The organism is Citrobacter sp. Cpo045, assembly GCF_030332875.1.
Taxonomy (GTDB): Bacteria; Pseudomonadota; Gammaproteobacteria; order Enterobacterales; family Enterobacteriaceae; genus Citrobacter; species Citrobacter portucalensis.
This window is the reverse complement of sequence record NZ_JAOWGZ010000107.1, coordinates 588,156-645,826: the sequence shown is the minus strand read 5'-3', so window position 1 is coordinate 645,826 and position 57,671 is coordinate 588,156. Positions and strand designations below refer to the sequence as shown.

Sequence of the window (57,671 nt, the reverse complement as noted above, 5' to 3'; positions counted from 1 at the left end):
ACAGCTTGGATGACTGGACCATGCAAAACCAGGTCGATGGCAGCGGTAATGTCATCAAGCAGGGTCAGGGCACTATCACTCTGACTGCAGATTCCACCTATACCGGCACCACTGATATTCAACAAGGGGGTCTGATGCTGGGTCAGGAGGATGCACCTGTTACCTTAGCGAGCCAGCAGATCAATATAACTTCTGCCGGTATGCTTTCAGGCGCGGGAACGGTACTAGGCAGTATCCATAATGCCGGACTGTTTGTTGCCGGAAATGGAGCATCAGGCCACTTTACTGTTGGCGGAGATCTCACCAACCAGGGTGCGATATCTTTAGGGAATATTGGACAGTCCGCAGGCAATCAGCTGATTGTTGAAGGAAATTACCACGGCGACAATGGTGTTATTAATTTTGATACGGTTCTGGGGGACGACCATTCGGTCACCGATAAGCTTATTGTAAAAGGTGATACCACTGGCAATACTCAAGTAAGTGTCACCAATGCAGGAGGCCAGGGTTCACAAACTCTGGAGGGGATTGAGCTTATTCATGTTGATGGCCGTTCTGATGGTGATTTTACTCAGAGCGGGCGTATCACTGCGGGCGCGTATGATTATTCATTGGTTCGAGGTCAGGGGGCTAACAATAATCACTGGTATCTGACCAGTCAGTTGAATAAGCCTGAAAAACCCGAAAAACCGGTTTCGCCCACAGAGCATATGCTTCGCCCGGAAGGAGGGACCTATACCGCGAACCATGCTGCCGTAAACACCATGTTTAACATGCAGTTACACGATCGCTCGGGCAAAGCTCAGTACACAGATGTGTCAACCGGAGAGATGAAAACCACCGGTATGTGGATGCGTCAGGCAGGTGGCCACCAAAGTTGGTATGACGGTAGCAGCCAATTACGTACTCAAAGTAATCGCTATGTGATGCAGCTCGGCAGCGATATCGCGCAGGGCTCAACCAACGGGCATGATAGCTGGCGTCTCGGGATCATGGCCGGGTATGGTCATGACAATAATCAGACCCGCTCATCAGCAACGGGTTACACCTCGCGAGGTAGCGTCAATGGCTATAGCACTGGCCTTTATGCTACATGGTTTGCCGATAACACCGACCATAAAGGCCTGTACCTCGACGGTTGGGCACAATATGGATGGTTTGACAACCATGTCAAAGGTGAAGGACTGGCTTCTGAGTCCTATAAATCCAAAGGTCTGACAGCTTCTGTTGAAACGGGATATACCTTTAAAGTTGGCGAATTCTCTGGCAGCAAAGGAACCGTTAATGAGTGGTATGTTCAACCGCAGGCGCAGGTTACCTGGATGGGGGTCAAATCTGATGACCATCGGGAAGCTAACGGAACGCGTATCGAGATGAATGGTAACGGTAATATTCAAACCCGTCTTGGAGCCAGAGCCTACCTGAAAAGCTTTAATAAAATGGATGAGGGCAAAGGCCGCGAATTCCAGCCATTTATTGAAGCTAACTGGCTCCATAATACACGCAGTTTTAGCACTAAAATGGACGACGTTAGCGTCAGCCAGGAAGGTGCACGCAATCTGGGAGAGATTAAACTGGGTGTCGAAGGCCAGATTACACCAGATTTAAATCTGTGGGGTAATGTGGGCGTCCAGATGGGAGACAACGGTTATAACAACAGCTCGGCAACGTTAGGACTGAAATATCATTTCTAATTAGCCCTCAACAAAAGATAGCCGGGGTGTTTTCGAGAGCACCCCGGCTACTGCCATAACCTCAAATATATCGACGCTTGGATTATTCTCATGGCCAGGCGAGCTATGAGAATAATGAGCACTTAAATAGCGCCAACCGTCATCCCATTCCTCCCCCTTTTACTCATCAAAAGGAGGGAAAAAAACGACTCGCAGTTAAAAAAGCCATTCATGACCTTACTTATCAACCGGATAATCCCTGTTAATCCACACATGTTCATCTTCCCAGGTAAACATCCATTTGCGAACCGGGCCGGCCATCACGTTAAGGTAGTAACTGTCATATCCCGCCAGGGTTGCCACCGGGTGATACCCTTTCGGCACCATCACCACGTCGCGGTTATAGACTGCCATACACTCGTCAAGCGACCGGTCATCGGTGTAGACCCGTTGCATACAGAATCCCTGCGGCGGGTTGAGGCGATGGTAGTAAGTCTCCTCCAGATAGGTTTCCTGCGGGGGATTATCGGTGTCATGCTTATGGCTTGGGTAAGAACTGGTACAACCTTCGTTGGTCCACACCTCCACCACCAGCAGACTATCTGCGGGTTTATCTTCCGGTAAGATGTTGTGCACGTAGCGCTGGTTGTGACCTTTGCCGCGCGCTTCCCCGTCGATATCCTTAGGTGCGATCAGCCGCGTTGGGTGCGTGCCTTTCCCCGGCGCAGCGCAGACCGCCAGCTCCAGTCTGGTCACCGCCTGAACCTGTATTGTTTCACCAGCAGTGACATAAACCGCCCACGGTTTGATGCGTTCAAACGGGCTCATCCGCTCACCGATATCCGTAAAAGTTGCGCCCGGCGTGGTGACGGTCGCGCGTCCGGCAACCAATACCAGACAACGTTCTTCGCTGACGGCGGGCAGCGTAAGCTGCTGCCCTTCCTCCAGTTCATACGCTCTAAAGCCAACATATCCCCAACCGGCGCTTTCCGGCGTCACTGACTGCGTACACCCTTGCGCGTCCGGCTGCTGCCAGCGTGATAATAAACGTGACATATCACCTCCTCAGATAAGCCCGGCATCCCGTGCCAGACGGCTAAGGTTGTTATAGCCCAGACGCGCATACGTCAGCGGATGCGCTATGGCTGGATCCTGCTCCGCCTCCACCACCAGCCACCCCTGATACTGGTTCGCCTTCAGCAATGCCATGATTGGCGGATAGTCAACGCAGCCATCTCCCGGCACGGTAAAGACGCCGCTCAGCACCGCATCGAGGAAGCTGGTTTTGCGGTTTTTGACATCCGCCAGCACGTCGGCACGTACGTCTTTGCAGTGAACATGGTTGATACGTGATGCCCAGCGCTGCGCCACAGCCAACGGATCGGCACCCGCAAAGGTCAAATGCCCGGTGTCGAGCAACAAGCCAACTTCATCACCGGTATTCGTCATCAGATTATCCACATCTTCAGCAGATTCAATCACCGTTCCCATGTGGTGGTGATAGGCAATCTGTACTCCCTGCTGCTGGGTGTAGCGCGCAAACTCAGTGAGCTTTTCACCGTACTCTTGCCAGCGCTCTTGCGGGAAGCGCGGACGCAGATGTACCGGCGTCTGCTGCTCGCCGTGAATGCAGCCACTGACTTCGGCAAAGACCAGCACCTTCGCTCCCAGTTCGCGCAGTAACGTCAGGTGCGATTGCACAGCGGCAATCTCCTCCTCCACGCTGCGTTCCAGCAGACGTCCGGAGTACCAGCCGGAAACCAGTTGCAGGTCGTGGCGCTGCAAAATTGGGCCGAGCAGTCGCGCCTCACGCGGGAATTTGTTGCCCAGTTCGAAACCAGCAAATCCAGCCTCTTTGCCCTCGCTCAGACACGTATCAAGCGACGTCTCAGCGCCCAGTGAAGGAAGATCGTCATTCGTCCATGTCAGTGGATTAATACCTAATTGTACCGTCATCATCTTCTCCTGAATTATGCTTGTCCGCGCTCGCGCCACCAGGCGATAAGCTGCAGGTAGTTATCTTTAATGCGCGCCACCAGCTGCGCATCGTCAATATCGTGTTTCAACCACGCGCGGGAAGCGTCGCCGAACAGCGTGCGTCCCACGGCAAAACCTTTCACCACCCCATGACCCGCAGCCGCTTTAAAATCAGCACGCAGTTGCTCTGCCGGAGCGTCCAGACCCAGGATCACCACGCCACGGCAGTGCGGATCGCGCCGTTCGATAATGTCACTCAACGCCGTCCAGCCAGCAGACGTCAGCGGTGGGAGTTTCCACCAGTCGGGGTAGATCCCTAAGTTGTAGAAACGGGAAATGGCGCGCAAATACAGTTCATCACTGCGCGGCATACTGGCCGGTAAAATCACCTCCAGCAGCAGCTCATGACCGGACTGGCAACAGGCGCGGTACACCTCAGCGATTTTCTGTTCTTGTTCCAGACGCAACGCGTGGGCATCTTCCGGATGGAAAAAGACCAGACACTTCACCACATGTTCCTGCGGCCAACTAATGAGCTGCGAGCCTATATTGCCGTGTTCCATCTCCAGCGGGCGTGACCCCGGCAGTTCGATAGGGCGACCTATCCACCAGCCCTCTCCGGTTATCGCATTCAGCGCATCCTGACCAAACGTACCATCGCACAGCAGCCCGGCCTTGCCCTCCAGCCCGGCGCTGTTGGCCGCTTCACGGCTGGCCTGCAAAATAAGCTGTTTCAATGCAGGAATACGCTTCAAAGACGCGCCGCACTGCAACGCCATCTCTTCCAGTTGGCTACGGTGATCGAAGGCCATCACGCACAGTTCCGGCCATGTGCGACGACGGGTCGTCACGCGATGTAAATGGTTGAGATGCGGATCGAGATCCGGACGTGGAACCTCTGCAGCGCGGGAAAGATAATCATCAAGCTCAACTTTGCTCGGCATCGCCGGCGCACAGCCGTGACGTGATACCACCAGTGCGCCGCAGGCATTTGCATAGCGGCACGCCTGCTCCCACCCCTCATCGTTAAGATAGCCGCGCAGCAGGCCAGACATAAACGCATCCCCCGCCCCCAGCACGTTCAGTACCTCTACGCGCACGCCGGTGACCGTCAGGCCATCGTCCAGCCGGGCCGGGATCGCGTCGGTATACACCGAACTGCCAAGCGCACCGCGCTTGCAGACCAGCGTCGCGTGACTCACGCCGCGAACCTGAGACAGCGCCTGCAGCGTATCGGTACTGCCGCCCGCGATATGAAATTCCTCTTCGGTGCCGACAATTACATCAAAAAGATGCAGCACCTCCTGCAACTGGCGGGTGACCTGATCGGCGGCGATAAAGCGCGTTTCGCCGTCGCCTAAGGAAGTAAGCCCCCACAGCACCGGGCGATAGTCGATATCCAGCGCCGTACGCACGCCGTGACGCCGGGCGTAAGCGAGCGCCGTCAACACCGCCTCGCGGGTTTGCGGATGAGAAAGATGCGTCCCGGTGATGGCAAGACAACGAGCAGAAGCGATGTACTGTTCATCAACATCGCTGGCGGTAATCGCCATATCCGCGCAGTTATCACGGTAAAAAATCAGTGGGAAGGTGTCCCGGTCTTTAATGCCGAGTAGCACCAGCGCCGTCAGGCGGTCTTTATCAGTGATCAGATGGCTGGTATCGCAGCCTACCTGGTTTAATTCTTCACGCAGGAAACGGCCCATATGTTCGTCGCCAACCCGCGCCAGCATTGAAGAACGCAGCCCCTGGCGTGCCGTACCGTAAGCCACATTACCGGAGGAGCCGCCAAGGTATTTGGCAAAGCTCGACACATCTTCCAGGCGCGCGCCAATTTGCTGACTGTAGAGGTCAACCGCCACGCGGCCCATGCATATCACATCAAACTGCTTTTCCACGTTGATACCTCTTCAGACAATGTCGTTCACGTTCAGCCAGCGGCCTTCCTGGTGCGAGAGTGCGATAGCGTCAAGCACGCGCGAAACCTTCCAGCCCTCTTCAAAGTCCGGCCACATCGGTGCATCGGCGGCAATGCCGTCCACCAGGTCACGTACTTCTACTGTTTTCTGGTCGTTAAAGCCGATACCATGCCCGGCTCCCATGCAAAACGCGCCGTAGTCCGGGTGCGCCGGGCCAACCAGTAAAGTGCGAAACCCCTGGCGGTTGACCGGATCGTCATGCAGATAGAGCTTCAGCTCAGCCATACGCTCCTGAGTAAAACTGATGGTTCCTTTGGTCCCGGTAATCACATACGACAACCCCATCTTGCGGCCACAGGCAACGCGCGAGGTTTCAATCACCCCTTGCGCACCGCCTGCAAAGCGCACCATCGCGTGGGCCTGATCTTCGTTCTCTACCGTCACCATTTGCGAGGAACCGACTTTCGCCGGACGCTGTGGCACCACGATCTTCAGGTCGCCGCAGACCTGATGAATATCCCCAACCAGGTACTGCGCCATATTGACGATATGCGCCGCCAGATCGCCAAGCGCACCAAGTCCGGCGGTCTCTTTAAAACAATGCCAGTGGATCGGCGCAAGCGGATCGGCCATGTAGTCTTCGTTGTGGGTGCCGTAGAAATGGATCACCTCACCAATTTCTCCGCGCTCAATGATCTCTTTCGCCAGCTGCGCCGTTGGGTTCTTCATATAGTTGAACCCCACCAGCGTTTTCACTCCTGCCCGCTGTGCAGCCTCAACCATTTCACGCGCGTCGTGGGCGTTCAGCGCCAACGGCTTTTCTGAGTACACATGCTTGCCATGGCGAATCGCTTCCAGCGCCATCTCTTTGTGTAGATGATTAGGAGAACAGATATCCACGACATCAATGGCCGGGTCGGCCACCAGCGCACGCCAGTCTCCGGTTGAGCGATTGAAGCCAAACGCCTGCGCCCGCTCGGCGGCCAGCTCTGGAGAGACTTCCGCCACCATTTCGCGCACCAGCTTGCCGCGCAGGTTAAACACCGTCGGGGCCTGGGCATAGGCGATGGCATGCGCCTTGCCGATATACCCGGTGCCAATCAATCCAATACGAACTTCTTTCATCATGATCCTCACAATGCGCCGCGACGGCTCTTGGCGTAGGTATCGAACGCCACCGCCAGAACGATAATTAAGCCGGTAATAATTTGTTGGTAGTAAGCCGAGACGTTCATCAGCACCAGACCGTTAATCAGGATGCCCATGATGATCGAGCCAATAATGGTGCCGCCAATACGCCCGTAGCCGCCCATCAGTGAGGTACCGCCAATGACCACCGAGGCGATAACGCGCAGCTCAAACGAGATCCCGGCGACCGCTTCTGCACTGCCCAACCGCGCGCTGAGAATGAAGCCCGCCAGCCCTGCCAGACAGCCAATTAACACGTAGACGCTCACCAGCACGCGCTTCACGTTAACCCCTGCCAGACGCGCCGCCTCCGGGTTGCCGCCGATGGCGTACACGAAGCGCCCCCAGCGGGTTTTATGTAGCGCCAGATAACCGCCTACCGCCACCAGCGCGAATATCCAGATTGGAATGGAGATACCAAGCAGTTCGCCGCGTCCCCACCAGCGGTATCCCGCGTCGAAACCGGCAATTGGTGCGCCGTCGTTAATCACCAGCGTCAGGCCGCGCCAGATCGTCATCCCGCCGAGGGTGACGATAAACGGCGGCAGACGCAGGCGGGTCACGCCGAGGCCATGCAGAAAACCAATCGCGGTGCCCATCGCCATACAGATACCAAGGCCAATCAGCCAGCTCATGCCACCCCAGGCGTTCGGGTCGACGGTGGTGAAGTTGTCGCCCTTAATCACATACGCGGCGGTCATGGCGCAGACCGCCAGGATGGAGCCCACCGACAGATCGATCCCGGCGGTCAGAATGACAAACGTCATCCCCACCGCCATGATCCCGTAGATGGAGACTTCGGTCAGAATGTTGAAAATATTGCGTTCAGAAAGAAAATTGCTGTTCTGCAACTGAAAGAAAATCAGCAGCAGGATCATGAAAATCAGTACCCCAAAGCGCTCAAAAAAGGCAATGGGATCAAGACGTCCGCCGCGTTTGGCAGGAACCTGCGTTTTAGAAATAATCTGCGTCATGAATCACTCCGTTATGCCGCATTCAGGGCGTTGTGGTTGATGGCCATCATCGTCATTAGCCGCTCTTCATTAGCGTCGTCACCGTGGATCTCGCCAGTCACCCGGCCTTCACTTAACGTGATGATCCGATCGGAAACCGCCATGACTTCCGGCAGATCGGAGGAGATCACGATCACCGCCACGCCCTTTTTCGCCATATCAAACAGCACCTGATGGACTTCTGATTTGGTGCCAACATCGATGCCGCGCGTTGGTTCATCCACGATCAACACCCGAGGATTAAGCGCCATGCAGCGCGCGAGGATCACTTTTTGCTGGTTCCCGCCGGAGAGCTTGCGTACCTCCTGCGCGCTGTTGACCATTTTGATCTGCAGCGCCTGGCGGTATGACTCGATCAGGGCATCCTCTTTGCGGGTATTCACGAACCAGCGCCAGTGCAGCAGTGACGAGAGGCTGGAGAGCGACAGGTTGTCGCGGATCGACAGCCCAAGCACCGCGCCCTCTTTTTTACGATCTTCCGGTACCAGCGCCAGCCCCTGATCCAGCGCAAACAGCGGATCGCGCGGCTGATATGGCACGCCATCAAGTTCAAAGCTGCCGGAAGTAAAACCGTCGGCGCCGAACAGGCAGCGGGCCACTTCGGTGCGTCCGGCACCCACCAGTCCGGCAATGCCTAACACTTCGCCAGCATGCACGTGGAAGCTAATGTCGTGCAGCGCGATGCCGTGCGGATCCAGCGGCGGTTTTTCGCGGCTAAGCCCCTTCACCGCCAGACGCACAGGTTTATCTTCATGGTGAGTTTCGCTGGCCGGACGGCGATTAAAGGCCACATCGCGCCCCACCATCAGGCGGATCAGCTGTTCTACGGTGGTCTGTGCAACCGCGCCATTTCCGGTGAATCGTCCATCCTGGAAAACGGTGAACTGGTCGCAGAGTTGAAAAACTTCATGCAGGCGATGGGTGACGTAGATAATGCTCACGCCACGCCCTTTAAGTTCCCGCACCACACGATGCAGGCTTTCCACTTCGCTGTCGCTCAGCGCGGCGGAAGGTTCATCCATAATGATGAGTTTTGCGTTCAGCGTTAGCGCCCGCGCAATTTCCACCATTTGCTGCTGCGCCACGCTCAGCCGGGCCACGGCCGTGGTTGGCGCAACGTTCAGTTGCAGGTAATCCAGAATCACCTGCGCTTCCTGATTTACCGCCTTTTCGTCAACAATCAGATTGCGTTTACGCGGTTCGCGTCCGAGAAACATATTCTCGGCGACGGTCATATTGGGCAGCAGATTAAATTCCTGATAAATCGTGATAATGCCCTTGTTCTGCCGCTCAACCGGAGAGTCTTCTACCGGCAATGTTTCGCCGTTGAACCAAATATCCCCGCGTGTTTGCGGCTGCGCGCCCGCCAGCGCTTTCAGCAGGGTCGATTTTCCGGCACCGTTCTCACCTAACAGCGCATGAATTTCGCCTGCTCCGACGGTCAGCTGTGCGCTGCTCAGCGCCCAAACGCCGGAAAAGCTTTTCGCCAGGTCGGTCACTTTCAGTAAGGGTTGCGACATCGGTCTGCTCCTCCTCATAGAGAGCCGCCACTTGCGCGGCGGCTGCGGACATATCAGTTACCGGCCTCACTAATACGCTCGGCCTGCTGCAGGTTCTCTTTGGTGATAAGCGTTGGCGGGTAGTCAGCCCCGGTGATCGCAGTCTTCTCACGGACGTTATTCACCAACTGGCTCATAGCCGTTTTCACCGCAAAGCCAGGACGCTGATCCGCCGTCACTGCCAGCCAGCCATCGCGCACACGCGCCAGTGCTTCCGGCACGGCATCGAAGCCCGTGACCAGAACTTCACCCGGTTTCAGTCCTTGTCCCTGTAACGCTTCAATCGCGCCCAGCGCCATATCGTCGTTAGCGGAGAGGATCACCTGCGGACGCTTCGGCAACGAAGGCAGAACGCTTTCGACAATGCGCATCCCTTCAGAACGCATCCAGTTACCGGTCTGATCGGCAACGATCTTGTACTTTTCACCACCCGCCTTCAGGCTGTCGCGAATGCCTTTAGTACGTTCAATGTTGGAGGAGGAGCCTGGCTGGCCGGTCAGCAGAATAATATCTGCCCCGTCAGGGAATTTGGTTTTGACAAAGTCGCCAATCGCCTGGCCGCCTTTGTAGTTGTTCGCGCCGAAGTGCGGCACTTTTTTCTGGCTGTCAACGGAGCGGTCAAGGGTAACAACGGGCAGTTTCGCATCCTGAATTTCATCTACCGCGCTGGACACCGCGTTGACATCGTTTGGTGAAACAATAAAGCCCTGTGCGCCACGAGTTATGGCGTTTTCCAGGTCAGCGACCTGTTTTGGCGAGCTACCCTGCCCGTCCAGGACCTGTAAATTCACGCCCATCTCTTTTGCGGCTTTCACCGCCGTGCGCTGCATGTGAACTTCAAATGGCATCGCCAGGTTTGGCGTACTGAAAACAATTTGCTCGTTTTCAGCAATGGCTGCCCCGGATGTCATGGCGATGAGGACAGCTAAGATCAGTTTTTTCATTATTATGTCTCTCTGTGTAGGGTAGGTTGTGGTGACAATCAGAGGAGAACTTCACGTTGGCTATGCAGTGACTCCAGCGCTTTATCCGCCAGATACAGCGCACGCTCGCCATCGTCCCCGCTGCAATCAGGGACCGCTTCGCCGCGCAGTACCGCAACAAAGTGTTCCCATTCCGCGGCATAGGCCGATTTATAACGCTGCAGGAAGAAATGTTCAGGTAACGCGCTGGTGCAGCCGGTCTTCGCGTAGTGCTGCACCTGATTTTCGAGAATGTTGCCCGCGCACAGCAGCCCTTCAGAACCGTGCAGCTCAAGGCGCTGATCGTATCCGTAAGAAGAACGGCGGCTGTTGACGATGGTCGCCATCGCGCCGGAGGCATATTTCAGTACGATGAACGCGGTATCGATATCGCCCGCTTCGCCAATCGCCGGATCCACCAGATTGCTGCCCTGGGCATACACCGAAACCGGCTCTTCGCCCATGATAAAGCGCGCCATATCAAAATCGTGGATGGTCATATCACGGAACATACCGCCGGACACACACACGTATTCCGCAGGCGGCGGCGACGGGTCGCGGGAGATGATCAGCAGCGATTCCGGCTTTCCGATACGCCCGGCCAGTGCGTCAGTTTTCACACGGCGAAACTGTGGATCGAAGCGGCGGTTGAAACCGATAAACAACGGTACGTCGTACTCTTTGACCACTTTCAGGCAGTCGCGTACACGGGCCAGATCCAGGTGGACCGGCTTTTCACAGAAGATGGCTTTGCCGTGGCGGGCGGCCATTTCAATCAGATCCGCATGGGTATCGGTCGCGGAGGCAATCAGCACGGCGTGAACGTTAGGGTCCGTCATCGCCTCATCCAGGCTTTGCAAACGAGCCTGGTACTGTGTGGCAAGACGGGTGGCAAATTCCTTATTCGGGTCGACGACGGACCAGAGGGTAGTGGCACTGTGACTGGCAATGTTAGCTGCATGTACCTGGCCAATTCGGCCAGCGCCCAGTAAAGCAATGTTAAACATAACGGCTCCCGGTGTTGGTGAATGCGATGAACTAACGACCCTTTAAATAAAACATTTATTTCATTTTTATAAATAGTGAAAATTATGTTTTTGGGTGCAAGTTAACACTTTTGAGATGATCGAGATAAAATCTGTTATCAATATCACAACATAACAACAGGGAAGATGCAGGAATTAGCCCCCTTCCGTTCAGGAAGGAGGCGATGGATGAAGAGAAAGGAAAAATGAAATGAAAATTTCGTTGTCGCAGGTTACCGGATGACAGCGCTAACGACTTATCCGGCCTGGGGGTAGAATCCGCTGTAGGCCGGATAAGCGCGGCGCCATCCGGCATTAATCGCTTTTAGTACTGACGTGCGTTTTTCACCTGCTCAAACGTCTGCTCAGCCGCTTTTCGCACCGACGGAGATTCTGCCACCTGCGCATCGCCAGTGCGCCACCAGGAGGCATAGTCGTGGGTCATGGTTTTCGGCAGGACTTTGATATCCAGCAGCACAGGCCCCGAATGCGCACGCGAGGCTTCCAGCGCCGCCAGCAGGCTTTGCTCGTCATGTACACGCCATGCCCGACAGCCGTAGCTTTCCGCGTTTTTAGCAAAATCGACCTTCACCAATGGCCCATCCAACCGTCCGGTTTGCGGATTACGGTGACGGTTTTCCGTACCGAAGCTTCCCATCCCGTGCCCCATCTGCAGGTTGTTAATACACCCGAAGCTGGCGTTATCAAACAGCAGGATAGTGACTTTTATCCCCTCCTGGACGGCGGTTTGTAGCTCGGAATGCAGCATCATGTACGAGCCATCCCCCACCATGGCATATACCGGCTGCTGCGGCTTCGCCAGCCTGGCTCCAATAGCAGCCGCAATCTCATAGCCCATACAGGAGTAACCGTATTCCAGGTGATAGCTGTCCGGGGTTTTGACCTGCCAGATACGCTGTAAATCGCCAGGCAGCGATCCGGCGGCCCCTACGACGATAGCGTTATCTTCAATGTGCTGATTGATAAGCCCCAGCACCTTCGTCTGGGTCAACCGGGTGTTTAGCGTGTCGCCATATTCCGCCAGCTGAGCGTCAAGATGCCCAGCCACTTCGGGTTCGTCATCGGGACGCCAGTCGCGCTCCCATAAACGTTGGCACTCATCGCGCCAGGCCTCTTGCGCCTTAGCGACCTCCTTCCCCCAATCGCTGCGGTAGTCTTTCAGTGTTTCGGTTAATGCCTTAAGCCCGGTACGGGCGTCGGCGATAAGCGCAGTGGCATCAAGCTTCAGTGCGTCAAACTCCGCCACGTTCAGCAGCAGGAACTCAACCTCCGGATGAGAAAACAGCGCTTTCGAACCGGTGGTAAAGTCGGTGAGGCGCGTACCAATGCCGATCACCAGATCGGCTTGCGGTGCGAGCTGATTCGCTGCCATCCCTCCAGTTACCCCAATGCCTCCGAGGTTAAGTGGGTGGTCACTAACCAGCGCTCCCTTTCCTGCCTGAGTTTCGGCAAACGGCAGTTGCAGCGTTTCAACAAACGTACGAAACGCCTCATGCGCGCCGGAATATCGTACCCCGCCGCCGCATACCACCAGCGGACGGCGTTTGCGGGCAATCAGCGCCCGCGCCATCGCCAGACGCTGCGGGTCGGGTGGTCGACGTTCGATCAAATGAACGCGGCGCGCAAAGAAGCTCTGCGGATAGTCCCAGGCTTCCCCCTGCACATCCTGTGGCAGGCAAATAGTTACGGCACCAGTATCTGCGGGGTCAGTAAGCGTTCGCATCGCGTTTAGCATCGCGCTCATTAACTGCTCCGGGCGGTTAATCCGGTCCCAGTAACGCGAGACCGGGCGGAAGCAGTCGTTGGTACTGATGCCAAGGTCATGGTATTGCTCAATTTGCTGCAATACCGGGTCCGGCTGACGACTGGCGTAGACATCGCCAGGCAACAGCAGCAGCGGAATACGGTTCGCCGTCGCGGTTGCCGCGGCGGTCACCATGTTTGCCGCTCCCGGCCCAACCGATGACGTCACGGCAAAAATACGCTGGCGCCGATGCTGTTTGGCGAATCCGGTCGCCATGTGCGCAATTCCCTGCTCATTACATCCCTGCATCACCTGCAAATGACCGGGTGCCTGCTCCAGCGCCTGGCCAATGCCAAGCACGTTACCGTGACCAAAGATGGTGGCGACGCCCTCGACAAAGGGTGTTTCCATGCCATCGACACAGATATATTGTTGATTAAGGAATTTGACCAGCGCCTGAGCCATGGTCATACGTTCGGTTTGCATAAACCCTCCTGTCAGCCCAGCGTTGGCATGGAGAACGCGGCCCCTGTGTCCTGCAGCATCTCCGGCCAGCGTGCGGTGACGGTTTTCATCCGGGTGTAGAAGCGCACACCATCGTTACCATGAACGTTCAGCGCACCAAAAATGGACCGCTTCCAGCCGCCAAAACTGTGGAACGCCATCGGCACCGGAATTGGAACGTTTACGCCCACCATGCCCGCCTGCACTTCTTCGCAGAAGCGACGCGCACAGCCGCCGTCACGTGTGAAAATTGCCGTGCCATTACCATATTCATGACGGTTAATCAGTTCCACCGCGCTGCTGTAATCTGCTACGCGCACCACAGAAAGCACCGGTCCAAAAATCTCTTCTTTATAGATGGTCATCTCCGGCGTGACGTTATCAAACAGGGTCGGCCCGACAAAATAACCCTGCTCATGGCCTTTAACGCTAAAACGTCGACCATCCACGCGCAGGCTGGCCCCCTGCGATTCCCCACTGTCGATATAACCGAGCACTTTATTACGGTGTACCGAGGAGATAAGCGGCCCCATTTCATTTTCCGGTGTCTGATCAAGACCCGATCCGACACGCAACGCCGCAATCTGTTTTTCCAGTCGCGAGCACAGCTCATCTGCCGTTTTGTCCCCTACCGCCAGCACGACCGAAAGCGCCATGCAGCGTTCACCCGCCGCGCCGTAAGCGGCCCCCATAATGGCGTTGGTCGCCATATCCATGTCGGCATCCGGCATTAAAATGCAGTGATTTTTAGCGCCACCTAACGCCTGGCAACGCTTACCGTGGGCCGATGCCGTCTGATAAATGTATTCCGCAATCGGCGTAGAGCCGACAAAGCTCACGGCCTGCACACGCGGGTCAGTTAACAGCACGTCAACGGACTCTTTGTCCCCCTGCACGACGTTGAACACGCCGTCCGGCAATCCGGCTTCTTGCAGCAGTTTGGCCAGAGCCAGGGCGAGAGAAGGGTCTTTTTCTGAGGGTTTCAGCACGAAGGTATTCCCGGTTGCCAGCGCGATGGGGAACATCCACATCGGTACCATTGCCGGAAAGTTAAACGGCGTGATCCCGACGCAAACCCCGAGCGGTTGCATCAGCGAATGGCTATCGACGCCGGTCCCTACGTTGGCTGAGTGTTCGCCCTTTTGCAGATGTGGGATGCCACAGGCAAACTCCACCACTTCCAGGCCGCGGGTCAGTTCACCAACTGCGTCAGAGAATACCTTGCCATGCTCTTCGCTGATGATGCGAGCCAGCCTCTCCATGTTTTCTTCCAACAGCGCCTTAAAGCGGAACATCACTCGCGCACGTTTTAACGGAGAATGGCGCGCCCAACCGGGGAATGCGTCGTGCGCTGCCGCAATGGCCTGCTCGGTTTCCTGTGTCGTACTCATCACCACCTGGCGGATCTGCTCGCCGGTGGCCGGGTTGAAGATTGCCTGAACGCGCTGGCCTGAACCGGTGACACATTCGCCGTGGATAAAATTCGCTACTGTCTCCATCCTTAACCTCTCGCTGTTGATACGTGACTGTTACCTGAACACTGTTATCTGTGTACTATATATGAAACAAATATTCCATTTTAAGTTGAAATAAAATAAATAATGATTAATGTGATCAAGGATGGGTTTTTATGTTAACAAGCGGAATCGCATGATTAGCGTGCACTGGCATAACGTTTCAGCGGACGACAAGCCTGAAGCTTTTGTTTCGTTTTTACAGCCAGATGAATGAGTGACATTTCAAAGACGCGGTTTTGCGTTTAGAATCATAAAACTATGTACCAGGAGGTAAAATGACAACAGCAACCAGCCTGAACGAGCTGCAGCAGCAAATTCGCGATCGCTACGATAGCCTGAGTAAGAGGCTGCAGCAGGTGTCCCGCTATGTGCTGGATAATACCAATAGCGTGGCCTTTGATACGGTTGCCGTCATTGCTGAACGTGCCGGAGTGCCACCCTCTACGCTTATCCGCTTCGCCAACGCCTTTGACTTCACCGGCTTCAACGAAATGAAACAGCTGTTTCGTATGAACCTGGTAGAGGAAACCGCCAGCTACAGCGACCGCGCGCGCATGTTCCGTGAGATGGAAAGCGAAGCCGTACCGGAAACCCCGCTCGATATCCTGCAGGAGTTCGCCCGTTCGAATACCCAGGCGCTCCAGCAGCTGGCAGCCCGTGCCGAACCTGAAATGCTGGAACGCGCCGTACAATTGCTGGCAGAAGCCGACACCATTTACATTGCAGGTCTACGTCGTTCGTTTAGCGTAGCGGCCTATCTCACCTACGCCCTGAGCCATCTTGAGTGTCGTCCTATTTTGCTCGACGGAATGGGCGGAATGCTGCGCGAGCAGATTAACCGCATCAAAGCGCACGATATTGTGGTGTCGATTAGCTTCTCGCCTTATGCGGAAGAAACGGTGATGGTCAGCGAAACTGCGGCCAATGCCGGCGCGCGCCAGATCGTGATTACCGACAGCCAGATAAGCCCGCTGGCCACGTTCAGCGATCTCTGCTTTGTGGTGAAAGAGGCGCAGGTTGACGCGTTTCGATCCCAGTCTGCGACGCTGTGCCTGGTGCAGTCGCTAGTGGTGGCGCTGGCTTACCGTCTGGGTGACGGGAGTAATGAAAACGGTCATTCTGTCGGGTGATGAGCACCGCAAAAATTGACGATCCGCTTTATTACATTCCCGCCAGCGTGACGTGAAACCGTGATGCCAGCCGTTACTTTTATGGTCGTTGAAAATATCGCCCTCATTCAGCGACCAGATAAAATACAATCCGTTATTACCATAAGCTACAATTATATTAATATTAGATAATCAACAATGCGCATGCTGACAATAATACGCAAAGGTTTACTATAGACCTGTCTTTTTTAAGCAGGAAAGTAAAATGAAAAATACAAAAGGGTTGATGATTATTGCCCTTGCTTTCACCCTGGCATCATGTGCTTCCATTCCTGAGAATATCAAAGGTAATAATCAACCCGATATCCAAAAAAACTTTATCTCCGTGCATAACCAGCCCGGTTTATATACCGGTCAACAGGCTCGCTTTGGTGGTAAAGTCATCAATGTGATTAACACCAAAAATGATACGTTGCTGGAAATCGCCGTTTTGCCACTGAACGACTCTGCTAAGCCACAAATAGACGCGAGCTATCAGGGACGTATTCTTGCCCAGCAGAAAGGTTTCCTCGATCCGGTAAACTACAGAAACCATTTCGTGACCATTTTGGGAACAATTCAAGGAGATGAGTCAGGATTCATCAACAAAGTCCCGTACAACTTTGTTAAAGTTGATTTACAAGGAATTCAGGTTTGGCATTTAACTGAGTCTGTCAACACCACCTATAACATGTGGGATTATGGTTACGGCGCATTCTGGCCTGAGTCGATGTGGGGAGCGCCTTACTACGCCAATACAGTCACTCAGGTAACTCCGGAGCTAGTGAAATAATCCCAGAGGTAAGATGGCGCGACTATATTCCGGAGTCAGGTGTTGGCAAACAACCCTTCTCATCACCCCGCGTTTATCTTATTGCGCCATCCTGCTTCATGAGTTCCTTCGCTTAACATGCATTCTTCCTGTTACATATAATTTTTAACCGCTAATTTGTTAGCGAAGAAATGGGCTTTACCCTTCTCATGCCTGACCATCTTTTGTTATTTACCGACAACTCCCCCACCCTGCATGCAATAAAAGAACATTTGTGTTTACACATTATTCAGGGATTACTATGAACAGAAAATGCTTACTGTTGATACCATTATTCTTTAGTAGCGTCATCATCACCGCCTGCGATAATAAACCTGCAGTAAAAACCGCCATGGAGCCCGAGGTCGGCGTTGTTACCTTAGCGCCCTCCTCAGTAAATATTAAAAGTGAACTTCCGGGTCGCGCGCTTGCGTTCGAGATCGCCGAAATCCGTCCTCAGGTTGGTGGGATCATCATAAAACGCAACTTTGTTGAAGGCGATAAAGTCAGCAAAGGAGAATCACTGTATCAAATTGATCCTGCCCCGCTGCAGGCACGACTGGACTCAGCCAAAGGCGCGTTGGCAAAGGCACAGGCTACCGCCAATAATGTTCGTCTGACACTCAATCGGCAGTCAGCGTTAATAAAATCTAATTACGTCAGCCGCCAGGACTATGACACGACGCGTTCACAGCTTAATGAAGCGCAAGCCAATGTTGCCGTCGCTAAAGCGGATCTTGAACAAGCCACCATCAATCTTCGATACGCCAATGTTACCTCGCCCATTGATGGCATTAGCGGCAAATCTTCCGTGACCGTGGGTGCCCTGGTTACTGCCAATCAGGAAAACGCGCTGGTTACCGTTCAGAGATTAGATCCGATTTATGTTGATTTAACCCAGTCAGTACAGGACTTCTTACGCCTGAAAGAAGAGAAAGCCAACGGCCAAATCGCCCAGCAACAAGGCAAAATTCCGGTTGAACTGATGCTGGAAAACGGCAAGCCCTATCGCCATACCGGTACGCTTGAATTTTCCGATCCCGCTGTTGATGAGACCACCGGTTCGGTAACCCTGCGCGCCGTATTTCCCAATCCTGAAGGTGAAATTTTACCCGGTATGTATGTCACGGCGTTGCTGGACGAAGGCAGTCAACAAAACGTGTTGATGGTCCCCCAGCAAGGAATTACGCATAACGAGCAAGGAAAAGCCACCGCGCTGATCCTTGACCAGGAAAACGTAGTGCAACTGCGTGAAATAAACGCAGTGAAGGCCGTTGGTAATCAATGGTTAGTGACCGCGGGATTACATCCTGGCGATCGGGTCATTGTGTCCGGATTACAAAGAATTCGTCCGGGAATCAAAGCCCGGGTCCTCCCTTCAAAACTGAACACACCTGACACGGTAGCTGAACAGTAATATTTCAGGCATTAAGGACACTTTCTTCATGGCCAACTTTTTTATTGAGCGCCCGGTTTTCGCCTGGGTGCTCGCTATTATCATGATGTTTACGGGCGGTATCGCGATAATGAACCTGCCTGTCGCCCAATATCCACAAATTGCGCCCCCAACCATTACCATCAGCGCTGCCTACCCAGGGGCTGACGCAAAGACCGTTGAAGACTCCGTCACCCAGGTGATTGAACAGAATATGAATGGTCTTGATGGCCTGATGTATATGTCATCCACCAGCGATGCGGCAGGTAATGCCTCGATTATCCTGACCTTCAAAACGGGTACGTCACCCGATATTGCGCAGGTTCAGGTACAGAATAAACTGCAGCTGGCGATGCCTTCCTTGCCACAGGAAGTACAACAGCAAGGGATCAGCGTTGATAAATCCAGCAGCAATATCTTAATGGTTGCCGGTTTTATCTCTGATAATAACAGCCTGAGCCAATATGATATTGCCGACTATGTGGCCTCGAACATTAAAGATCCGCTAAGCCGCACTGCCGGGGTGGGGAGCGTACAGTTATTCGGTTCGCAATACGCCATGCGCATCTGGTTGGATCCACAAAAGCTCGACAAGTATAACCTCACTCCCGAGGACGTCATTACCCAGCTCAAAGTGCAGAATAATCAGATATCTGGCGGGCAGTTGGGGGGCATGCCTCAGTCAGCCGATCAGCAGTTAAATGCGTCGATAATCGTCCAGACGCGTCTGCAAACGACCGATGAATTTGGCAAGATCTTCCTTAAAGTTCAGCAAGATGGTTCTCAGGTTCTGCTGCGCGATGTCGCGCGCATTGAGCTGGGTGCGGAAAATTATGCAACGGTTGCACGTTACAACGGCAAACCCGCCGCCGGGATTGCGATTAAACTTGCCGCTGGTGCCAATGCCCTGGCAACGTCCCAGGCGGTCAAACAAGAGCTGAACAGATTATCGGCCTGGTTTCCGGCCAGTATGAAAACCGTTTATCCCTATGACACCACGCCGTTTATCGAGATTTCGATTCAGGGTGTTTTTCATACTTTGATCGAGGCAATCATTCTGGTATTCCTCGTCATGTATCTGTTTTTACAGAGTTTCCGTGCGACGCTTATCCCCACTATCGCCGTTCCGGTGGTTATCCTCGGAACCTTTGCAATACTCGACGTCGCCGGTTTTTCGATTAACACGCTCACGATGTTTGGCATGGTGCTGGCGATAGGGCTGTTAGTCGATGATGCCATCGTGGTGGTTGAGAACGTAGAACGTATTATTGCCGAAGAGCACTTGTCACCAAAAGCGGCGACGCATAAAGCGATGGGTCAGCTCCAGAGAGCACTGGTCGGTATTGCCGTCGTCTTATCCGCCGTGTTTATGCCAATGGCATTTATGAGCGGGGCAACGGGTGAGATTTTCCGTCAGTTTTCCATCACCTTGATCTCCTCCATGCTACTGTCGGTATTTGTGGCAATGAGCCTGACGCCTGCACTTTGCGCTATGTTGTTGAAATCCCACGAAGGAGAAAAGGAAAACACACATTTTCTGTTTACCCGTTTCAATCACTTCATGGAGAAATGCACTCAGCACTACACGGACAGCACCCGTAGACTGCTACGTCGCACAGGCCGTTATATGGTCGTCTATTTAGTCATTGGCGCGGGCATGATTGTGCTGTTTTTACGCACTCCGACCTCGTTTCTGCCTGAAGAAGATCAAGGGGTATTCATGACCACGGCACAATTGCCTTCGGGTTCAACGATGGTGAACACCAGTAAAGTGCTCGGGGAAATAACCGACTACTACCTGACGAAAGAGCAGAAAAACGTTGCTTCAGTTTTCACCGTCGGCGGATTTGGTTTCAGCGGCCAGGGACAAAACAACGGTCTGGCGTTTATCAGCCTGAAGCCCTGGTCAGAACGCGTTGGCGAAGAAAACTCGGTTACCGCCATTATTCGACGGGCCATGATGGCCTTAAGCGCCATCAATAATGCCGTCGTTTATCCGTTCAATTTACCGGCGGTCGCAGAATTGGGCACCGCATCAGGGTTTGATATGGAGCTGCTGGATAACGGTAATCTTGGGCATGAAAAAATGATGCAGGCGCGGAACCAGCTTCTGGCTTTGGCCAACCAGTCATCCGGTGAGGTCGACGGGGTGCGTCCGAACGGTCTGGAAGATACACCGATGTTCCGCATTCACGTCAACGCCAAAAAGGCTGAAGCTATGGGCGTTGCGTTATCGGATATTAATCAGACCATCTCCACCGCGTTTGGTAGTCGCTATGTCAATGATTTCCTGAACCAGGGGCGCGTAAAAAAAGTGTATGTCCAGGCCGATACGCCGTTCCGTATGTTGCCGGACAATATCAACCACTGGTACGTACGTAACGCCTCCGGTTCCATGACGCCGCTCTCCGCCTACTCATCCACCGAGTGGACCTACGGTTCTCCTCGCCTTGAACGCTACAACGGCCAACCAGCAATGGAAATTCTGGGCCAGCCGGTTGAAGGGAAAAGCAGCGGTGATGCGATGAAATTTATGGCATCGCTGATTAATAAACTGCCCGCAGGCGTCGGCTATGCCTGGACCGGTCTGTCTTATCAGGAGGCGCTATCCACAAACCAGGCACCAATGCTGTACGGCATTTCGCTGATCGTCGTGTTTCTGGCGCTGGCGGCACTGTATGAAAGCTGGTCGATCCCGTTCTCGGTGATGCTGGTTGTGCCAATCGGGGTGGTCGGCGCTTTGCTGGCTACCGATCTGCGCGGCCTGAGCAATGATGTTTATTTCCAGGTCGGCCTGCTCACCACCATGGGGCTGTCGGCTAAAAACGCCATTCTGATCGTCGAGTTTGCCGTCGAGATTATGCAGAAAGAAGGGAAAACGCCGCTTGAAGCCGCAGTGGAAGCCGCGCAAATGCGCTTACGTCCAATTCTGATGACCTCACTGGCCTTCATCCTGGGGGTTATTCCACTGGCAATAAGCAACGGCGCGGGCTCTGGTGCGCAAAATGCCGTCGGTACGGGGGTTATCGGTGGGATGCTGGCCGCGACGGTACTGGCAATCTATTTTGTTCCAGTGTTCTTTGTCCTCGTTGAAAATACGTTAGCGCGATTTAAAGCTCGACGCTGATCCCCTGCCCTATCCCTGGGTTTAGATTATTAAATTCCCAGGGATGGGGCTTCGTTTGTCAGGTCTACGGTTATTAGCGAGCACGGCTATCCAGCGAGTTTCTCGTGGATAGCAGGGTAAGCATTACGCGGATTTTTTATAAGGAACGACTGAGGGTAGGAACAGAGGTTGTCAATTCTAACTAAAGCCAGGCTATCAAAACGGTTAATCAATAGTGCAGACCGGAACCTTTCAGATTTACAGCCAGTTCACCCAGTTTTGTATTCGGATGCTGATGGCACATTTTAACCATTTTCGGTACAGCTTCCGTTTCCACCTCATGCAGGGGAACATAATCATCGCCTTTAAAGTCCGAATTTTTATTAACAATCACAAAGGCAATTGCCGTCTTGTATTGCTGACTCATATCAACAAATTCTTTACAGGTCATATCTTGTGGCGCAGCTTCCGTTGCCTGAGTAGCAAAAGCACGGGTCATTGGTGCCATAACAGAGGTCACAAGAATAGCTGCAGAAACCATCATCTTAATATTCACTATGCGCTCCAGAGTTAGCATTAATTTTTATCGGCGAGCTTATCAGTTTTAACCAGCGTCGCATTTCTACGCAGACTGATAAAAGCTAAAGAACTAAAGATCATCTCGACACCAATAAAAATTGAGGTAAATACATACGATCTGTCGGGATCCATATTCAGCCATACGCCGGCAATAAGCAGGTCAAAAATACCAATAAAAATGTTCCATCCATAACCCGGGCTACGGAACAGCTTGACCCCAGAGGCGATACGAAAAATCCCCCCCAGAATAAACAGGCAGCAAAATACCATTGCCAGTGAATTCATGCCTATCACAGGATTCACGAGGAAACAGTAACCCAGCAGTAACCACGCGATAGCAAAAAAGGCATAGGTAAATTTGGCTTTCAATTGCTTTTTACCTGAGCTAAACAGGCTATAAATAGAATAGAAACCACATACCAGGAACATAAAGCCGGTTGCATAGCTTAAATAAACACCTGCAGCAATCGGATAAATCAAGCAGCAGATGCCACAAATCAACATCAACACCGCCATAATCGTCGCGTGCTTTTTATAATGAACGAGTGTTTTTTCATTAAACGCTCTCAGGCTACGCTGATTAAAAACAAACATACATCCTCCGTTATACATAAACGCAATGTAACCTGTTGACACAAGAATTATTACTCACTCAACATATGTTACTTACAATGGAATGATAAGACTTCCACTAAGGAAGCGTATATAAGAACAAGAGAATGTCGCTATGCGTATATTCCTACACATGTCAGACATCTGACACTTGTAGGATTAAACGGTCATTATTCTATCTTGGCTCTGATTCCTCTCTTTAACATTATTTAATATGCTTATTGCGTTTGGTGACATATACCAAATTTATTCAGGAGAAAGTAATGAAAAAGATTATTCTTGCGGGTGTGCTTGCAACCATGATGGGTTCAGCACCAGTGATGGCTGCTACTGCTACCACAACCACTCCGGCGCAAGCTGCTACCGCAAATGTACAAAAAGAAGCTGCCGATGTTATGCAGGTCGCAGTGCAAGGTGCAAATGCGATGCGTGATATTCAGCTTGCTCGTCTGGCCCTGTTTCATGGACAGCCTGACAGCGCTAAAAAATTAACCGATGACGCGGCTTCCCTGCTGGCAGGCGACAGCAAAGATTGGGCGAAATTTGTAAAAGCTGCGCCTAAGGCCAAGATGATTGACGATCAGTACGTGGTTATTAACGCTACGGTCGCGCTGTCAGAAGACTATATTGCGACTCCGGCCAAAGAATCCGCTATCAAAACAGCGAATGGCAAAATGGCCAAAGGCGACTGGAAAGGTGCAGTGGATACTCTGCAACTGGCTGGTATCAGCGTGCTTCAGACCCAATACCTGATGCCTCTGAATCAGACTCGTAAAGCCGTTGCCAGCGCGCAAAAACTGCTGACTTCCGGTAAATACTATGAAGCAAACCTTGTGTTAAAAGGTGCTGAAGATGGCATTGTGGTCGATAGCGAGATGATCGGCGCAGGCCAGTAGTACTCAGCACTACGGAGTGTTGAACCAGGACTTTCTCTCCTGATCGGGCAGCTACAGCTACCCGATCAGGGGGATTAATGGCTAATCAGACTGTCTATCTCAATCTCAATTTCCCGCATAACAGCAATGATCTTCTGCAATGCCTCCTCGCGTTCTGACAGAGAAAGATCGTCATGTCGTCTGGATTCGAAAGGTTCGCACAGGTTCTGTAGCGCAGTGATACCCAGAATTTGCGCCGAGCCATGCAACCGGTGAAGGGCTCGCAAAAACAGCTGAGGTTCATCTTGCAGAACGGCTTTCTCAGCCGCTTGTATATCATTCAGCGTTGCCTCGCGAAATGTCTCGAGAATCTCGTTCATCAGTGCGCGATCGCCGCCGGTATTTTCCGTCAACACATTGAATTTCAAATGCCGGATTGTACAAGGAGACGCATAACCGGTTTCGATTTTACTCAATTCATGGGTCAGTGTCTGAATCGACACAGGCTTGAACAGGCACAAGTTCATACCATTTTGCAGACATCGATCGCGTGACTGTGGAAGTGCGCTGGCCGTCAGTCCCCATATTTGTAAATTCGGCTGTTGACGACGTAGCGAAGCCGCGAGATCAAACCCGTCTTTTTTCGGCATATTTACATCAGTTATCAGCAGATCGTACGATTTCTTCGCCAGTTTGGCTTCTGCTTCCTCCCCATCACACGCTTCATCCACGCTGTAGCCAATGGCATTCAACTGTCGCTTGAGCAGCAGGCGATTGGTTGGATTATCGTCAGCTATCAAAATAGACAGACACGGAAGCGGTAACAGAGTACCGGGCGCATCGCCATCCGATACAATCGACTGACGAGCCGTTTCAACCGGCAGCGTTATGGTAAACGTGGTTCCTTGCAACGGGACGCTCATCAACTCCAGCGTGCCGCCCATCAACGTCACCAGTTCTTTGCAGATAAATAACCCAAGGCCGGAACCGGTTTGTTGACGCCCGCAGCGTCCCTGAGCGTAACGCTGAAACAGCCCCGCCTGCTCCTCTTCACTAATCCCGCAACCGGTGTCGCTAATGGCAATAGTCAGGGTACCGTGATTCTCCCCCTCAGGCATCAAACGGGCCGTTACATGAATACTGCCCTGCTCGGTAAACTTCAACGCATTACCCACCAGGTTGGTGAGAATTTGCCGCAAAGCCTGCTGATCGACAAATACCCGCTCGTTCGCCGGCAACTGGCTAACGCAGGCAAGCGTAATGCCTTTCTGTCTGGCTAAGGCATCGAAAGAGTGACACTGCAATTCAATGAGCTGCGAGAGATCCGTCCATTGAGGAACAACCTGGTATTTACCAGACTCAATCTTATCCACATCCAAAATCTTACCGATCAGCCCAAGCAATGACTGGGCCGTCGCCCCGGTAAGGGCAATCGCCTCTTTTCGCTGTGCCGGGCTGAGTTCTGAACTCGACAGTAATTCTACAAAGCCAACAATCGAACTTACCGGAGTACGTAATTCATGGCTCATACTCGCCAGAAAGCGACTTTTGGCCTTGGTTGCTTCAATCGCTTTATTCTTTTCGTTTTCCAGTTCTTGAGATAATGCTTCTTTGAGATGAAGCTGCTCTTCCAGTAGCCGCTGCGATTGTTTCCTTTTATTTACCTCACGGGAGAGTGAGATCCCCCAGATCAGGCTAATTGCTATCAGCAGCAGCGCGAATATCCCCAGTTGATAGAACTGTTTGCTATATCGACTCCAGAAATCGACCTGCGTATTGGAAATTTTCGACCACCTCTCTGTCATCTGCAAAATTTCACGTGGCGGTATAGCCTGTAGCGCTTTATCCATAACAGACTTCAACATCGGCTCGCGGGGAGAGATTGCAAAACTTACCGACGCACCAGGCATATCTGGAAGCCTAAAAAAGTGCATATTTTTCTGGTAGTAATGATCGACCATAAATCTTGCCGACAATTCGGTAGCGATTGCCGCATCAACGCTGCCCTCCTTGACCATGCCCATCGCAACACTGCCAGTATCCGCATTCACCCAGGTGGCCTGCGGATAGCGTTGCTTCAGCTCGCTTTCCAGCACATGCCCGGCAGGCAAAGCAATACGTATCGGCTTCTCCAGTAGCGATTCGGCGGTTTCCTCACGGGAAGTGATCATCACAAATGCCACATTCATCAGCGGATCGCTAAAGGCCGAATTGCTCGGGTTTTGATGAGTTAGCGTGATAGTGGGATACATATCCCACTGTTCGCCGCTTATTTGCTTTGTCTGCTCACTTTTGGAGCTAGCTAAAATGGGTTCAAAATCGAGCCCCGTTTGCAGATGAATAATATTCAGCAAATCACCAATAATACCGCGTAACTCACCACTGCGATCGACCAGCGTATAGGGTGAGTAATCTGGGTTGATTAAAATGCGGATAACATGCTTTTTCTTCAACCACGCTTTTTCCTGATCGGTGAAAGGAATAGGCGCATTCAGATAGGCAAGGTTGCCGCGGTTCAACCAGTTCTGCATGACTTGCATATGAATTTCATTACTGATTGACGTAATGAAACCATCAAGAATATTTCTTAATACAGGCTGATCTTCGTTAACGACAAAATAATTATATTGTTCTTGCTTATCAAAGTAGTGCGTAATAACCAGTGATTGTGAGAAGTATCGAGAGATACAATGACTGCTGGTGATATTGTTACCAATATAATATTGGTTATCGCCATTCACTACCGACGCCATAGCCTGATACTCGTCGTCATAAAATGAGACTTTAGCCTCAGGAAAAGCCCCCTGGATAACATCGAGAAAAGGGCAATCCCGCACACACGCGACGCTAACCTGATGGTTCGAGGTCAGCGGCAGCAGAGTGTTTTTTAGCGATGTTACAAGCGTCGGCCACGTGGTCAGCAATGCCGAAGTGCGCAACAGATTTCCGCCAACATCCTGGCGTCGGGACAGTTGGGTTATCAGCGTATCAACATCGTTATTGGCGAGCGCGGCCAGCGCCTCTTGCTCATTATCATACTGCTTTATAATGATTTTTAGATTGAGGTTCTTTTGCATTAACGCAAGGTAATCCGCGTTGACGCCCCGATAATATTCACCGCTATTTTGATAAACAATGGGGGAGACTTCCGGTAACCAGGTGCCAACAACCAAGGTTTTTTTATGCGCTAACCAGTTTGTTTCTTCCCTGTTCAAGCCGATATTTTGCACTGAGGTATTATAGTTACTTTTTAGCTCAACTTGCCGAGCTGAGCTTACACCCGTAGACAACCCGATGGTAAGGATGACCATCAAAAAAATAAAAAAGCGTTCCAGCATTACTCTATCCTATTTTATTTCTCTGCGCATAATCATAAATTTCCATTAATGATGAACAATCTAATTTCTCCATCAACCGGCTTTTATAGGTACTTACCGTTTTATTACTGATATTCATTTTGCTGGCAATTGTGCTGTAATCCATGCCATTAAGGATATAACGCAATACTCTCATTTCCTGGTTCGACAACGTATCAAGCTTATCCTGCTCGCTGACGGATGAACCAGTAAAGTGCTCAAGGGAAAAGGGAAAATAGCTATAGCCATTTTTTGCTGCTTCAATTGCGGCAAGAATATTATTCATACCTTCTTTTTTACTCACAAATCCGTTAGCACCGTATTCGGCGCTACGTTTGCCGTAAAAAAATTCATTTTTGGCTGAAATGATAATGATTACACCAGCATAGTGCCGCTTTCTCAGTTGCTCCAGCACTTCGATGCCACTGATACCCGGAATATCCACATCGATAATCAACAGCTCCGGTTTAGTTTTTTCAACGGTTTGAACCACTTGATCCCCACTATCGAGTTCGGTGGTCACAGCGATACCATTGGTATCGAGTAAGTTGCGGATGGCAATGCGAGCCAATGGGTGATCGTCAACGATTATCGCGTTCATTGCGTATAAGAATCCCGATAAATAAAGAGAGGCGATGGCTATAGAGCAGATGAGTCTTCAATATTATGTTTTATAAACGCAAGACTTTAAGAGGAAAATTCTAGCATAGCCACGCGTATATTTTATTATTTTTTCATAATTCGAATGAATAAATCATAAAAGTAACATTTTAATTTACAAAAATTAAACTTTGAACCTTTGTAAATATCAAATCATTAACACAACATAAAGGAAAATTCCTACATATGTAGGACAGGTCTTTCATTTATTAGGGTTCATTCTTAACAAAGTTATTAATATCAATAGCGTAGTAAGCATTAGAACCGTAAAAATACGGAAAATGCCCCTCATCTGACGAACCTCCCGTTAGGATGGCATGGTGGAAAGCCGCCATCAAATAGCCGTTTACGTTGGACATTCCTATGCACATTTCTATGCCAGCAACTTTACATTAAAAACAAATATTATTTTCAATACGTTGCCTACGACAGTTCTTTGTTAATTTTATTTCTATATGAAATTATCCTACACTTGTCTTTATGCTTAAATAGAGCAGAAACAGCGCATTTCAAATTTCCAGGTTACATCGATGCGCTGATAAAAAATAAGATAGAGCATTTTTTCATACTTTCGGGTGATAACAATTTTACTAACCTGAATTTTGGAGAAACTGTAAATCCAGAGGGATCGTACACTGGCACAACCTGGCGGGAAGAAAAACCGGCCAACGTTAAAAGCATCACTTTCACATTCTAAGGAGAAAAATAGGTTACCAGAACAGCAAGTTACGCTTCTCTTCTGGTAGTAAGCAAAGCAATTGATTGATGGCGTATAGCAAAATGAATCAAATACGAGAATCATTAAACAATGTTGTATTCCCTGACACAATGCCTGACGCATGGCCTTATCAATCCTGGTGTTCACCTGAAAATATTGATACCGATATTACATGGTACTCATTTACTGAGCTGGATTTGATGATCGAAGCCTGGCTGGGTAAAGACTCACTCATCCCGGTGAACAAAACCGTATGGGGTTTTGTGAACGAAAATGAACCATTAATCCAGATAGTTATCCACGAAGATATTGCATATATTGCAATTAATCACAGATTCTATTCATGGGTAATTATTGTTGCAGGAACATACAACTTAAACATCAGTCTCGATCTTGCCTCCATATTTAAACACACAGCCTTAGCCGATACAGCGCTATGTATTATAGCCAATCGCGTTGACATACATTCAGTAGAGGTATCTCTTAACACCGCCCGCTCTTTTATGAACTTCGTTTTCTTTCATGAATTGGTTCATTTGATGTGTTGCCAGCATCAATACATCAAGATGAATGGCAACCAACTTCCGTATATCAGGACCATGGAGTTTATTGCCGACTTTCTAGCGTACGAACATTCACTCATGCCTGTAACTTACGAATATACCGTACAAAAAGACAACTGGGATCTGCAGATGAGTACCGCTCGATGCCTTGGCTTTGTCATCGCGTCCTATTTCATCATTAAGACGAAACAGAACAACAATTTAAATCTATATCCATCCATAAATGAAAGAACCACCTTATTGCTGAGTTATATATTATCGCCATCTTTAACGCGGAGTGAACGGGAGGGATTACTGCTAAAATATGAAGCCAGTGGAATAATGGATGCTTATATCCGGCGAGGAAAGCTAGGATTTAACATTGGCAATAATGATTCCCTCATCTCGACTGACTATTCTGCATGTCGTTGTAATTGCAGCAAATGCAGCGCATTCGCCAACGAGATATGTAACAAGGCCAAACCATTGAACAGCGAAGTATTAAACCATATGAGCATTTATACAGAATGCTTCCCTAAAAATAAGGTTTTTTACCCCTTTCCTGTTATAGATAAAAGAGATAACAAAACATCTCATTTTTGTAGTTTACAAAATCCTATACTGTTTTCCTTAGAGAAAACGATTAAAAGATCCTCTGCATTTCTTTCAAACCGATTCCTGAGTTTCCACTAAGAGCCTAATGGGATAGGCTCTTAATCACTTATTTCCGTCATCCTTAATGTGGCTCTGGAACAGCAGAGCCACAAGAGAGAGACATTAATCAGGCTTTACTGGGCAACGCTCCCACTGCGTGCGAGCTTTTGACTGTCAGCGTAACGACAGCTGAGCACAACAGTGCAGCAATCATAAAGATAAAGGCGCTGTTATAGCTTCCGCCACTACTTTGAATAAGCCAGCCGATGATCGGCGCTGATACAACCCCTGCCATCTGGCCGCCAAAGTTAACAATACCGGATGCCCGCCCCATGATGTTGCTCGGGATCGTATCCATCAGAATGCCCCAGAACGTCGCCATGGCAAAGAACATGAACAGGGCTGAGACACACTGATAAACCACCGCCATATCTGCACTACTCACGCTGAAAGTCAGATACAGGAATCCCGCGGCAATAACAGAGGTTACGACATACAGCGTTTTACGCTGGGGTTTGAATTTGTCTGAGCAATAACCGCCTAATAATGTTCCGCCTGCCCCGAACAGGAAGGGAATGGCCGCCATGACACCGGTCTTTGCCAGAGAAAACTCTCGTACGGTAATCAGGTAGCTTGGTAGCCAGGTTGAAAAACCCCAGAAGGTAATATCAAACAAAAACCAGATACTGGCCATTTGCCAGAGCACTGGCATTTTGAGTACGTCTTTAAACGCGATAGCGCTGGTGTTTTGCAGGCTCCCCTGATCGTCAGCAGCCAGCTCCGCCAGGTCTTGCTGCGTAATGGCAGGGTGATCTTTCGGGTTGTCACGCGTAAATAAGTAGATACCTGCCGCGATAAACAGACCGGGAATACCCAGCACGATAAAAACCATGTGCCAGCCAAATGCCCCGATGATGCTTGCCGCCACAACTACCGCCAGCGCTGGGCCTAAGGTGTTAACCGTTGACTGAATCGCCGTGGCGCGACCACGCTCTTTCGACGGGAAATAGGTTGATATCATCTTCCATGAGGCCGACGGGAAACATCCCTCACCGATACCAAAGAAGAATCGTACTGCTAACATCAGCGGCAGCGTCAGCACAGCGCCGGTTAAGCTGGTGAACACAGACCACCATGCAATACCAATGGCCATGATTTTGCGCGAGCCAAATTTATCCGCCAGTAATCCACCGGGAATTTGAAACGCAGCATAACCAATAAAAAAGGCGCTAATAATTAAACCTTGTTGAGTCGTATCAAGATTTAAATCTTTGCCAATATAAGGGAGCGAAACGCTCATCACCATTCTGTCGAGAAAAGAGAGCAGCCACGCCAGCCAGATCAGGGTCAGGACGGTATATCTTGCTTTCCAGGTCTTGGGTTTACCTGAAGGTAAAGACGTTTGTAGGTTCATTGTGATGTCCTTAGGGTGTAGTAATCTACCGCGGCCATAAATAGTCGCGATAGATCCATGCGTGTTTAGCGTTATTTATTAATATTGTTTTCTAATAACCGTACCGCTACAGGCATAACTTTCCGTGCCATTGATTAAGGCAATGCGCCCATTAACCATGACAATTTCAATCCCTTCCGGGTACTGATTGGGTTCCACAAAAGTGCCTTTATCCGTAATTGTGTTCGGATCGAACATCACAATATCCGCTGCATAACCCACCTTCAGCAGCCCGCGATCCTGCAAACCCAATACTTCAGCAGGTTTTCCCGTCATCTTGCGGATTGCCGCTTCCCAGCTCAGACATCCCTCTTCACGGACATATTTACCGAGTACGCGAGGGAATGCGCCAAACACGCGCGGGTGCGGTTTGCCAGCCCCCATTAAGCCGTCGGTACAGACGTTTTGCTCAGGTCGACAGAGAAACTTAATCACGTGCTCTTCGGTACCGTAGAAGTCGACCATCCCCACGGCGTTTTCCTCTTCAAAGAGCAGATCGAAGGTGGCGTTGTAAGGATCTTTTCCGCGCAGCTCGCCCAACTGGACGAGGTTCAAACCGACAGCATCCTGATTTTTTGCCGTTTTCACGCTGGTGACAAAAATCTGGTCCAAGCCGGCAAAATCGATAAAGTTATCCCAGCCAGGAATACCCTGCTGAATATCATCAATCATTTTGGCGCGCAGTTCGGGCGAGGCGAGACGCTCAAGTAATTTGTCCGTACCACCGGAGTGAACCCAGGGCGGCAGGATCACGCCAAGCATCGTACTGCCCGCCACATACGGATACTGGTCGAAAGAGATACGAATTCCCTCTTCCTGCGCCTGTTCCAGCATGCCCAGCATCTGGTCGATCAGCCCCCAGTTTTTCTTGCCGCAAACTTTCATATGCGAAATATGTAGCCAGACGCCGGTGGCTTTGGCGATATCAATCAGTTCTTGGGTTGAGTTGATAATATCGTCAGCTTCACTGCGCTGATGCACCACAAAGATCCCGTCATATTTCGCCGTGACCTTACACAGTTCAATCATTTCGGCAGTATCACCAAAGGCGCAAGGCATATAGATAAGTCCTGTGGAAAGTCCAAATGCCCCGGCCTTTAGCTCCCGCTCAAGGACTTCACACATCTTCGCCACGTCTTCACGGGTTGAAGGACGCCCATCCAGACCCATCGCTTCCATGCGCACGTTGCCATGAGGAACTAAATACGCGAGGTTTGTCGCCGGATGACGCGATGCCAGCAGATTGAGATAACCGTCTGTATTTTTATACTTCCAGTCAATTTTGTCGGTGTCACCGTCCAGTCCTGCGATATTTTTACGCCAGGCTGGAATATATTCTTCAGGTAGCGGTGCTAAGGCGACGCCATCCTGGCCCAACAGTTCGGTGGTGATACCCTGACGAATTTTTGCCGACAGCGCGGGGTTAATAATGGCCGACAGGTCAGAGTGCGTATGGGTATCGATAAAGCCAGGGCATATAATTTTTCCTGTTGCATCAATTACCTGTTCATTGATGCCAACCTCAATTTGACCGATTTCGACAATACGTCCTTCATCAACCATCACATCGGCAATTCTGCCTTCACTGCCCGTCCCATCGATTACATTTCCGTTTTTGAAAATGGTTTTCATCGTTATTCTCCATGGCGGTGCTGCTGAGCGACACCGCCTGTAAGGTAAGAGGTGGTTATCTTTATTTTTATTGGCGATAGAGTGTCTGGATGATGCTGTAATAGCCGCTGGCCGAGCCGGTTAACTGATCGATCTCGATATACTCATCAATGGTGTGTGCCAGGTTTTCTCGTGAAGGACCGAAGCCGATGGTTTTGATTCCCGCTTCGCCCGCATAGTGGCTACCGTTGGTACAAAATGAGTACTGCGTAATGGTTGGATTAAAGCCAGCCTCGCGAATGCCCACTAACGCTGCCTGCACAAATTCGTCGGACTCGTCGTACACCCAGCCAGGGAAGAAACGCTCTCCCTCAATCGTGGCGCCGGTATAGCAAGACTCCTGACCCACCGCGTAGGACACTCGGGCCTTAAACTGCGGATCCTGAGCAATAAGTTCGGCAAGCGCATTTTCCAGCGGAGCAATCACGCTTTCTTTGGTTTCACCCACCAGCAAACGGCGATCGTAGGTTGCGCGACAGTAATCCGGTACCACCGAGGCTCCCGGGTACGGCGAAGATTTAATGTCGGTCAGTTCCAGAATGCCAGGCCCCAGAACCGGATGCGTCGGCGGAGTGATCGTGCGAATTTTGTCGATCAATTGCGCCATTTTGTACACCGCGTTAATCCCCGCCTGTGGGTTAGCGGAGTGCGCGGGCTTACCAAAGGTTTCGACCACAATCTCAGCGCGGCCACGCTGACCAATTTTCAGGTTTAACTCGGAAGCTTCACCGATGATCACGTAGTCTGGTTTATAGCGCTCGCTGACCAGGCGGGCAGCAATACCTTCAAAACACTCTTCATGCACGATGCACGCAACGTAGATTTTCCCGGCAAAATTTCGCTGATTGTCCTGACCGAAAAAGCCCACGGCGGAGATCATCGCCGCCACGGCACCTTTCATGTCAGTTGTGCCGCGACCATAAATTTTGCCATCTTCAATATCGCCGCCGTATGGGTTGCGGGACCACTTCTCTTCATTCACCGGCACGGTATCGATATGTCCATCGAGAACCAGCGTTTTCCCCGGCTGGTTGCCGACAATGCCGCCAACAATGTTGCCGTACTTATCAACGTGAATGTCATCGAATTGGTAATGCTGCATCATTGTTTTTATGGCATTAACCACTTCCCCTTCCTGACCGGAATAACTTTTTTGTTGGATCAGCGCCTGACAGTTTTTAATGACTTCTTCAATGCGGTTTGCAGATAACATGGGTTTCTCCGTTATATCTCTCAATCAGGGAATTATTTGTTGATGCCCGGGTACTGACCGCCCCAGACAATATCCAGATATTGTTGCGGGTCGGTATCCCCTTCGGTGCTGACTAACAGCACACGAGAGTGCGCATCCAGCCCCAGTTGCTCACGCGTTTGCGCCAGTTCAGGCGAGGTCATCAGCAGCGCCAGCAGACCGGTAGTAACCGCACCTGACTCACCCGAAATAATCTGTGGATCGCCTGCCAGCGGGTTGCCCAACATGCGCATGCCCAACGCTGCAACTTCATCAGGACAGGAGGCAAATGCATTGGCATAATCGCGCAGCAGTTTCCAGCCGATACTGTTCGCCTCACCGCAGGCGAGACCGGCCATCACGGTTTGTAAATCACCGCCCACCGCAATGGCATCCCCCTCTTTCGAACGGGCTGAGCGGTAGAGGCAATCGGCAATTAACGCTTCAGCGACGATCACTTTCGGGCGATTCTCCCCCCAGGCTGCCGTCACCATTCCCTGAACCATTCCGGCAAACGAGCCGACGCCTGCCTGCACAAAAATGTGAGTCGGCGCAACCTGATGCAGCTGATCTATCGCCTCCAGCATCAGCGTGCCGTAGCCCTGCATAATCCACTGCGGGATCTTTTCGTATCCTTCCCACGCGGTATCCTGCACCACAATCCAGCCATACTTTTCGGCCTGTTCTGCGGTCATACGAACCGCATCGTCATAGTTCATATCGACGATCTCAGCGGTAGCGCCTTCGTTACGGATAGAGGTCAGACGTTGCTGCGAAGAGCCCTTCGGCATATACACCACGGCGTTTTGCTTCAGTTGGCGCGCCATCCATGCCACGCCGCGACCGTGGTTGCCATCAGTAGTGGTGGCAAATGTGACGGTTTGCAGATCGTGGCGTACCTCTTCGCTGGTCATCACGTCAAACGGCAGTTCGCTGATATCCTTACCAACTAATTCAGCGATATGGCACGCCATCGCATAGGAGCCACCCAGCGCTTTAAAGGCTTTCAGGCCAAAACGCTGAGATTCATCTTTGAGGTAGATATTTTTTACGCCCAGTTTTTGTGAAAGCGCCGGTAGCGTATACAGCGGCGTCGGCGCGTAACCCGGAATAGACCGATGAAAATTCAACGCTTTTACCAGTTCCTGGCGGCTAAACGGTGCCAACGGCGCGTTCGGATGTTCGGTAAACGGTGTCTGGTTAATAAAAAATGATAAGTTTTCCTGCATCATAAAACCTCATTGTCCTGGTATTTCATTCCCTGTAATCGGTGCAATACAGAGATATTTCCGTTATCGGTATTGGTAATAGAGCAAAATGCTTACCAGCTTTTTATTAACCGAGTAAATTCTTATGAATATTTTAATAAAGACTTTAATTTCAATAAATTAAATAGAAATAAAAATTGACACCAAAAAATATCACTGCGTCAGTTTATCGCCTCATTTTGATAAATTCTCATTATTGATAAATAGTGTGATCGCTGAAGATAAAATAAGAAAAACATCCAAAAACAGCGTGATAGATTGATTTTTCGCAAATCATTTTTGCATTGCTTCGCCTATTTATCATTTTCCTTGAGAAATGCGACACACTGCCGGAGAAGTACCATGATTTCAGTACTCAGCAATATTCAGGATGATATATGCAATTATGCCGACGCTATTTCTGGCATAACGGGCACGGACGTTGAAATCATTGATGAATCTTTAATACGCATCGCGGGTACCGGGAAATACCGGCATATGCTCAATGAGAACGTGGCCAAAAATGGCTACATCTATCGTCACGTATTGCAGGTGCGAGAAACGGTACTGATCAAAAATCCCGGCGAGCATCCGCTGTGTCAGTTATGTGAAAAACACCACTACTGTTCTGAAATGCTGGATTTGAACGCACCAATTTTTCTCAATAATCGCGTGATTGGCGTGATCGGGATTATTTGCTCAACCCAGGCACAGCGTGACACGTTACTGAGCCAGATTGATAAATTTGTCACCTTTATTGAGCAAATCGCCGTAATGATCTCCAGTAAGGTCTTTGAATGCCTGGAGCGTTTACGCGCGCAGGAAACGCTTGGCGCATTTCGGCTTCTGATCGATGCTATGGACCGCGGCGTGGTGGCGATTGATGGCAAGGGTCTTATCTGGCATGCCAATCATTCAGCCGACCGCATCCTCAACCGTGAGGTTCAGGGATTACCACTGACCATTGAAACAACCGGAGACAGCCTGTATGGCGATGAAGAAGCGTGGCTGACACTTGAAGGTCAGAAACATCATGTACTGTGCAAACAAATTTCGCTCTCCTCACAGGATAACGATCGCTTAACCATGGTTATCTTTCGTGATGCACACGACTACCTGAGTAACCTTACTCCATCCCCTTATGAGTCTGACATGCAGGTGCGACTGATTGGTCACTCTCCCTCAATGGAGCAACTCAGAAGCACCATCGGTAAAATCGCCAACAGTTACGCCAGCGTGCTCATCACCGGGGAAAGTGGCTCGGGGAAAGAGGTCGTGGCTTTTGCCATTCACCAAAGCAGTCCACGTAAAGCCGCGCCTTTCGTGACAATCAACTGCGCGGCTATCCCCGAACAACTGCTGGAAAGCGAACTGTTTGGTTATGTTCGTGGCGCATTCAGCGGGGCCGATCCCAAAGGACGAATGGGAAAATTTGAACTGGCCAACGGCGGCAGCCTGTTTCTGGATGAAATTGGCGATATGCCGTTGCATCTGCAGGCTAAGCTGCTCAGGGTCTTGCAGGAAAAGGCGATCACCCGCGTTGGCTCTAATAACACCATCAATATTGATGTGCGCATTATTGCCGCGACCAACAAAAACATTAATGCGATGGTGGAGAATAATCAGTTTCGCGAAGATCTTTTCTATCGCCTGAATGTGGTCCCTCTGGTACTTCCATCCCTGCGTGAACGCCGTGCTGATATTGCGGTCCTCGCACAGTATTTTGCCGATGAGTTCTCGGTCAGTTACCAGCGACCACCGCAAAAACTGCCTGATGACGTTATTAACCGCCTTTATGCCTGGCACTGGCCGGGCAACATTCGTGAATTACGCAACGTGATCGAATACATTTTTGTGATGCGCGGAGAAGCCGCCGGGATCAACGCCAGCCATCTTCCCCCCTACCTGCTCAGCGCCGCTGACGGTAGAAAAACGACGATGACCGCGCAACCCCGTCAGCTTGCCAGCAAAGGAAAACAGGCGGAAAGGGAAGCTATCGAAAACGTCATCCAGCGATTCGGCTCAAGCGTTGAGGGGAAAAAACAAGCCGCGACAGAACTGGGGATCAGCATTGCCACGCTCTATAGAAAAATAAAACTGTACGGTTTGTGAGCCTCCCCCTCTTAACGAAGAGGCTCACGTAAAACCATACTGTGCAACCGAGCGCGTTACAGGGCCGATTGATTTCGATGCTGCTCGAAATAGCGTCTGGCCTTGTCGTCAGCTTCTTTCAGGGCTGTCGGATTCAGGTTCTTCTGCGCGATATCCAGTCCATTTTGTGCATCAGAATTCCCATTAGCAAAGGCCACCGCACTCCAGATATACGCCTGAGCATAATCCTGAGTTACCCCTTTGCCTTCAAGGTACATGGTTCCCAGCATCCCCTGAGCTTCCGCATTTCCCTTTCTTGCGGCCTGTTCAAACCACTCAGCGGCTTTTTTATCATCCTGAGCGACGCCATTACCTTCTAAATACATCAAGCCAAGATCTTTCTGCGAGCCTGCATCTCCCTGGGCCGCGGCTTTCTCCAGCCACTCCACCGCTTTTTTATTGTCCTGGGCCGTTCCCTCTCCTTTTGCGTACATCATGCCAAGCATGCCCTGGGCCAGCATATCCCCTTGAAGAGCTGCCTGATTAAACAGCTCAAACGCTTTTTTGTGGTCCTGAGCCACACCAACCCCCTCGCCAAGGTAATACATCGCGCCGAGCATGCTCTGGCCCAGCGCGTCCCCTTTACTGGCGGACTGTTTAAACAGCGCGAAAGCTTTGTCAGTATCCAGACCGACACCATCACCTTCAAAGTACTTTCTGCCCAGTAATCCCTGCGCTTTGGCATCCCCTCGTTCAGCCGCTTTACTCAATGACTTAACGGTGTTGTAGCCCTCTAATAGCGATGCCTTACTTTCAAGGAAACGCTTTGCGTCAGGATTGCCCTTCTCAACCGCACGATGGAGCCACTCAATGGCATGATAGTTTCCGCGCTCGGCAGCAATGCTTAACCACTCGACGGCCTGCTTATTGCCTTTTCCGACTTCGTTGTCAAACCACTCAATGACCTTACCGTCATACCAGCGCGCGCCCTCACCATCAAAGTAGACTAAGGCGAGCAGATAACGCGCATCGAGATTGCCCTGCTCAGCCGCACGTGTCAGCCATTCAACAGCTTTCTTGTCATTCTGCTGCACGCCCTTACCTTCGAAATACAGCACACCGAGATAGTATTGGGCATCGACATTCCCCTGGGCCGCCGCTTTGCTAAACCATTCGGCCGCTTTCTTGTCATCTTTCAGGCCGCCTTTGCCCTCGTAGTACATCAGTGCAAGCAGATGCTGGGCACTCGCATTACCCTGCTCAGCCGATTTGGTCAGCCACTCGCTGCCTTTACTGAAATTCTGCTCTACCTCTTTACCTTTTAAGTACACGGTTGCAAGCACAAACTGCGCCTGCGCATCCCCCGCCTCAGCACCCTGCTGTAAAACAGCCACAGGTTCTTTATTCCACTCTTTTGCTTGTCCCTGTGAAGATCCCGCACCCCACAATATTCCGATAAAAGTGAAGGCGAGGAGAGGCCGAATGTTCATAAAACGTAATCCTTGTTAAGAAAAGGCACATAATGGAGATGCTCCAACGGCAAGCCAACTTATTTAACTGCGATTGTGATCCATGTCAGAACTATCAGATATTAACTGGGAAATGTGCAAAATATAATTCTTTGACTATGCGGGTGATCCTTAGTGAATAATGCACAACAAAAAGGCCATGTTAATAACATAGCCTTTCGTCTGGACATGGCGTTGAAACTTAATCAAACACACCATTAATAACAGCGGTGACAATCGCCGTGCTCAGTGCAATCAGCACCAGATTATCGCCAATAACCTGCCATTCATAGCCCGGGTAATACGGAAGTTGATTCAACATTGATGGCGGAACGCTCTTCCTGGCGATCCCCGGAGGAAGCGGTTTTCCTCGCGCCAGATTTTTGGCAATACCTGGAGGCAGTGACTTATAGCCCGTTAGACCGTATCTGACAGCATACTGCCTGGCCACGTTATAGCTGATGTCACTATCAACATGGTCCGGCTTACCATAATTTTTACGCTGTTCTGATTGTGCGTTATTTTTTTGGTCCGCGTGTCCTTTCTGGCTATGACCACTATTCCCCTTGTTCCCGCTATTACCATGGTTGCCACTGTTACCATTTCCGTTGCCATTACCGGGGTTAGCCAACACAGGAGTGGCACACATCGTCATCGCAGCAACGGCAACTACCGCCGCGGCCAAAGTACGGAGCCTGGACATGATGATTCCTTAAGCTGTGGATACAAATAAAAATGTACGGTATTCGCTGAATACTGGCTATCGCTTCAACTCCGATTTATGGGCAAATAAACGATGTTGCTTTGCCATGGGCTCCCCAGATTGAGCGTTTTTGAGATTACAGCTCGCCATTCCCGCTATCTCAGATCGGCAAGCGACAGGCACAGGATCTGAGTTTTTGGGAATAACTTCGCGAAAATGGAGAGAAAACGACGTTTTTTTTCGGTTAAGCTATGTTCATGCTTTGGCGTTACCCCATGGCCGGAATCACTATCCAGGAACCCAACCATAATGGCAAAAAGTACCCCGCAGCTGCCGCTCGACCCTCATATGTGTCGTAGCTATGAGAAAAAGTCGCGAAGTCCGCTGGCGCTCTATTCCGAGTATCAGCGTATGGATGTCGAACTGCGGGCGCCGCTGGCTATGACCTACAGCCACTGGCATGGCCAGGTTGAGGTGAACGTGCCATTTGATGGTGATGTGGAGTATCTCTTTAATGACGAAGTGGTGAAGAGCAAACAGGGTTTTATCACCTTGTTCTGGGCCTGTACTCCCCATCAACTCACGGATGCCGGGCACTGTAAACAGATGGCCATCTTCAACTTACCGATGCATCTGTTTTTGTCCTGGCCGCTGGACAGGGAGCTGATTAATCACGTGACCCACGGGATGGTGATTACTTCGTTGGCTTCACAGCAACTGAGCGCGTTTGAAGTACAGCGTTGGCAGAATGAACTCAATAGCGATAACGAACAAATTCGCCAGTTAGCCATTGATGAAATCGCGCTGATGCTCAAGCGCTTTAGCCTCGCTGGCTGGCGGCCGGTACTGGGTAACAAAACGTCGCGCACCCAGAAAAACAGTATTTCACGGCATTCACAGTTTTACGTAAGCCAGATGCTGGAGTTTATTGCCGCCAACTGCGACAAACAGCTTACTGTCGATGCTATTGCCGAACACGTAAAGCTCAATCCCAATTATGCGATGGGTATTTTTCACCGGGTGATGCAACTGACGATGAAACAGTATATTACCGCGATGCGCATTAACCATGTGCGGGCTTTACTCAGCGATACGGATAAAACAATTCTGGATATCGCTACAATTGCAGGATTTCGCTCCAGCAGTCGATTCTACAGCTCGTTCCATAAATACGTCGGCATGCCGCCACAGCAGTATCGCAAATTGAGTCAACAACGCCGACATCATTCACCTTATGCCGAGGGGTAATTTATTCAACAAACGTTCTCTTACCTTACTACTAAAATATAAGCACCAGAATAGCAGGTCAAAAAAGATAATCTGCAGCAGTTAATAAAATAGGGTTCAGCCATGAGCTCTGGCAACTATGTTGCTCAGACATGAGTGACCTGTAGCAGGTATTTATTTGACGTGTTCAACCATTAACGATTGGGATGGAATTATGGAATTAAATAACTGCACCGCCAATAACAGAAAGCCATTGTCTTTCTTTTGGTCAGTTTTACCCATGGTAGTCATGCTGGGCGGGATTAGCATCGGATATTTTATCTTCAATATTCGTGCTGAACCCATGATCCTGATGGGAACGGCAACCGCCTCGTTTATCGCCATCGCTCACGGCTACACGTGGGATGACATTCTACAATCTATTTGCAATAAAATATCTGAAGCGCTGCCGGTCATATTAATTGTCGCCAGTATCGGTTTCTTAATTGGCGCATGGATGGTGTCAGGCACTATTCCAATGATGATTTATTATGGTTTGAAGTGGATTAACCCGCAGTATTTCTATATTTCGGCATTTATGCTGGGGGCACTAATCTCAGTATGCACCGGTACCTCCTGGGGTTCTATCGGGACCGTTGGTATTGCCATGATTGGCGTAGCGATTGGTCTGAATGTCTCGCTGCCCATTGCCGCTGGTGCCATTGTTTCAGGCTGCTGGTTTGGTGATAAGCTCTCACCGGTTTCTGATTCAACCAACATGGCTGCACTGGCTGCCGGGGTAAACCTGTACTCGCATATCGGCCACCTGCTGTGGACTACCGGCCCGGGTTTTATTATTTGCTGCGTCGTTTACAGCTATATGGGCATGGGCATTGATGCCTCGTCCAGCGCGCCAGAAAACATTACCAACTTGATGAATTCTATTGGTCAGATTTATCACTTTAATATTCTGCTGCTACTTCCGCCGATCATCGTTTTATATGGCTCACTGTCAAAAAGACCGCCCATTCCGATGCTCTTTTTATCTACGATAGTCTCAATGATTTTAGCGTTAGTCTTTCAGCAATTTACGGCATCCTCTGTCGGCGAATCCGTGGTCAGTGGCTTTAAGCTCGCAATGCTTACCGGAGATAATCTGCCGACACTGTCTTCCGATGTTTCCCGCTTACTGGAGCGAGGCGGCGCTATTTCAATGTTTAGCAGCTTCGTTACCGTTTTCAGCGCCTTCAGCTTTGCCGGGGCAATGAGTGCGACAGGCTCTCTGCACACCGTGATAAACGCGCTGACAAAAGGCGTTAAATCCACATTCCGCCTGGTGGCTACCACGATTGTGACGACATTTACCATCTGTGCCTGCACGGCAAATGGGACCTTACCGTTGCTGCTGTGCGGTGATGCCTTTAAAGAGGAGTACAAAAAACGAGGTCTTGCGGCAAAAAACCTCTCGCGAACCACTGAAGATGCCGGAACCGTTGTCGAACCGATTATCCCCTGGTCTGCCTCAGGCGTTTATTGCGCCACTATGCTGGGCGTTGCCACGCTTGATTACTTGCCCTGGGCAATCCTCTGTTACAGCGGTGTCATCTTTGCCCTACTGTGGGCGGCAACCGGTATTGGCATTGCTAAATATGAGCCCAATGAAGCCACTGAGAATATGGTTGAGCAAAAATCATAAACGACTAAATAGTTAAATATTAGCTATCACCAGGGTAAATTAAATATATCCATTAGATATACATAAACATTCTTCGCTTTTGCGTTGCTTACACTATTTTCAGAGACTTTCCAGGAGTCAACAATGTCTTTGTTTGATGATATTGTCACAAGGGATGTTAATTGTCGTAAATACGGGCAATTACAACAGATGTACGGTACCACCGATGTATTACCGCTGTGGATTGCAGATATGGATTTTGCGACACCAGAGCCAATCATGAGCACGCTGCGTTCGGTGGTGTCGCAGCCTGTGCAAGGCTATAACCTGGATTATCCACAATGGAAAGAATCTGTTATTCATTGGTATGCACAACAGTATGATGCCGATATCAAGGCACACTGGTTACATTTTATTCCCGGTGTTATAAAAACTATCGTACTCTCTTTAATGGCGCTTACCCGTCCAGGCGATAATATTTTAACCTGTACGCCAATCTATGATCCCTATCCTAATCTGGTAAACACCAGCGGTAGGAATTTGATTCAGACGCGCCTCATTGAGAAAAACGGGCACTATGAATTTGACTGGCATGATTTCAGAGAGAAACTCAAGCAGTGCAAAATGTTTTTGTTCCCTTCACCGCATAATCCAGGTGGAATGGTGTGGTCGCGGGAAACGTTGGAAAAAATAAGCCACTATTGCCAGCAGGCTGGCGTCATCATTCTGTCTGATGAAGTGCATAGTGATTTAACCCTGCCAGGAAAGCGCCATTTGCCGTTTTTTACTGTTGATGAAGCACCAGATAGTCGGTCAATCGTGCTTACTTCCATCAGCAAGACCTTCAATACGGCTGCGATCCAGGGCGGAATCGCCATTATTAAGAATGATGAATTACGCCATCAGTTCTACCACTTTCTGGATAACTGCTACCTTGCCGAGACGCATTCATTGCAGCAGGCGGCCATTTATAGCGCTTTTACCCATTGTGCCGACTGGCACCAGAGACTATTGGCCTATCTGGCCGACAATGTAGCGTTTGTAAAAAGTGAAATCGAAAAGCACTGTCCTTTGATCTCAATAGTGTATGGCGGCGCGTCGTATCTGTTATTTCTGAATGCGGAAAAAATGGATCTCAGCGATGAGCAGCTAAGCGCTTTTTTTGTGCATGACGCCAGGCTTGGCCTGTCACCTGGGGCGCAATACGGTCCTGGTGGAGAGGGGCACATGAGACTCAACGTTGGCTGCCCCCGCCCGGTACTGGTAGACGCGATGAACAGGCTAAAAGCGGCATACCAGAAATGGCAGAACGCATAGCGTACATCACACGATTTGCCCTGCCACGGTGGGGCAAAATTATCCAAAGATGTTGCTGAACTGCTATAAAGTCTTTCCCTTCTGTCGGCTGGTGTTAAACTGGAAAGTGTGATCTTCATCATAACCTGCTTAAACAGAGACAAGAGACACTGCTATGCAACATATCATCGAGGGCTTCCTCAACTTCCAAAAAGAGATTTTCCCTCAACGCAAGGAACTCTTCCGCAGCCTGGCATCCAGCCAGAATCCTAAGGCACTTTTCATCTCCTGTTCCGATAGCCGCCTGGTTCCAGAACTCGTTACTCAGCAAGATCCAGGACAGCTTTTCGTTATCCGCAACGCCGGTAATATCGTACCGTCATTTGGTCCGGAACCAGGTGGTGTATCCGCAACCATCGAATACGCGGTTGTCGCACTTGGCGTAACGGATATCGTCATCTGCGGTCACTCCAATTGTGGCGCGATGAAAGCCATTGCCGATAGCCAGCCCCTGGATCCGATGCCCGCTGTCGCTCACTGGCTGCACTATGCCGATGCCGCGAAAGCCGTGGTCGATAAAAAAACCTGGGATAACCCAATCGATAAAGTTAACGCCATGGTGGAAGAGAACGTTATCGCACAGCTTAACAACATTAAAACGCATCCTTGTGTCGCGGTTGGGCTGCGCAATAATGCGCTTCGTCTGCACGGTTGGGTGTATGACATCGAAAGCGGTGAAATCCGTACCCTGGATAAAAACAGCAAAACCTACGTTTCCCTTGCAGATAACCCGCAGGTGCATTTCGAGTAATTCCCCCACTGGAGCAAGGATGCTCTGGACATCTCCTCTCCCTATTTCTGTTAGTGGACAAAAAACGGGCTCGCGACTAGTTTTAAAGTAGCCACTGGTGTTCCACATCGGTTTTCGCACATTTATACAACATTGCGGCAGGCTCATTCACTGAGTCGCAAACAGCTGTTCATACATGGTGCAGGCGATAAAAAGGAGCCGGTACGAATGCAAGCAAAAATAAAAAAAATAATAAATATGATATTTTATCATGAGTCGTGGGATATCATGCTTATTAAGGATAATGGTACACACTTATTCCCCGACAACACTCTGGAGATATTAAGCAATTCCACTGCGCAGCAGTTAAAAAAGAAATATACATTTCAGGCCGATCCTTTTCTGATTGAAAAAGACGATAAACTGTATGTTTTCTATGAAGCTTTTAGCTTTCGTAACTCAAAAGGCACGCTACGATGTCGCGTTCTTGACCGTGATCTGGTTGAACTTGAAGATATTAGGCTTGAAGGCTTTGACGACTTAAAGTGTCATTTGTCTTTCCCTTATCTGATACATATCAACGATCAACTGTTCATGATCCCCGAGTCTTCAGAAAGAAAAGAGGTAATACTGTTTCAGTCAATTGAGTTCCCTGCACGCTGGAAGCAAGTTAAAGTTTTAATCTCTGATACCAAATTAACCGACAACGTATTTATCTCAATTAATGAAACCTGTTATCTGTTGTCCACCACGATGGATAACGAAATAATTATTCATTCGACAGATCATATTTATGGACAATGGCAGCGGATTACCCCGGCGTTGAAGGTGAGCAATCCTCATCATCGGGGAGCGGGTGCCCCTTATCATGTTGATAACAAAATATACTTCCTTACTCAGGAATGCACGCCGGAAACTTATGGTAAATCAATCTATATCAAAGAATTAGTGACACTGAACGACGCTAATTTTGCTGAAACTCTGATCGAACAAATCAATTCGTCGATCAACCACAGTGACGGCGTCCACACGCTGAACTTCTCAAATAACTATATTGTTTATGATACAAAAGTTAATAAGTTCAGTCTGTTGGCAATCTTTAAAAAAATAGCATATAAATGTATGATAAAATACAGAAACACTTACCTTACCCGGCAAAATAACTGATTCACTGGATTCTCGGGTGGCATTGGTAGAAAATCGTTCGGGTTTATAGCATTTTTCTGGAGTCTGTATGGCAATTCTTGTCACTGGTGGTGCAGGTTATATTGGTTCACATACTGTGTTAACGCTACTGGAAAGAGGCGATGATGTCGTAGTCATCGATAATCTGGCGAACGCCAGCAGAATCTCGCTGGACAGGGTCGCGGAACTCACCGGAAGAGAGCCCATTGTCTATATCGCCGATGTTCTCGACAGGCAGGCATTAAAAAACATTTTCGCCGACCATAACATCACCGATGTCATTCATTTTGCGGGACTCAAATCGGTTTCAGAGTCGATAAAAGAGCCCCTCGCCTACTATGAAAACAACGTCACCGGTACGCTGGTTTTGCTGGATGAAATGCTGGCTGCAGGCGTTAATCGTTTCATTTTTAGCTCATCTGCCACGGTATATGGTAATCCAGAAAGCGTGCCGCTGAGCGAGCAATCACCTACGGGCGGCACCACTAATCCGTACGGCACCTCTAAGTTGATGGTCGAACAAATTCTGGCCGATTTCTCACGTGCACAACCCGATTTTCGCATTACCTGCCTGCGCTATTTCAACCCGGTTGGCGCCCATCCATCGGGTCGGATTGGTGAAGATCCTAACGGTATCCCTAATAACCTGGTTCCGTATATCTCCCAGGTCGCGATTGGTAAGCTGGAAACCGTGTCGGTGTACGGTAATGATTATCCAACCCCTGATGGTACCGGTGTGCGTGATTATATTCACGTCATGGATCTGGCGACCGGTCATTTAGCCGCGCTGGATTGCCAGAACAAAGGCGCGGCTTACAAAGTGATTAATCTCGGTACCGGTGTTGGTTATTCCGTGATTAATCTGATTGAGGCGTTTGAAAAAGCGGCGCAGACAAAAATAAACTATCAGTTTGTCGCCAGAAGACCCGGAGATATTGCCGAATGTTGGTCTGACCCATCGCTGGCATACAAAGAGCTAGGTTGGAAGGCCATCTACAACCTTGATGAAATGATGCGTGACACCTGGAACTGGCAAAAAAATAACCCGAATGGGTATCAAATTTAATGTTCTCAGCAGCGAGCCTGACCGTCAGGCTCGCTGCTGTATCTGACTAGCGTACCGTTATTGTTGACACCCGGTACCAGCCGCTGCTCTGTTTCCCTTCATTGGCAAAGTTAATTCTCGCCGCACCCGACTTATCCAGCATCGCAACCTCAATCGCGTATTGCCCTTTCGCCAGTCGCCCAGGCATAGATAACGCATAACTGACCTGATACTTACCGGGGAGCCAGCGGCGAATATCCTCCGCGGAATTCCCCTGTGCCACCACCTTATTGGCGCTGTCTACGACCCGGAATGCCAGTATGTAAGGCAGATAAATCGGTGCGATACCCTCATTGTACCAGGTACTGTTCAATATCAGCGTTTTCCCGCTGACCCACACGGACTCATGACTCAGGGACGCAAGGCGAAATCGATAGCCCAATTTGGTCAGCGCATTGTCGACAATCGGTCGATAGTCGCTGGGTATCGTTCTCGATTTCAGGTTAATGGTACTGGCGTGCTGCTTGACCGCCCAGTCAAAAATCCCCTGCACTTCAGAACGTGTATAGTGAAAGGTGTTCTTCCAGTCCTGCATATACGAGCAGATCTCCAGACTCACCGGCGCACGTTTCCAGACGTCGTTGAACCCTGAATAACTCTGCTGCGCAGCCAGCAATCGCTGCGGGTAATCATCAGCCATATGGTTCCAGGTGTCCGAAAATACGCGCAGATCCCCCCAACAGTCCGCACGCCACCCAGCCCCACGCGCCACCGCATTCGCCAGACTTTGACCGCCGCTTATCAACATTATTTTTGGTGTCACCGGGAAAGCAGAAAAGTGCATCGCGACGTAGCGATCCAGTTGCGCCGTGGTGTATCGCTCCAGTAATGGCTTCAGGTTCGGGAAGTTGCTGTTATGCCATTCTCCCCACGATCCCACCATGCCAATATCAACAAACGCGAGATTCTCATTACCATCGTAGCGCTTACCAAATGCGTTCAACAGACGCTGGCTGTATTCAATAAACAGAGGATCGTCTAAATCCGGGGCAAATGTCTTTTTATCCGGCGTCCAGGTTCCTTTCACGCCTTTTTTAATCAGCCAGTCAGGTATTTGCGAACCGCTTTCCGGCTCTGCCAGAGCCATAAATCGTAGCCCGACATTCATCGCAGGGCGATGTGCCGCCGCGTATTTGAAGGCATCATCCACCAACGCAAAATTGTACTGGCCTTCGACTGGCTCCAGGTCCCGCCAGTAAAAACGCTCGTATTCAAATCCGGTATTGGGATAGTCCGCCAGCCCCAGCGTTTCACCGTATCCCTGATGAAAACTTGCCACGCCAATCCCCGGATTGGTTAACGGGCCCGTCAATGCTTTGGGGGTAACGGTCGTCAATGCGGCCATAACCGTCAGCGGGAAAAACATGCACAACAACGCAGAAACCCATTTACGCTTCATCGCAATGACGTCCTCCACCAATTTGTTAACGCTAGCGGTCTTTCAGGCTTAACCACCAGTCCCAGATACCTACGTGAAAATTTTGGAACACATCAATACCTAACGCGGATTTGATCATATACAGCGTCAGCAATATGCAGCAGGTGACGAATAGCACGGCAATCAGCAGCAAAAAAGTGAGCAACATTCTCGACAGGGTTGATTCCTGGCGATGCTGGCGGCGTAAATCTCTGCCAAACAAAAAAACCAGATAATAACGCTTACTGAAAAAAGGAAAGCTTCTGCGAATATCGATCTGATGCCGCGAAGTCAGGGTTGTAGCAAGGAGCGCTTTTTCCACCCCTTCTTTTTGTTCAGGGGTCAATTCCTCCGCTATCCGCTCATCAAGGTGAGCGTAAAACCGTTCGATGGCAGGAGGACGATTTTGAGGACTGGTCAAAATTAACCTATATCTTTATCAATGGAGTGGTAGACGTTAACCGTCTTTTTGGCGATTTCATGCCAATTGTAGTTTTGCAAATATACACCATAGTCCACGCTATTTGCTGTTGCCCCTTGGCCTAATTTTTCAGCCAGACCGGTTACATCTCCCACCTTAAAATAGGCCTCGGCGGGCAGTTGAACTTCAAGGTTAGCCGGAATATCACTGACGACGGCCGGAAGAGAAAATGACATTGCCTCCAGCAGCGCAATGGGCAATCCTTCATGGTATGAGGGCATCACAAACATTTTAGCCTGCGAAAACACCGCCTGAAGTTCGTCACCACGTAAAAAACCAGTCATCACAACACCTGGCGTGTCGGCGGCAAGCTTTTTGAGGCGCACGCTGTATTCGGTCGGATGATCCGCATCGCCAATTAACACTAACGGCATGGTCAAACCACTGTGTTGATAAGCGGCGATGGCATCATGCATCCCTTTTTCTTCCACAAACCGTCCAACCACCACGAGGTAGTTTTTCGGCTGCAGCCCAAAGCGGGAGAGCGTATTGTCGATGGTGAGCTGTGATAATAACCGCGGCTCGTTCACGCCATTGTGAATTAAATGCGCATCATAGCGACCGTGTTTTTTCTGGATCAGTTGATTAATAACGTCAGAAATCACAATCACCTCGTTGGCATATCTGACCGCCCAACGCTCACCCAGCAACAATATTTTTTTGGCTACAAATCCCCATTTCTGGCGATCGTAATCGGGCCCGTGGTGGGTAAAAACCACCTTCTTACCCATCACGCGTAAGAGTGGGATCACAAGGCCAGGGCCGATAGCATGGACATGCACAATATCTGAATGGTCGATACGTGTCCTAAACGCCGCTATAACGGAATGGACAATAGCTTCCAGCGAGCGCTTTTTGGGTGCCCACAGCGCGTAGGTTTCGACTTTCTTATATACCGATCGTTTGTAATTTACATATGGCGAGCGAGCAATCACGCAAATATCCACGTCGAACTGCTGTTTAATGGCAGGATAAAGATTCTGACAGTGTGTCTCCACACCGCCCAATACATCGGGAATACCACGCGTTCCAAAAACCGTTATTTTTTTACTCATACTATGGCCTGCTCAGCAGTTCTTTATACAGCGCCTGGAGGGTATCCATATGTTTACTCAGCGCATATTTTTCACTCAACCGCGCACGACCAAGTAAGCCCATGACCCGCGCTTTCTCTGGCGAGTCGGCCAGGGCATCCATCGCATTGGCTAACTCCTGCGCATTGCCCGGTTCGAATAAAATCCCTTCGATACCGTCACGAATTTGTTCGGGGATGCCGCCAATGCGCGACCCGATAACCGGCTTGCCTAAGGACATCGCCTCTAATATCGCCATTGAACAGTTTTCATAGCATTCTGAAGGCAGGATCACCGCTCGCGCATGCTTAATAAGCTTATCGAGCGCTTCCCCTTGTTGCACATAACCTAAAAACTCAACGTCCGGATATTTGGCGGCTAATTCATCATGCAACGGACCGTGCCCCACAACTTTCAGCGGCGCGCTGTTCTGCATTTTTTTATGCGCTGCCAACAACGTTGCCACGCCCTTTTCACGGCTCAGACGACCGAAGTACAGCATATAGCCCTCATCGCTCACTTCAGCCAGGGGACGGCTGTCATCAACGCCATTGACGATGACATCAATGCGCGAATTTGGCAGCGTGCGCAGCAAGACACCGCGTAAAAAAACGCTTGGTGAAACAATCACATCCAGTGCCTGATAGTTTTGTGCAATGTACTGCCAGGTTGCCTCCAGGGAGAGCAGTAAACTTTTTGAGGCTGAACCTTCCTGACAACGATACCTGAAGGCATTGAAAACCGTTCCGGTGATACAGGAATCACACACCTTGCCGTCGCGCAGCATGGAATACGCAGGGCACACAATCTTATAGTCATGCGCAGTCAGCACCGTTTTGCAGCCAAAATTGCGCGCAACTTTAATCAACGCTGGTGTTAACTGATGGTAGATGTTGTGAAAGTGGACGATATCCGGGCGCTCTTTTTCTAATAGCGCCAGCATTTTTTTGCAGGCCTGCGAATTATGAATAAAGTTAACCGCCGTTTTGAGCCCACCCAGCAGATTGCTCGCTTTGTGGTAGTCCACATTGCTGACGAAATAATCCGCATAGTCTGAAGGAAAATTTTTCTCATGCTGCATCGAGAAATCAATAACCTGCACACCAGCCTGTTTCAGCATATCGCGCTCTTGAAAATAAACCGTTTCCGCGCCGCCTTTAATGAAAAAAAACTTATTCACTAATAAAACTTTCATTGCGCCAGCCTTAGTTATTCATGAATGATTTTACTGTCAGGCGGAGTCAACGGATCGCGTACTGGTTTAGTCAAGCCTTTAACCAGCCCGGCTGAAAGCACGGCCAGGTTCATTACGCTCTGCAATCCGTTCAATAACGATCGATTCTGCACGGTTTTCAGGACAATAAACGCAAGCAACGGCAAAAAGGCAATGTCGAAAAGTTCGAGATTGAAGGTCACCGCCGCAATGAACAAAGCAATCAGATAAACAGAAAAAATCGCTTCGTTCCTGACCATTTTTAACGCTTTGCCGAAATAAGGTTTTCCCCAGGCACAACGTAAAAGCTCGCCCGGAGCCTGATAGTATCCGCTTTTCCAGCGGTGCTTGAGCATCTGAAAGGTCGGCATAGTATGGGAAGTATGAATAAAATACGGAATATTCAGACGACGCAGTTTATAACCCGCATCGCGCAAACGCAGGCCCAGTTCGGCTTCTTCATAAGCATGCAAATTACGGTTGGTAAGATAACCAATTTTTTCAATTGCAGATCGGCGATATAACCCGCCACCGCCTAAATGGTCACTATCCCCGAGCGGATAAATTTTATTAATACGCTGCTTACGCGATTTAAATTCATAGTTAACAGCATCGTCCATTTCAACGGTTCCCGCGACGCCTGCATATTCCGGTTCGGCCTGCAAAAACGCGACGGCCTGATCCACAAAGCCCTCTTCCAGCTCCATGTCGCCGTCCATCAGTAGCAGATATTCCCCTTCACTATACAGATAACCTAACTGATGCCCGACGCCGCAGCAGCGATCGTCTGGGTTAGTTAAGGACACCACGGTCGCCCCTTTATCGATAGCAAGCTGTTGGGTGTTATCCGTTGACAGACTATCTGCCACTATAATTTTATGCGGATAATCAACAAGCTGCCGGCGAATACTGTCGATCGTTTTCTCAATACATTCAGATTCATTGAGTGTTTTAATACTCACTGAAATAAACGGTTTTTGGTCCATACAATTACCCTACACAGCGAAGGACGGTTCGACGAATCACTAAACTTGATCCTAGTGATAAATAGAACAGGAATTGTAACATCGGTGTAATCATCAGTATCTGGCTGTAAGGTAAGCTAATTAAGCAACTGATAGCAAAAGCGTTAAACGCCGGTGCAAAGCTCAATAACTGGAGATCCTGCTGGTCCAGTTGTTCAAGCGTCAGTAATGGCTTTGGCTGACAAACTTTCAGGATATAAATGAATAAGCTAATAAAGAGTAACGTGCCGATCACCCCAACTTCCCACAGCAGCATACTCAGGGAAGTCGAGTCGAGAATTAAGTTGTAGATAATATTCAAAAAGCCCGGCGACACCGTACTACCACTGTTAGTTGCATTGAGTCCATAGCCAAATAACGTTCCTGAAAGCCCCCACAGATCGTTATTTTTCAACCAGAACAGGAACGTCGTAAAGCGCCCTAATTCACCGGTAGACATAATATAGTTCGGATCAAAGATATAGCTTAAGGAGTCGATAAAAATACTTAACGAGCTTTTCGACGGATCGCCGCCGAACGCCGTAGAATAATAGTACGCGAGGATCACAATCGACAGGCTAATAAGCAACAGCATTCCCGCCACAATAACCAACAACGTCTTCAGATTGACCTTACTAACGTCTTTGACGTAGCTCGGTGAAAGCCACACCCACGCCAGGAATATAGGCGATAGCAGGATGACAAACTTCACTTCACCAATGATGCATAACCCGATACCGAGAACAATATGCAGCGCCATGGACTTGAACGTGGTGAGCCCATGCTTATATTCGGAGACTTTTAACAACATAATTAACAGGCAAAACAAACCCATTGCGGCAGTATTCCCGCCTCCCATAGGGTCACCGCCAAATGTGCCAACCACGGAGTCCCATTTCTCATCTTCGCCGCGCACCGCAACGCGCTGGGGAACAACCAGTAAAACCTGATATATCATTACCGGAATCTGTGCGTAAAACACCCAATACAGATAGCGCGTTGCGCGGTAAATCTGTGATTCCCGGCAAAAGCCCAGCAGCAAACAGATCATCACCAGCGACAGCGCAATTTCGTTTTTAAATGCCACAATCGCGACGGTGATCCCGCCCTGAATCAGCGTCGATGCTCCAGCCAGCACCAGAAACGAAAAGTACAACGCCAGGACAATCGTCTCCTGGGCATCCAAATGTAAGGAGCCATCACGCGTCTGCATCACCAATAATCCCACCATCAATAAGGTGAGGAAAAAAGGTATCCACAGCACTGACTGCATGCCGGTAAAGTATTGCACCAGGCCACACAGGATCAGCGTGACAAAGGTATAAACCTGTAAATAGTATCCGGTATTCAGCGTCATAGTATCACCGGCTTGTCTTTCAGGAGATTGGCCCGCTTATTCATTTTCAGATAAATGAAGGCGTAGCGAATAAATGTCAGTGAAGAAAACAAGATGACCGACGTTGCATAATCTTTATAAAAATAGGGCGTCACAACAAAAGCGAAGAGTACAATCGCCAGCTGTTCCAGTTGGATACGCAGAAAATAGCGATGGGAACCAAAAATAAGCTCTATCACCGTCAGAGGGCTTATCGCCAGCGCCGGGAATAAATAGGGCAACATGTAGCGTGACGTCTCAATGGAGTTTATCCAGTCTTCGCTAAAGCCGAGGCGCATCACAATCGGATAGAAAATAAAAACCCCAAGGGTACAGATAACCCCTAGTACCAGCAATAGCATACGTACCCTGGTATACTCCTGATAGTTGAAGGTATTATTTCTGAAGTCGATAGACCATTTAGAAAAAATAGTATTGCGCACCGCATTCCCGATGATCACCACCGGCGCCAGGCAAAAGCGGCTAACCACGGAAAAATAACCCGCCGTCAGCGCCGAGAACCAAAAGTTAATCAGCATAATAGGCAAATTGCTGCTGGCCATCGCCAGCACTTCCGCGCTGCCCACTTTGGTAATGTGATGAATATTCTGTTTGAAAAAATGCCAATTACTGGCGGGTCGCAGATGTCTGGCTGCCACCGAACGAATATCAAACGAATGCAAAATACAGCTTATGGTCAGCACCATCGTCGCGCAGGCCCACGACCAATAAAACAGCTGTACATGGTGCGTAAGAAGGACGGAAAGTACAACGACCACAGAAACAGAAATGCGCTGGAAGATCAGAAAACGAAAGTTAGCCGTGCGTAGCGACAGGTTTTCCGAGATTAAAACCCACGCCGTTGCCAGCGTCAGTAAATAGAGGAACAGAATGTTCTGGTGAAACAGCCACGCGGTCAGCACTGCGTACGGTAAGGCAATGATCGTGCTTTGTATTAAGCAAAACACGACATTCTGCACCAGTTCGTCATCCTGCTGTTTAGGAATTAACAGCTGTGATGCAAAGGTACACACCTGAGCGCCCACCACGGCGATGCTGTAGTTGAGCGCATAAAGCCCCACTTCAGCCATATCGTACTTGTGTGAAATCAACCAAATAGACAGTGCACCAATCAACTGCGAGATGACTGATGAACCGGCTATTGTGGAAGCGCTCTTCAGTAGACTCATACGCGGCCTGGCGTTGCCATCAGTTGATCGGTACTGAAGTTCAGTGAACGCAGACCCTCTTGCGTCTCAAGATCCTTTTCTTCAACTGCATTGAGCACCGCACCAATCACCACGCCGTTATTTTCCTCGATCTTATCCAGCGCGTTGGCGATTTGTCCCGCGGACCCCGCCCCGGCTTTCACAATGAAAACAACGCCATCGACGGCACGTTTGATCAGTTGAACATCCAGGCTCTGGTTCACGGCAGCAACATCAATAATGATGCGCTGATAATGCGATTTCAACTCGCGCATTAAGAGTTCAACATGCTCCGAAGACAGCATCAGTAAAGATGAGATGGTGTTCTTGCCGTGTGGAATAAAGTCGAGATTATCACTGAGTTTGATCCTCGCCTGTTCAAGCTCTGTCTCCCCGCGCAGCAGTTCCGCTAAGCCTGCGGATGTAGCTGACGCCAGCTCGGATGTGAGCCCACCAGTGTTAAAGAAATCTGCATCAATAAGCAGTGTTTTCTGGTCGAAACTAAAAGAGTTCGCTAACAGATTCGCCAACAAAGAACGCCCATCACCGTGCTCCGTCGACGCCACGGCGAGCGTCTGTAAAGGTCGATTATCCAGCATAATCCGGGTACGGATACCGTGCACAATATCGGCATTAAGCGGGTTCTTCATGATCATATCCCGCACCTGCGCGCGCCCTGAGGTTCCGCTAAAACGACGAATTTCACCCAACGGAACAACATTGAGCCGTTTTTTCATGCGACTAAGGGTACCGATTGAGTTATCCATTGCCGCTTTGACAATGAAATACATGATGCTGAACACCACCACCAGCATGACCACCATCAGCAACAATAAAGATTTATTCGGTTTCGCCGGTTTTAACGCGGGTACCGCAGGGTCGTATAACACCGCATCGGCATTCACGCCGGACAGCGACAGCTCCTGAGTACGTTGATAAAGCGATTTATACAGGTCTTCCATTTTATCTAACGACAGCTTTTGACTGTTCCAGGCATCCCGTTTTGACGCCATTTTCTGGAAGATCTCTTTCTGCTCAATCACTTGCTGTTGATAGTTTTTTTCGTCCGCCAGCGCCGCCAGATATTGCTGACGTAAACCGACTTTCAGCTCGCCCAACACTCGTCCGGTCTGGCTTTGGATCGACTGAACATCGGCCTCGGCTTTTAAAATAGCGGGATTTTTTGGCCCATAGACTTTACGCTGTTCGGACAACGTTCGTTGCGCCTGAATCAACGCAATGCGCAAATCCTGGATCTGAGCGTGGTTAGAGACCGAAGGCAGCGAGATAACGCTCTCAATGGACTTACCTCCCCCGTTCACCTCGTTATAGACGGATTCAGCGGCAACCCGACGCTGGGTCGCATCGGCCAGGCGATTAGTTACGATACTTAACTGCTCGGTTTCAAAACCATCGATACCGCGGAAGGTCAGCAGTCCGGCATTTTTCAGATAGCTGTCCATCTCGACTTTTTGCTTAGCTATCGACTTCTGAATCTCTTCCATTTTTTCAAAATTCAGTTCGCGAGCTTTCTCCACCTTCAGACGTTTCTGCTCCACCGTGTAGTTGATGAAAGCCTGCACGACGCCGTTGGCAATATCAGCCGCAACCTGAGGCGAAGTTGATTCATAGGTAATGGAAGCCAGGTTCGTCGTGCGAATACCGATGACATTCAGGTTTTTCGATAACGTTTTCAGCGCTTGCTCCATTCTCAGTTGTCGACTTTCATTGCTATCAGCCCCCTGAGCACCGGCTTTTTCCCCGGTAAACTCCGGGTTTTCATCCAGCTTCATATCACGTACGGCTTGCTCCAGCACAATACGTGAATGCATCAACGCATATTGTGTTTCGTAGTAACCACTGCGTGTTGAATCGAAACCATCAACCTGTGGAAACGGAGAAACGTTATCAGCCTGCGCCTTAATCAGCACCGTCGCCGTTGAAACATACTTTGAGGACATCATGCTGATTAACGGATACGCGACGACCCCGGCAACGATACCGGCCAGCGCGATTTTCCAGGCGTTCTTTTTCAGCTCTTTGGCAAAGCGGGAGAATTCGACACTGCTTTCTCGTTTTTTGCCGTTTTCCACTATTGATAGTTTCATCGTCAGAAGAACCCCATGCCAATAATCACGACATCCCCAGGATGAACAGAGTGCGTTAAATCGACATTCTCAAGCAGCTGATTGCTCCCTGACAGGCGAATGTTGATATCTTTTCGGTCAGCACGATCTGTAAATCCACCCGCCTGCGCAATAGATTTCTCGACGGTAAGCCCTGGCTCATAGGCGAAGCCATTTGGACTTTTTACCTCACCTGAAACATAGTATTTGCGGAACTCGGCAATACTCACCGTCACCATTGGAGATGTAAAATAATCTCCGGTCAGGCGTTGAGTTAATTCTTTAGTCACTTGATCAACGGTTTTATCTTGTAATTTAAGAGCACCAACAAACGGGAAATTAATTTCCCCGCTCTTATCCAAAATAAACCGCATCGTCATATCGGGTTGACCATGAACAGCGATATTGACCGTATCCCCCGCCCCAAGTCGGTAATCCTGCTGAACAGTAGCAGGATCGTCCATTAATCGCGGGCTGGACGCTGTGCATCCGACCAACAGGATACTGAATAGCAAAACCGCGCACAGTTCTATTATTTTCATTTTAGATCTGAACCTTAGCTTTAAGCATAATCATAGAATTATCATAACCCAACGTTCTAATGACTTCCTGATTGTCGTTGGGACCGATATAAAACGAGTCAGTATCCTTATTCGAATTTAATGTATCTATCTGATATTTAATCTCAAAATTAACCGACGGCGTGTAGTCATAGCTCATGGTGACGCTAAACACGCCATCTTTATCATGTCGATCCTTGTTCTGTTTTTTATAGTCTTCCGAAGTGAATGAGTAGTCCAATAAAGTAGAAAAACGAGTGCCTAACCAGAAATGCTGGTAAGAAAGGCCATACTGGGTCACTAAAATATATCCCCCAACTTCCGATGGGTCTTTAATGCTTTGCGCAGAGTGGGCCGTGAAAACAGACTGCTGTAACGGCTTCCACTCCGCTTTTATGTCCCAGTTTAGACCATTAAAATCATGCGAGTTTGCGTTGTTTTCAAATGTTTTATAC

At 49.9% G+C, this 57,671-nt stretch carries 44 protein-coding genes (2 of these 44 cut by a window edge); 14 read left to right on the top strand and 30 right to left on the bottom strand.

Annotation, left to right across the window (positions count from 1 at the left end; all coding sequences use genetic code 11):
* Positions 1 to 1,694, top strand: partial view of an autotransporter outer membrane beta-barrel domain-containing protein gene (locus OGY13_RS24850; protein WP_213752839.1) — the 3' portion only. The gene continues 2,662 nt to the left of window position 1, outside the view; the window shows 1,694 of its 4,356 coding nt (coding positions 2,663-4,356); its start codon lies beyond the left edge, outside the window; its stop codon occupies positions 1,692 to 1,694.
* 216 nt (positions 1,695 to 1,910) lie between these two features.
* Here the strand turns inward: OGY13_RS24850 and iolB are convergent, their stop codons facing one another.
* The 10 genes from iolB to OGY13_RS24800 form a co-directional block, all read right to left on the bottom strand.
* On the bottom strand, positions 1,911 to 2,729 hold the full coding sequence (gene iolB, locus OGY13_RS24845; RefSeq protein WP_213752838.1) for a 5-deoxy-glucuronate isomerase: 819 nt from the start codon (positions 2,727 to 2,729) through the stop codon (positions 1,911 to 1,913).
* 9 nt (positions 2,730 to 2,738) lie between these two features.
* The gene (iolE, locus tag OGY13_RS24840; RefSeq protein ID WP_060683363.1) at positions 2,739 to 3,629 is read right to left on the bottom strand and encodes a myo-inosose-2 dehydratase; all 891 of its coding nucleotides are present in this window, start codon (positions 3,627 to 3,629) and stop codon (positions 2,739 to 2,741) included.
* 14 nt (positions 3,630 to 3,643) lie between these two features.
* Entirely contained in the window at positions 3,644 to 5,548 is a 1,905-nt protein-coding gene (locus OGY13_RS24835; RefSeq protein WP_057068476.1) for a bifunctional 5-dehydro-2-deoxygluconokinase/5-dehydro-2-deoxyphosphogluconate aldolase, read from the bottom strand.
* Positions 5,549 to 5,560: 12 nt separating this feature from the next.
* A complete protein-coding gene (locus tag OGY13_RS24830; protein WP_153753958.1) occupies positions 5,561 to 6,694 on the bottom strand; it encodes a Gfo/Idh/MocA family protein in 1,134 nt (377 codons plus the stop codon).
* 8 nt (positions 6,695 to 6,702) lie between these two features.
* Positions 6,703 to 7,731 (bottom strand): ABC transporter permease, encoded by a 1,029-nt coding sequence (locus tag OGY13_RS24825; protein WP_003826102.1) that lies wholly within the window; start codon positions 7,729 to 7,731, stop codon positions 6,703 to 6,705.
* A gap of 11 nt (positions 7,732 to 7,742) precedes the next feature.
* Entirely contained in the window at positions 7,743 to 9,290 is a 1,548-nt protein-coding gene (locus OGY13_RS24820; RefSeq protein ID WP_003839789.1) for a sugar ABC transporter ATP-binding protein, read from the bottom strand.
* Positions 9,291 to 9,343: 53 nt separating this feature from the next.
* Entirely contained in the window at positions 9,344 to 10,273 is a 930-nt protein-coding gene (locus OGY13_RS24815) for a sugar ABC transporter substrate-binding protein (protein ID WP_003839787.1), read from the bottom strand.
* A gap of 38 nt (positions 10,274 to 10,311) precedes the next feature.
* Positions 10,312 to 11,298, bottom strand: coding sequence for an inositol 2-dehydrogenase (gene iolG, locus OGY13_RS24810; RefSeq protein ID WP_048236588.1), 987 nt, complete (start codon positions 11,296 to 11,298; stop codon positions 10,312 to 10,314).
* 343 nt (positions 11,299 to 11,641) lie between these two features.
* Positions 11,642 to 13,567, bottom strand: coding sequence for a 3D-(3,5/4)-trihydroxycyclohexane-1,2-dione acylhydrolase (decyclizing) (gene iolD, locus OGY13_RS24805; protein WP_213752837.1), 1,926 nt, complete (start codon positions 13,565 to 13,567; stop codon positions 11,642 to 11,644).
* Between the two features lie 11 nt (positions 13,568 to 13,578).
* The gene (locus OGY13_RS24800; protein ID WP_213752836.1) at positions 13,579 to 15,084 is read right to left on the bottom strand and encodes a CoA-acylating methylmalonate-semialdehyde dehydrogenase; all 1,506 of its coding nucleotides are present in this window, start codon (positions 15,082 to 15,084) and stop codon (positions 13,579 to 13,581) included.
* 293 nt (positions 15,085 to 15,377) lie between these two features.
* On the opposite strand from OGY13_RS24800, the gene OGY13_RS24795 reads away from it, so the two are divergent.
* The 4 genes from OGY13_RS24795 to OGY13_RS24780 all read left to right on the top strand — a co-directional run bounded on the left by OGY13_RS24795 (position 15,378) and on the right by OGY13_RS24780 (position 21,623).
* Positions 15,378 to 16,232 carry a MurR/RpiR family transcriptional regulator gene (locus tag OGY13_RS24795; protein ID WP_032944650.1) on the top strand — a complete coding sequence of 285 codons (855 nt, stop codon included), beginning with the start codon at positions 15,378 to 15,380 and terminating at the stop codon, positions 16,230 to 16,232.
* Between the two features lie 244 nt (positions 16,233 to 16,476).
* Complete coding sequence (locus OGY13_RS24790; protein WP_213752835.1) at positions 16,477 to 17,043, top strand: Slp family lipoprotein; 567 nt, start codon at positions 16,477 to 16,479, stop codon at positions 17,041 to 17,043.
* A gap of 280 nt (positions 17,044 to 17,323) precedes the next feature.
* A complete protein-coding gene (locus tag OGY13_RS24785) occupies positions 17,324 to 18,478 on the top strand; it encodes an efflux RND transporter periplasmic adaptor subunit (protein WP_008785564.1) in 1,155 nt (384 codons plus the stop codon).
* Between the two features lie 28 nt (positions 18,479 to 18,506).
* The gene (locus OGY13_RS24780) at positions 18,507 to 21,623 is read left to right on the top strand and encodes an efflux RND transporter permease subunit (RefSeq protein WP_213752834.1); all 3,117 of its coding nucleotides are present in this window, start codon (positions 18,507 to 18,509) and stop codon (positions 21,621 to 21,623) included.
* 208 nt (positions 21,624 to 21,831) lie between these two features.
* On the opposite strand, the gene OGY13_RS24775 is transcribed toward OGY13_RS24780, so the two are convergent.
* Both OGY13_RS24775 and OGY13_RS24770 read right to left on the bottom strand, forming a co-directional pair.
* On the bottom strand, positions 21,832 to 22,179 hold the full coding sequence (locus tag OGY13_RS24775; protein ID WP_057068467.1) for an HdeA/HdeB family chaperone: 348 nt from the start codon (positions 22,177 to 22,179) through the stop codon (positions 21,832 to 21,834).
* A complete protein-coding gene (locus tag OGY13_RS24770; protein ID WP_003826082.1) occupies positions 22,179 to 22,775 on the bottom strand; it encodes a DUF308 domain-containing protein in 597 nt (198 codons plus the stop codon). Before OGY13_RS24770 ends, OGY13_RS24775 begins: the two co-directional genes overlap by 1 nt.
* A 281-nt stretch (positions 22,776 to 23,056) precedes the next feature.
* On the opposite strand from OGY13_RS24770, the gene OGY13_RS24765 reads away from it, so the two are divergent.
* Positions 23,057 to 23,689 (top strand): YfdX family protein, encoded by a 633-nt coding sequence (locus OGY13_RS24765; RefSeq protein WP_003826081.1) that lies wholly within the window; start codon positions 23,057 to 23,059, stop codon positions 23,687 to 23,689.
* 74 nt (positions 23,690 to 23,763) lie between these two features.
* On the opposite strand, the gene OGY13_RS24760 is transcribed toward OGY13_RS24765, so the two are convergent.
* Together OGY13_RS24760 and evgA are read right to left on the bottom strand one after the other, a co-directional pair.
* Complete coding sequence (locus OGY13_RS24760; RefSeq protein WP_213752833.1) at positions 23,764 to 27,006, bottom strand: ATP-binding protein; 3,243 nt, start codon at positions 27,004 to 27,006, stop codon at positions 23,764 to 23,766.
* Between the two features lie 4 nt (positions 27,007 to 27,010).
* Entirely contained in the window at positions 27,011 to 27,625 is a 615-nt protein-coding gene (gene evgA, locus OGY13_RS24755; RefSeq protein WP_008785570.1) for an acid-sensing system DNA-binding response regulator EvgA, read from the bottom strand.
* 839 nt (positions 27,626 to 28,464) lie between these two features.
* On the opposite strand from evgA, the gene OGY13_RS24750 reads away from it, so the two are divergent.
* Positions 28,465 to 29,637, top strand: coding sequence for a hypothetical protein (locus tag OGY13_RS24750; RefSeq protein ID WP_213752832.1), 1,173 nt, complete (start codon positions 28,465 to 28,467; stop codon positions 29,635 to 29,637).
* An 88-nt stretch (positions 29,638 to 29,725) separates the two neighbouring features.
* Here OGY13_RS24750 and OGY13_RS24745 read toward each other — a convergent pair whose 3' ends face one another.
* From OGY13_RS24745 to dpaL, 4 genes are all read right to left on the bottom strand, one after another.
* Entirely contained in the window at positions 29,726 to 31,012 is a 1,287-nt protein-coding gene (locus OGY13_RS24745; RefSeq protein WP_003826074.1) for an MFS transporter, read from the bottom strand.
* A 78-nt stretch (positions 31,013 to 31,090) separates the two neighbouring features.
* On the bottom strand, positions 31,091 to 32,683 hold the full coding sequence (locus tag OGY13_RS24740) for an N-acyl-D-amino-acid deacylase family protein (RefSeq protein WP_008785573.1): 1,593 nt from the start codon (positions 32,681 to 32,683) through the stop codon (positions 31,091 to 31,093).
* Positions 32,684 to 32,750: 67 nt separating this feature from the next.
* Entirely contained in the window at positions 32,751 to 33,935 is a 1,185-nt protein-coding gene (locus OGY13_RS24735) for a YgeY family selenium metabolism-linked hydrolase (protein WP_008785574.1), read from the bottom strand.
* A 32-nt stretch (positions 33,936 to 33,967) separates the two neighbouring features.
* The gene (dpaL, locus tag OGY13_RS24730) at positions 33,968 to 35,182 is read right to left on the bottom strand and encodes a diaminopropionate ammonia-lyase (protein ID WP_020996285.1); all 1,215 of its coding nucleotides are present in this window, start codon (positions 35,180 to 35,182) and stop codon (positions 33,968 to 33,970) included.
* A 381-nt stretch (positions 35,183 to 35,563) separates the two neighbouring features.
* Here dpaL and OGY13_RS24725 point away from each other — a divergent pair, with 381 nt between their 5' ends.
* Positions 35,564 to 37,312 (top strand): sigma-54 interaction domain-containing protein, encoded by a 1,749-nt coding sequence (locus OGY13_RS24725; protein ID WP_213752831.1) that lies wholly within the window; start codon positions 35,564 to 35,566, stop codon positions 37,310 to 37,312.
* Positions 37,313 to 37,368: 56 nt separating this feature from the next.
* Here OGY13_RS24725 and OGY13_RS24720 read toward each other — a convergent pair whose 3' ends face one another.
* Together OGY13_RS24720 and OGY13_RS24715 are read right to left on the bottom strand one after the other, a co-directional pair.
* Positions 37,369 to 38,781, bottom strand: a complete 1,413-nt coding sequence (locus OGY13_RS24720) for a tetratricopeptide repeat protein (RefSeq protein ID WP_153686744.1) — start codon at positions 38,779 to 38,781, stop codon at positions 37,369 to 37,371.
* Positions 38,782 to 39,001: 220 nt separating this feature from the next.
* Positions 39,002 to 39,502 carry an anti-virulence regulator CigR family protein gene (locus OGY13_RS24715; RefSeq protein WP_048215725.1) on the bottom strand — a complete coding sequence of 167 codons (501 nt, stop codon included), beginning with the start codon at positions 39,500 to 39,502 and terminating at the stop codon, positions 39,002 to 39,004.
* Between the two features lie 309 nt (positions 39,503 to 39,811).
* On the opposite strand from OGY13_RS24715, the gene melR reads away from it, so the two are divergent.
* The 6 genes from melR (at position 39,812) to galE (ending at position 46,720) form a co-directional block, all read left to right on the top strand.
* A complete protein-coding gene (melR, locus tag OGY13_RS24710) occupies positions 39,812 to 40,750 on the top strand; it encodes a transcriptional regulator MelR (RefSeq protein WP_003826064.1) in 939 nt (312 codons plus the stop codon).
* A gap of 193 nt (positions 40,751 to 40,943) precedes the next feature.
* The gene (gene nhaC, locus OGY13_RS24705; RefSeq protein ID WP_032944663.1) at positions 40,944 to 42,404 is read left to right on the top strand and encodes a Na+/H+ antiporter NhaC; all 1,461 of its coding nucleotides are present in this window, start codon (positions 40,944 to 40,946) and stop codon (positions 42,402 to 42,404) included.
* A 123-nt stretch (positions 42,405 to 42,527) separates the two neighbouring features.
* Positions 42,528 to 43,700, top strand: a complete 1,173-nt coding sequence (locus OGY13_RS24700) for a MalY/PatB family protein (RefSeq protein ID WP_213752830.1) — start codon at positions 42,528 to 42,530, stop codon at positions 43,698 to 43,700.
* A gap of 154 nt (positions 43,701 to 43,854) precedes the next feature.
* Positions 43,855 to 44,490, top strand: coding sequence for a carbonic anhydrase (locus OGY13_RS24695; RefSeq protein ID WP_003826059.1), 636 nt, complete (start codon positions 43,855 to 43,857; stop codon positions 44,488 to 44,490).
* A gap of 207 nt (positions 44,491 to 44,697) precedes the next feature.
* Positions 44,698 to 45,636 (top strand): glucosamine inositolphosphorylceramide transferase family protein, encoded by a 939-nt coding sequence (locus OGY13_RS24690; protein ID WP_213752829.1) that lies wholly within the window; start codon positions 44,698 to 44,700, stop codon positions 45,634 to 45,636.
* A gap of 67 nt (positions 45,637 to 45,703) precedes the next feature.
* Positions 45,704 to 46,720, top strand: a complete 1,017-nt coding sequence (gene galE / locus OGY13_RS24685) for a UDP-glucose 4-epimerase GalE (protein WP_103285666.1) — start codon at positions 45,704 to 45,706, stop codon at positions 46,718 to 46,720.
* 46 nt (positions 46,721 to 46,766) lie between these two features.
* Here the strand turns inward: galE and OGY13_RS24680 are convergent, their stop codons facing one another.
* The 10 genes in view from OGY13_RS24680 to OGY13_RS24635 are tightly spaced (at most 31 nt apart) and all read right to left on the bottom strand, a layout consistent with a single transcriptional unit that may run on beyond the window.
* Positions 46,767 to 48,158: a DUF4832 domain-containing protein gene (locus OGY13_RS24680; protein ID WP_213752828.1), complete on the bottom strand. Its 1,392-nt coding sequence runs from the start codon at positions 48,156 to 48,158 to the stop codon at positions 46,767 to 46,769.
* 31 nt (positions 48,159 to 48,189) lie between these two features.
* Positions 48,190 to 48,597, bottom strand: coding sequence for a hypothetical protein (locus OGY13_RS24675; RefSeq protein ID WP_003826052.1), 408 nt, complete (start codon positions 48,595 to 48,597; stop codon positions 48,190 to 48,192).
* Between the two features lie 2 nt (positions 48,598 to 48,599).
* Positions 48,600 to 49,712 carry a glycosyltransferase family 4 protein gene (locus OGY13_RS24670; RefSeq protein WP_213752827.1) on the bottom strand — a complete coding sequence of 371 codons (1,113 nt, stop codon included), beginning with the start codon at positions 49,710 to 49,712 and terminating at the stop codon, positions 48,600 to 48,602.
* Between the two features lies 1 nt (position 49,713).
* Complete coding sequence (locus tag OGY13_RS24665) at positions 49,714 to 50,925, bottom strand: glycosyltransferase family 4 protein (protein ID WP_213752826.1); 1,212 nt, start codon at positions 50,923 to 50,925, stop codon at positions 49,714 to 49,716.
* A gap of 14 nt (positions 50,926 to 50,939) precedes the next feature.
* The gene (locus tag OGY13_RS24660) at positions 50,940 to 51,929 is read right to left on the bottom strand and encodes a glycosyltransferase family 2 protein (RefSeq protein ID WP_079934238.1); all 990 of its coding nucleotides are present in this window, start codon (positions 51,927 to 51,929) and stop codon (positions 50,940 to 50,942) included.
* A 4-nt stretch (positions 51,930 to 51,933) separates the two neighbouring features.
* The gene (locus OGY13_RS24655) at positions 51,934 to 53,304 is read right to left on the bottom strand and encodes a hypothetical protein (protein ID WP_008785587.1); all 1,371 of its coding nucleotides are present in this window, start codon (positions 53,302 to 53,304) and stop codon (positions 51,934 to 51,936) included.
* Positions 53,301 to 54,512 carry a lipopolysaccharide biosynthesis protein gene (locus OGY13_RS24650; protein ID WP_149608164.1) on the bottom strand — a complete coding sequence of 404 codons (1,212 nt, stop codon included), beginning with the start codon at positions 54,510 to 54,512 and terminating at the stop codon, positions 53,301 to 53,303. The genes OGY13_RS24655 and OGY13_RS24650 overlap by 4 nt, the downstream gene beginning before the upstream one ends.
* Positions 54,509 to 56,638 (bottom strand): GumC family protein, encoded by a 2,130-nt coding sequence (locus OGY13_RS24645; protein WP_213752645.1) that lies wholly within the window; start codon positions 56,636 to 56,638, stop codon positions 54,509 to 54,511. Before OGY13_RS24645 ends, OGY13_RS24650 begins: the two co-directional genes overlap by 4 nt.
* Positions 56,639 to 56,640: 2 nt before the next feature.
* Positions 56,641 to 57,198 (bottom strand): polysaccharide biosynthesis/export family protein, encoded by a 558-nt coding sequence (locus OGY13_RS24640; RefSeq protein ID WP_003826038.1) that lies wholly within the window; start codon positions 57,196 to 57,198, stop codon positions 56,641 to 56,643.
* Position 57,199: 1 nt separating this feature from the next.
* Positions 57,200 to 57,671, bottom strand: partial view of an outer membrane beta-barrel protein gene (locus OGY13_RS24635; RefSeq protein ID WP_213752644.1) — the final stretch only. Its footprint extends 815 nt past the window's final position; only the last 472 of its 1,287 coding nucleotides appear in the window; its start codon lies beyond the right edge, outside the window; its stop codon occupies positions 57,200 to 57,202.

Excerpts from the sequence above, each read along its gene's own strand:
- OGY13_RS24740 (WP_008785573.1), bottom strand. The coding sequence starts at position 32,683 with ATGAAAACCATTTTCAAAAACGGAAATGTAATCGATGGGACGGGCAGT.
- OGY13_RS24800 (WP_213752836.1), bottom strand. The coding sequence starts at position 15,084 with ATGGAGACAGTAGCGAATTTTATCCACGGCGAATGTGTCACCGGTTCA.
- OGY13_RS24690 (WP_213752829.1), top strand. The coding sequence starts at position 44,698 with ATGCAAGCAAAAATAAAAAAAATAATAAATATGATATTTTATCATGAG.
- iolD (WP_213752837.1), bottom strand. The coding sequence starts at position 13,567 with ATGCAAACCGAACGTATGACCATGGCTCAGGCGCTGGTCAAATTCCTT.
- OGY13_RS24640 (WP_003826038.1), bottom strand. The coding sequence starts at position 57,198 with ATGAAAATAATAGAACTGTGCGCGGTTTTGCTATTCAGTATCCTGTTG.
- OGY13_RS24780 (WP_213752834.1), top strand. The coding sequence starts at position 18,507 with ATGGCCAACTTTTTTATTGAGCGCCCGGTTTTCGCCTGGGTGCTCGCT.
- OGY13_RS24765 (WP_003826081.1), top strand. The coding sequence starts at position 23,057 with ATGAAAAAGATTATTCTTGCGGGTGTGCTTGCAACCATGATGGGTTCA.
- OGY13_RS24695 (WP_003826059.1), top strand. The coding sequence starts at position 43,855 with ATGCAACATATCATCGAGGGCTTCCTCAACTTCCAAAAAGAGATTTTC.
- iolG (WP_048236588.1), bottom strand. The coding sequence starts at position 11,298 with ATGTTTAACATTGCTTTACTGGGCGCTGGCCGAATTGGCCAGGTACAT.
- OGY13_RS24700 (WP_213752830.1), top strand. The coding sequence starts at position 42,528 with ATGTCTTTGTTTGATGATATTGTCACAAGGGATGTTAATTGTCGTAAA.
- OGY13_RS24825 (WP_003826102.1), bottom strand. The coding sequence starts at position 7,731 with ATGACGCAGATTATTTCTAAAACGCAGGTTCCTGCCAAACGCGGCGGA.
- OGY13_RS24655 (WP_008785587.1), bottom strand. The coding sequence starts at position 53,304 with ATGACGCTGAATACCGGATACTATTTACAGGTTTATACCTTTGTCACG.
- OGY13_RS24785 (WP_008785564.1), top strand. The coding sequence starts at position 17,324 with ATGAACAGAAAATGCTTACTGTTGATACCATTATTCTTTAGTAGCGTC.
- OGY13_RS24745 (WP_003826074.1), bottom strand. The coding sequence starts at position 31,012 with ATGAACCTACAAACGTCTTTACCTTCAGGTAAACCCAAGACCTGGAAA.
- evgA (WP_008785570.1), bottom strand. The coding sequence starts at position 27,625 with ATGAACGCGATAATCGTTGACGATCACCCATTGGCTCGCATTGCCATC.
- OGY13_RS24815 (WP_003839787.1), bottom strand. The coding sequence starts at position 10,273 with ATGAAAAAACTGATCTTAGCTGTCCTCATCGCCATGACATCCGGGGCA.
- OGY13_RS24735 (WP_008785574.1), bottom strand. The coding sequence starts at position 33,935 with ATGTTATCTGCAAACCGCATTGAAGAAGTCATTAAAAACTGTCAGGCG.
- OGY13_RS24660 (WP_079934238.1), bottom strand. The coding sequence starts at position 51,929 with ATGGACCAAAAACCGTTTATTTCAGTGAGTATTAAAACACTCAATGAA.
- OGY13_RS24715 (WP_048215725.1), bottom strand. The coding sequence starts at position 39,502 with ATGTCCAGGCTCCGTACTTTGGCCGCGGCGGTAGTTGCCGTTGCTGCG.
- OGY13_RS24775 (WP_057068467.1), bottom strand. The coding sequence starts at position 22,179 with ATGCTAACTCTGGAGCGCATAGTGAATATTAAGATGATGGTTTCTGCA.
- iolE (WP_060683363.1), bottom strand. The coding sequence starts at position 3,629 with ATGACGGTACAATTAGGTATTAATCCACTGACATGGACGAATGACGAT.
- OGY13_RS24770 (WP_003826082.1), bottom strand. The coding sequence starts at position 22,775 with ATGTTTGTTTTTAATCAGCGTAGCCTGAGAGCGTTTAATGAAAAAACA.
- nhaC (WP_032944663.1), top strand. The coding sequence starts at position 40,944 with ATGGAATTAAATAACTGCACCGCCAATAACAGAAAGCCATTGTCTTTC.
- OGY13_RS24650 (WP_149608164.1), bottom strand. The coding sequence starts at position 54,512 with ATGAGTCTACTGAAGAGCGCTTCCACAATAGCCGGTTCATCAGTCATC.
- OGY13_RS24790 (WP_213752835.1), top strand. The coding sequence starts at position 16,477 with ATGAAAAATACAAAAGGGTTGATGATTATTGCCCTTGCTTTCACCCTG.
- OGY13_RS24830 (WP_153753958.1), bottom strand. The coding sequence starts at position 6,694 with ATGAAAGAAGTTCGTATTGGATTGATTGGCACCGGGTATATCGGCAAG.
- OGY13_RS24645 (WP_213752645.1), bottom strand. The coding sequence starts at position 56,638 with ATGAAACTATCAATAGTGGAAAACGGCAAAAAACGAGAAAGCAGTGTC.
- OGY13_RS24680 (WP_213752828.1), bottom strand. The coding sequence starts at position 48,158 with ATGAAGCGTAAATGGGTTTCTGCGTTGTTGTGCATGTTTTTCCCGCTG.
- OGY13_RS24725 (WP_213752831.1), top strand. The coding sequence starts at position 35,564 with ATGATTTCAGTACTCAGCAATATTCAGGATGATATATGCAATTATGCC.
- melR (WP_003826064.1), top strand. The coding sequence starts at position 39,812 with ATGGCAAAAAGTACCCCGCAGCTGCCGCTCGACCCTCATATGTGTCGT.
- OGY13_RS24795 (WP_032944650.1), top strand. The coding sequence starts at position 15,378 with ATGACAACAGCAACCAGCCTGAACGAGCTGCAGCAGCAAATTCGCGAT.
- OGY13_RS24750 (WP_213752832.1), top strand. The coding sequence starts at position 28,465 with ATGAATCAAATACGAGAATCATTAAACAATGTTGTATTCCCTGACACA.
- OGY13_RS24820 (WP_003839789.1), bottom strand. The coding sequence starts at position 9,290 with ATGTCGCAACCCTTACTGAAAGTGACCGACCTGGCGAAAAGCTTTTCC.
- galE (WP_103285666.1), top strand. The coding sequence starts at position 45,704 with ATGGCAATTCTTGTCACTGGTGGTGCAGGTTATATTGGTTCACATACT.
- iolB (WP_213752838.1), bottom strand. The coding sequence starts at position 2,729 with ATGTCACGTTTATTATCACGCTGGCAGCAGCCGGACGCGCAAGGGTGT.
- OGY13_RS24665 (WP_213752826.1), bottom strand. The coding sequence starts at position 50,925 with ATGAAAGTTTTATTAGTGAATAAGTTTTTTTTCATTAAAGGCGGCGCG.
- OGY13_RS24760 (WP_213752833.1), bottom strand. The coding sequence starts at position 27,006 with ATGCTGGAACGCTTTTTTATTTTTTTGATGGTCATCCTTACCATCGGG.
- dpaL (WP_020996285.1), bottom strand. The coding sequence starts at position 35,182 with ATGCAGGAAAACTTATCATTTTTTATTAACCAGACACCGTTTACCGAA.
- OGY13_RS24670 (WP_213752827.1), bottom strand. The coding sequence starts at position 49,712 with ATGAGTAAAAAAATAACGGTTTTTGGAACGCGTGGTATTCCCGATGTA.
- OGY13_RS24720 (WP_153686744.1), bottom strand. The coding sequence starts at position 38,781 with ATGAACATTCGGCCTCTCCTCGCCTTCACTTTTATCGGAATATTGTGG.